Annotated in this window: 43 protein-coding genes; 15 read left to right on the forward strand and 28 right to left on the reverse strand. The window is 70.2% G+C overall.

What is annotated here, in order from left to right:
- Positions 1-122: 122 nt before the first annotated feature.
- A complete protein-coding gene (locus J7I97_RS31370; RefSeq protein WP_214941759.1) occupies positions 123-671 on the reverse strand; it encodes a hypothetical protein in 549 nt (182 codons plus the stop codon).
- Positions 668-4,699: a polymorphic toxin-type HINT domain-containing protein gene (locus tag J7I97_RS31375; protein WP_308369363.1), complete on the reverse strand. Its 4,032-nt coding sequence runs from the start codon at positions 4,697-4,699 to the stop codon at positions 668-670. Before J7I97_RS31375 ends, J7I97_RS31370 begins: the two co-directional genes overlap by 4 nt.
- 495 nt (positions 4,700-5,194) lie before the next feature.
- Between J7I97_RS31375 and J7I97_RS31380 the strand changes: the two genes are divergently transcribed.
- Both J7I97_RS31380 and J7I97_RS31385 read left to right on the forward strand, forming a co-directional pair.
- Positions 5,195-5,743 carry a hypothetical protein gene (locus J7I97_RS31380; protein ID WP_214941765.1) on the forward strand — a complete coding sequence of 183 codons (549 nt, stop codon included), beginning with the start codon at positions 5,195-5,197 and terminating at the stop codon, positions 5,741-5,743.
- A gap of 38 nt (positions 5,744-5,781) precedes the next feature.
- Positions 5,782-6,651, forward strand: coding sequence for a trypsin-like serine protease (locus J7I97_RS31385; RefSeq protein WP_308378377.1), 870 nt, complete (start codon positions 5,782-5,784; stop codon positions 6,649-6,651).
- A gap of 392 nt (positions 6,652-7,043) precedes the next feature.
- On the opposite strand, the gene J7I97_RS31390 is transcribed toward J7I97_RS31385, so the two are convergent.
- From J7I97_RS31390 to J7I97_RS31410, 5 genes are all read right to left on the reverse strand, one after another.
- Positions 7,044-7,820 (reverse strand): SDR family oxidoreductase, encoded by a 777-nt coding sequence (locus J7I97_RS31390; RefSeq protein ID WP_214941768.1) that lies wholly within the window; start codon positions 7,818-7,820, stop codon positions 7,044-7,046.
- A 48-nt stretch (positions 7,821-7,868) separates the two neighbouring features.
- Entirely contained in the window at positions 7,869-8,762 is an 894-nt protein-coding gene (locus J7I97_RS31395) for an RNA polymerase sigma-70 factor (RefSeq protein WP_214941771.1), read from the reverse strand.
- A 122-nt stretch (positions 8,763-8,884) separates the two neighbouring features.
- On the reverse strand, positions 8,885-9,358 hold the full coding sequence (locus J7I97_RS31400) for a cupin domain-containing protein (protein WP_214941774.1): 474 nt from the start codon (positions 9,356-9,358) through the stop codon (positions 8,885-8,887).
- Positions 9,359-9,480: 122 nt separating this feature from the next.
- A complete protein-coding gene (locus J7I97_RS31405) occupies positions 9,481-10,302 on the reverse strand; it encodes an alpha/beta fold hydrolase (protein WP_251059342.1) in 822 nt (273 codons plus the stop codon).
- A 71-nt stretch (positions 10,303-10,373) separates the two neighbouring features.
- On the reverse strand, positions 10,374-10,790 hold the full coding sequence (locus tag J7I97_RS31410; RefSeq protein ID WP_214941780.1) for a nuclear transport factor 2 family protein: 417 nt from the start codon (positions 10,788-10,790) through the stop codon (positions 10,374-10,376).
- A 94-nt stretch (positions 10,791-10,884) separates the two neighbouring features.
- Here J7I97_RS31410 and J7I97_RS31415 point away from each other — a divergent pair, with 94 nt between their 5' ends.
- The 3 genes from J7I97_RS31415 (at position 10,885) to J7I97_RS31425 (ending at position 12,136) form a co-directional block, all read left to right on the forward strand.
- A complete protein-coding gene (locus J7I97_RS31415; protein WP_214941783.1) occupies positions 10,885-11,493 on the forward strand; it encodes a TetR/AcrR family transcriptional regulator in 609 nt (202 codons plus the stop codon).
- The gene (locus J7I97_RS31420; protein ID WP_214941786.1) at positions 11,459-11,734 is read left to right on the forward strand and encodes a hypothetical protein; all 276 of its coding nucleotides are present in this window, start codon (positions 11,459-11,461) and stop codon (positions 11,732-11,734) included. Before J7I97_RS31415 ends, J7I97_RS31420 begins: the two co-directional genes overlap by 35 nt.
- A 72-nt stretch (positions 11,735-11,806) precedes the next feature.
- A complete protein-coding gene (locus J7I97_RS31425) occupies positions 11,807-12,136 on the forward strand; it encodes a hypothetical protein (protein WP_308369250.1) in 330 nt (109 codons plus the stop codon).
- A gap of 23 nt (positions 12,137-12,159) precedes the next feature.
- Here the strand turns inward: J7I97_RS31425 and J7I97_RS31430 are convergent, their stop codons facing one another.
- From J7I97_RS31430 to J7I97_RS31495, 14 genes are all read right to left on the reverse strand, one after another.
- Positions 12,160-12,798, reverse strand: coding sequence for an OmpA family protein (locus J7I97_RS31430; protein ID WP_214941789.1), 639 nt, complete (start codon positions 12,796-12,798; stop codon positions 12,160-12,162).
- A 4-nt stretch (positions 12,799-12,802) separates the two neighbouring features.
- On the reverse strand, positions 12,803-13,387 hold the full coding sequence (locus J7I97_RS31435; RefSeq protein ID WP_214941791.1) for a hypothetical protein: 585 nt from the start codon (positions 13,385-13,387) through the stop codon (positions 12,803-12,805).
- A gap of 30 nt (positions 13,388-13,417) precedes the next feature.
- Positions 13,418-14,077, reverse strand: coding sequence for a pilus assembly protein TadG-related protein (locus J7I97_RS31440; RefSeq protein ID WP_214941794.1), 660 nt, complete (start codon positions 14,075-14,077; stop codon positions 13,418-13,420).
- Complete coding sequence (locus J7I97_RS31445) at positions 14,077-14,289, reverse strand: hypothetical protein (protein ID WP_251059343.1); 213 nt, start codon at positions 14,287-14,289, stop codon at positions 14,077-14,079. Before J7I97_RS31445 ends, J7I97_RS31440 begins: the two co-directional genes overlap by 1 nt.
- Positions 14,290-14,399: 110 nt before the next feature.
- Positions 14,400-15,113, reverse strand: coding sequence for a response regulator transcription factor (locus J7I97_RS31450; RefSeq protein ID WP_214941797.1), 714 nt, complete (start codon positions 15,111-15,113; stop codon positions 14,400-14,402).
- On the reverse strand, positions 15,113-16,804 hold the full coding sequence (locus J7I97_RS31455; RefSeq protein WP_251059344.1) for a sensor histidine kinase: 1,692 nt from the start codon (positions 16,802-16,804) through the stop codon (positions 15,113-15,115). The genes J7I97_RS31450 and J7I97_RS31455 overlap by 1 nt, the downstream gene beginning before the upstream one ends.
- 3 nt (positions 16,805-16,807) lie before the next feature.
- On the reverse strand, positions 16,808-17,698 hold the full coding sequence (locus J7I97_RS31460) for a DUF5936 domain-containing protein (RefSeq protein ID WP_214941873.1): 891 nt from the start codon (positions 17,696-17,698) through the stop codon (positions 16,808-16,810).
- A 16-nt stretch (positions 17,699-17,714) separates the two neighbouring features.
- Positions 17,715-18,653 carry a type II secretion system F family protein gene (locus J7I97_RS31465; protein WP_214941800.1) on the reverse strand — a complete coding sequence of 313 codons (939 nt, stop codon included), beginning with the start codon at positions 18,651-18,653 and terminating at the stop codon, positions 17,715-17,717.
- Positions 18,650-20,089: a CpaF family protein gene (locus J7I97_RS31470; protein WP_251059345.1), complete on the reverse strand. Its 1,440-nt coding sequence runs from the start codon at positions 20,087-20,089 to the stop codon at positions 18,650-18,652. Before J7I97_RS31470 ends, J7I97_RS31465 begins: the two co-directional genes overlap by 4 nt.
- Positions 20,086-20,565, reverse strand: coding sequence for a TadE/TadG family type IV pilus assembly protein (locus J7I97_RS40075; RefSeq protein ID WP_214941803.1), 480 nt, complete (start codon positions 20,563-20,565; stop codon positions 20,086-20,088). The genes J7I97_RS31470 and J7I97_RS40075 overlap by 4 nt, the downstream gene beginning before the upstream one ends.
- 1 nt (position 20,566) lies before the next feature.
- Positions 20,567-20,968 (reverse strand): pilus assembly protein, encoded by a 402-nt coding sequence (locus J7I97_RS31480; RefSeq protein ID WP_308369249.1) that lies wholly within the window; start codon positions 20,966-20,968, stop codon positions 20,567-20,569.
- A gap of 90 nt (positions 20,969-21,058) precedes the next feature.
- Positions 21,059-22,390, reverse strand: coding sequence for an AAA family ATPase (locus J7I97_RS31485; protein ID WP_214941808.1), 1,332 nt, complete (start codon positions 22,388-22,390; stop codon positions 21,059-21,061).
- 7 nt (positions 22,391-22,397) lie between these two features.
- Positions 22,398-23,099 carry a Flp pilus assembly protein CpaB gene (gene cpaB, locus J7I97_RS31490; protein ID WP_214941811.1) on the reverse strand — a complete coding sequence of 234 codons (702 nt, stop codon included), beginning with the start codon at positions 23,097-23,099 and terminating at the stop codon, positions 22,398-22,400.
- Between the two features lie 39 nt (positions 23,100-23,138).
- A complete protein-coding gene (locus J7I97_RS31495) occupies positions 23,139-24,101 on the reverse strand; it encodes a hypothetical protein (protein WP_308369248.1) in 963 nt (320 codons plus the stop codon).
- A gap of 363 nt (positions 24,102-24,464) precedes the next feature.
- Between J7I97_RS31495 and J7I97_RS31500 the strand changes: the two genes are divergently transcribed.
- Positions 24,465-26,156: a chitinase gene (locus tag J7I97_RS31500; protein ID WP_214941816.1), complete on the forward strand. Its 1,692-nt coding sequence runs from the start codon at positions 24,465-24,467 to the stop codon at positions 26,154-26,156.
- 123 nt (positions 26,157-26,279) lie between these two features.
- Positions 26,280-27,611: a M14 family metallopeptidase gene (locus tag J7I97_RS31505; protein WP_214941819.1), complete on the forward strand. Its 1,332-nt coding sequence runs from the start codon at positions 26,280-26,282 to the stop codon at positions 27,609-27,611.
- A 102-nt stretch (positions 27,612-27,713) separates the two neighbouring features.
- On the opposite strand, the gene J7I97_RS31510 is transcribed toward J7I97_RS31505, so the two are convergent.
- Positions 27,714-28,124: a RidA family protein gene (locus J7I97_RS31510; protein ID WP_214941822.1), complete on the reverse strand. Its 411-nt coding sequence runs from the start codon at positions 28,122-28,124 to the stop codon at positions 27,714-27,716.
- Positions 28,121-28,891, reverse strand: a complete 771-nt coding sequence (locus tag J7I97_RS31515) for an IclR family transcriptional regulator (RefSeq protein WP_214941825.1) — start codon at positions 28,889-28,891, stop codon at positions 28,121-28,123. Before J7I97_RS31515 ends, J7I97_RS31510 begins: the two co-directional genes overlap by 4 nt.
- A 130-nt stretch (positions 28,892-29,021) precedes the next feature.
- Here J7I97_RS31515 and J7I97_RS31520 point away from each other — a divergent pair, with 130 nt between their 5' ends.
- The 4 genes from J7I97_RS31520 to J7I97_RS31535 all read left to right on the forward strand — a co-directional run bounded on the left by J7I97_RS31520 (position 29,022) and on the right by J7I97_RS31535 (position 32,749).
- Positions 29,022-30,356: an alanine racemase gene (locus tag J7I97_RS31520; RefSeq protein ID WP_214941828.1), complete on the forward strand. Its 1,335-nt coding sequence runs from the start codon at positions 29,022-29,024 to the stop codon at positions 30,354-30,356.
- A 138-nt stretch (positions 30,357-30,494) separates the two neighbouring features.
- On the forward strand, positions 30,495-32,111 hold the full coding sequence (locus tag J7I97_RS31525) for an amidohydrolase family protein (protein WP_214941831.1): 1,617 nt from the start codon (positions 30,495-30,497) through the stop codon (positions 32,109-32,111).
- A 75-nt stretch (positions 32,112-32,186) separates the two neighbouring features.
- The gene (locus J7I97_RS31530) at positions 32,187-32,372 is read left to right on the forward strand and encodes a hypothetical protein (RefSeq protein WP_214941834.1); all 186 of its coding nucleotides are present in this window, start codon (positions 32,187-32,189) and stop codon (positions 32,370-32,372) included.
- 71 nt (positions 32,373-32,443) lie between these two features.
- A complete protein-coding gene (locus tag J7I97_RS31535; RefSeq protein ID WP_214941837.1) occupies positions 32,444-32,749 on the forward strand; it encodes a hypothetical protein in 306 nt (101 codons plus the stop codon).
- A gap of 34 nt (positions 32,750-32,783) precedes the next feature.
- Here the strand turns inward: J7I97_RS31535 and J7I97_RS31540 are convergent, their stop codons facing one another.
- On the reverse strand, positions 32,784-33,263 hold the full coding sequence (locus J7I97_RS31540) for a macro domain-containing protein (protein WP_214941840.1): 480 nt from the start codon (positions 33,261-33,263) through the stop codon (positions 32,784-32,786).
- A 152-nt stretch (positions 33,264-33,415) separates the two neighbouring features.
- Between J7I97_RS31540 and J7I97_RS31545 the strand changes: the two genes are divergently transcribed.
- Entirely contained in the window at positions 33,416-33,964 is a 549-nt protein-coding gene (locus J7I97_RS31545; protein WP_214941842.1) for a dihydrofolate reductase family protein, read from the forward strand.
- 187 nt (positions 33,965-34,151) lie between these two features.
- Here J7I97_RS31545 and J7I97_RS31550 read toward each other — a convergent pair whose 3' ends face one another.
- Entirely contained in the window at positions 34,152-34,385 is a 234-nt protein-coding gene (locus tag J7I97_RS31550; RefSeq protein ID WP_214941845.1) for a hypothetical protein, read from the reverse strand.
- Positions 34,386-34,734: 349 nt separating this feature from the next.
- Between J7I97_RS31550 and J7I97_RS31555 the strand changes: the two genes are divergently transcribed.
- Both J7I97_RS31555 and J7I97_RS31560 read left to right on the forward strand, forming a co-directional pair.
- Entirely contained in the window at positions 34,735-35,946 is a 1,212-nt protein-coding gene (locus J7I97_RS31555; protein ID WP_214941848.1) for a pyridoxal phosphate-dependent aminotransferase, read from the forward strand.
- 135 nt (positions 35,947-36,081) lie between these two features.
- Positions 36,082-36,474: a hypothetical protein gene (locus tag J7I97_RS31560; protein WP_214941851.1), complete on the forward strand. Its 393-nt coding sequence runs from the start codon at positions 36,082-36,084 to the stop codon at positions 36,472-36,474.
- 322 nt (positions 36,475-36,796) lie between these two features.
- Here J7I97_RS31560 and J7I97_RS31565 read toward each other — a convergent pair whose 3' ends face one another.
- The 3 genes from J7I97_RS31565 to J7I97_RS31575 all read right to left on the reverse strand — a co-directional run bounded on the left by J7I97_RS31565 (position 36,797) and on the right by J7I97_RS31575 (position 39,853).
- Positions 36,797-37,249: a hypothetical protein gene (locus tag J7I97_RS31565; RefSeq protein ID WP_214941853.1), complete on the reverse strand. Its 453-nt coding sequence runs from the start codon at positions 37,247-37,249 to the stop codon at positions 36,797-36,799.
- Positions 37,250-37,348: 99 nt separating this feature from the next.
- Positions 37,349-37,957 (reverse strand): hypothetical protein, encoded by a 609-nt coding sequence (locus J7I97_RS40490; protein ID WP_214941855.1) that lies wholly within the window; start codon positions 37,955-37,957, stop codon positions 37,349-37,351.
- A gap of 51 nt (positions 37,958-38,008) precedes the next feature.
- Positions 38,009-39,853 carry a phosphoenolpyruvate carboxykinase (GTP) gene (locus tag J7I97_RS31575; RefSeq protein WP_214941858.1) on the reverse strand — a complete coding sequence of 615 codons (1,845 nt, stop codon included), beginning with the start codon at positions 39,851-39,853 and terminating at the stop codon, positions 38,009-38,011.
- 211 nt (positions 39,854-40,064) lie between these two features.
- Here J7I97_RS31575 and J7I97_RS31580 point away from each other — a divergent pair, with 211 nt between their 5' ends.
- Positions 40,065-40,754 (forward strand): hemolysin III family protein, encoded by a 690-nt coding sequence (locus tag J7I97_RS31580; protein ID WP_374103738.1) that lies wholly within the window; start codon positions 40,065-40,067, stop codon positions 40,752-40,754.
- The last annotated feature ends 20 nt before the right edge of the window (positions 40,755-40,774 follow it).

Genomic DNA, 40,774 nt, shown 5'->3' on the forward strand with positions numbered 1-40,774 from the left:
AGTCCCAGCCCCCGGTGAGGGCGGAGGGACGTGCGAAGCTGCCGTCGCCGTTGCCGAGCGAGATCCCACCTGGGGCGCCCGAGACTCCGACGCGGTGTCGAGGCCTCAGGCGCATTCACCATCTAGGGAAGAGAAGAGTACAAGCCTTCCCATTCCCGAAGGAAACACTCGCGAGGGCTGCCAGGTTTCAGAAACTGAAGACTATACAACACGGGAGAAAGCAGGAGCTTAGCTTCTCTCAGTTGCGCAATCCTCGGCAGGTCAAGCTGTTTCCAATCACGCGAAAGTTCGCGCGCCGCAGCCGCCGACAGCGGGATTGCATGCATGACCAGGTCAACCTGATGGTCGGGGTCCAAAAGGGAAATTCCGGGGACAGGTGGAACCTGCCGCAAAAGCGCACTGGTCAAATTGAGCGACCGGAATAGCCCCTCCCGCTTAGAGATTCCTCCCGCTCCTACGGCGTGCGCGAATGCATTCTCCACTGCGTCCGCATACCATCCCCACCGCACCCGGTCAATTCCTCTTGCTTCTTCAATCAGATCCGTCGCCAGGCGGCCCACCACTGCAAGCCAGTCAGCCGACGACAGCTCAGACAGTCTCGGCGACCGACGAATAAAACAGTCGGCCAGATCTTCCAGATCGGATGAAATGAGCTCGTGGGCATACGTCAATGGAAAATCACCCCAGCCCGAGCAAATGCCTGCCGGCCGAGCTCAAGACTCTCCGACGAAGGCCGGAAATGGCCGCTATGATTATTCAACTCAATTCCGAAGTAAGTTCCGTTGGAGCCCACAATACTCGCCTCACCGGCAGCGAGCACAGGATCGCCATTACTGAGTACCGAATGATAGATCTCCTGACCCTGCACATTTTTCGGAACCACGACAAGGGATCCATCTTCAAGAATCGCCCATTTGACAAATTCGCCATCAATCGCTCGGTCGAAAGCTGCCGTACCGGGCGCGCTGGGAGTTACGCCCAAATTCTCCGCACTCCGCAACTCCCTCTCTAGGTTGTCCGGCATCTGGTTAGCGAACGTGCACGGCTGAGTGTTGTGAACCAGAACCGGCGCGAATCCTGCGATCACATAGTAGGTATGGAGACGTGTGACAGTCAGGTTGTACGCGGGCTGCAGGGTCTTCCAGCGGTGGACGTTGTTGACGCGTGCGGTGCCGCCAGTGGCCGTGCCGAGGGTGTCGCCTGCCTTCAGGTCGGCCGCGTCCGTCCATTTACTGGACTTCACGGACCAGAAGGGGTGGTGGTCGGTTGCGGTGACGGTGCCTCCGCCGACGGCGGCTTCGAGGGTGATGTCGGTGAAGTCTCGGTCGTCGGGGGTGTAGATGGTGGCCTCGACGCGACTCGGCCCATTGACTCCCGTAACCGGGTCTGCGGCCTGGACCACGTCACCGATCTTTATCTGCTCGATCGGGAGGGCGGAGCCGTCTCCCATGAGCACGCGTGTCCCGGCGGGGAAGCTGTTCTTGCCACCGAGACAGCCAGGTGCCTTCCTCCAGAGGTTCGAGAGCTGGTCGTACAGCTCCTTGGTCTTGGGGCCGTACTTCTCGGCGTACCTTCCCCACTTGAAGGAGGTGGTGAGCCATCCGGCGATGGGGAGCGCGGAGGCGCAGGCGAGTCCTGCATCCGTCCACACGCCTTCCCGGCCAGCGGGGGTGAAGAGGTCGACGACGCCTTCGCCCGCGTACAGGACGCAGTTTGCTCCGTCTGCGAGCTCGCCCACGCCCGGGATCATGCCGACGATGTCGAGCTTTATGTGCAGGATGTCGATCTTCGTCCCGAGAGGGAGGTAGTTCGGCATTCCGAGGAATTCCCGGACGACTCCGAGGAATCCGAGCGCGTTCTTATAGAGCTTGACCCGTTCTTCTGCGGCCTGGGCGCGCTGGCGTTCCTGCTGCTCCTTCAGGTACTCGTCGATCATGTAGCGCTGGACGGCTGTCCGGTAGCTGTCCTGGGCGGCCTGGGCGCTCTTGCCAGCGTTGAGGGCTGACTGGCGGGCGGCGTCAGCGGACTGGTAGGCGATTACGGCGTATCCGGCTGCGGCAATCGCGCTGGCCTGTGCGGTTGCAGCCGAGCTGCCGGCGCGCTGGGCGCTGCGATCTGCCCGGGCCTCAGCGTCGCGTGCGGTGGCTGCGGAGGCTGCGGCCGCCGAGGCGGATGCATCTGCGCGCTTGGCGGACTGGCTGGCATCGTTGGCGTAGCCGGCGGCCTGGGTGGCGTAGGTATTCGCTGCCTTGGCATGGCCGGCGGCTGCATCGGCGTCGCCCTGGGCGGTCGCTGCGGCCTTGGCTGCCTCGTAAGCGTCCTGGTAGGCCTTGGCCGCGACGCCGCTGGCGTGGGCGATGATCTCCTGGATCTGTGCGATGTGCGCCGCTGTCAGCTGGTCGCGGCGCTTGGCCCGGTACTGGCCGGATTCGATGAACGTGCGCAGGTGGGTGTCGGGGCTGGCAAGAGCGGTTTCGGCTGCAGCCTTCACCTCGGGAGTGCCGCCTTCAGCCAGGCGTGCGGCGGTGACCCGGTCGTCCTCGATGCGTGCCTGGAACTGGGTTCGCGTGAGGAATTCGGCGAGGGTTTTGGGGTCGGGGTTGTCGAGCGCGGCGTCGGCCGCTTCCTTGACCCCGGGGCCGCCGCTTTCGGCGATCTTGGCGACCGCGATGCGGTTGTCTGGGGCCGCAGCCCGGTACTGGCCGACAGTCAGAAAGGTGTGGACCTGGGCTGCGTCGGTCTTGAGAGCGTTGGCTGCCGCGCTACGCACGTCCTCGTACGGGGAGTCTTGAGAGAGGCGGTTGACCTTTTCGCGTTCGTCCTGTTCGTCGGCCTTCTTCCAGCCGGTGCGGGTGTATTCCACAACGGCTGCGTCGTTGCCTGTGAGGGCTGCTTCGGCGGCGGCACGGCTCCAGGGGCCGCGGGTCTGCAGCGCGGTGAGGGCCATCTCGCGGCCGGTGACAGCGATCTTCGCGGCATCGGCGCCTGGCTGAACAGCCTGTTCGGCGAGCTTGTCGAAGTCCGCGTCGAGTTTTACCGCTTCCTGCTGGAGGCGGGTGACCTCGGCCTTGGCAAGGTCGTATTTCGCCTTGGCATCCCGGGCCTGGTTGACGCTGGTGGCGGTGCGGGCGGCGACCTCTTCGGCTTCGCTCTTGCGAGCCGTCTCCTGGACGGTCTGGGCCTTCTTGACCGCGTTGCCGGCCATTTCGGCTGCCTTCAGGGCCTCGTCCGCGTTGGCCTTGGCCTGGGTTGCAGCCTGCTGGGCATCCCCTGCGTGATCGGCGGCCTTACGGGCAGCTTCGGCGGCCCTACGCGCGTGCGTGGCAGCCGACCGTGCGGCGTCGCGTGCCTCACGTGCCTCACGGGCGGCATCTGCGGCGTAGGAACGGGCTGCGGCCGCAGCACGCTTGGCTTCCTGAGCGTGGCGGCGTGCGGAAGCCGCCGCTGCCTCGGCCTCCTCCGAGCTGAGGCCGGCTGCCTTGGCCCACTTGCCCGATGCCTCGGCATTCTCGGCTGCGACGTTCATGTCGTCGATCGAGGAGAGCGCGGACTGCAGGGCGGCGTCAGCCTGAGTGAGCGTCTTCTGCATCGCGTCCGCGGAGTCGGCGATCTTCTCGGCCTGTTCCGCGGCCTTGACGGCGTCGGCGGCGGCCTTCTCATCGGCCCGGCCTCGGGCGGCCGCATTCCATGCCAGCGTCGCGGCCTGCGATGCGTACAGAGCGGCGGTGGAGGCATTGTGAGCGGCGATCGCCGCGGTCTGAGCGGCCGCGTTGGCCGCCCTGGCCGCGGCGATGGCGGACTGGGCGGCCGAGGCGGCACGCCGGGCGGATTCGGCAGCCCGCCGGGAGGCGTCAGCCGCCTTCGTCGCATCGTTCTTGGCCGCCTGCGTCTCGGCTGCCGCCTTGGCGCTCTCTGCCTTGGCCAGACGGGCGGCGTCCTTGGCCGTTGCAGCCTGCTCCACCGCGCTGCTCTTGGCCTTCTCGGCGGCAACACCGGCGTCCGCGGTCTGTTTGGCCAACTCGGTGATGGTGGCGTGTTCCTGGTCCTGGGCCCGCGCGATGTGCTGGCCGTAGGTCAGAAACTCGCGGATCTCCTCGATACCTCCCTTGAAGGCGACACCGGCAGCGCGCTTGGTGGCGGGACCGCCCGCTGCCTCGATCTGGGCGACGCGGACGCGCGCATCGTCGTCGCGCTGCCGGTACTGACCCTCGGCCAGGAACGCACGGATATCCTCGATGGAGCCGCGCATGGCGGCGTCACCGACCTCGCGCACACCGGTCCCACCAGCCTCGGTGATTCGGGCGGCCTCGACCCGCTGATCCTCAGCTAGCGGCTTCTTCCAACCGTCCTTCATGAAGACGGCCAGATCCTGCGCAGTGCCGTCCAGTGCCTTTGTCGCGGCCTCCCGCAGCGCAGGGCCGGCGTCAGTAACGAGCTTGAGAGCGGCCTCGCGCAGATCGAGCTCTTCGGCGACCTTCTGGCCGTCAGCCAGGTATTTGCGGATCTGCTCATCACTGCCCGCCAGTGCCGCTCCGGCGGAGGACTTGACCGCGGGTCCGCCCGTCTTCCACTGCTGGAGCACCTGTGCACGCTCGGAGGGCGGCGGGACGGCCGGATCATCGGCCTTGGCAGGCCCGGCGGATATCAGGCTGGCGAGCAAGGCCAACGGGAGCAGTCCGCGGGCAGCCTTGCCCGGCACTCCAGATTTCCTCCCCAAGGCTCCAGCCCACCAGGCTCGGTTTTGGCGCACGAAAAACGTTCCCCCTGTGATGGTTCTGGCGCCGCGAACCGCGCACGGCAGGGCCGACCCCCTAACTACGGGTGTCGGATGGCGTCGTTGCCTTCCTGCGTACGCGGACAGGGGCCCGCCGCCCTCCTCATTCGGCTTCCCCAGGCCGGAAGATGGCAGGCGCCGCTCCCGGACTGTGCATCCGGCGCGGCTCTACATGGTCTAAGGCCCAGATCAACACAAGAGTTCGAAGGTTGTACGCCCCGATTCAGTATTTGCTTTTCCTTTGCGAAGGCTCCAGGCCTGCGCCTGCTGCACCTGCGCCACGGCGAACCGAGCCGTTATGCTGCTCTGCGGCCCCCAGGCGATCACGACCGTACGCACCGTCGCGGCACGGTCTCCATTCTCATACCCCCCTCCCGCTCCGCGCGTTGAGGGGTTACGTCCTGGAAGGCAACAACACCAGTGCGCATACGCAGATGGCTGCCCGCAGCCACCCTGACCGCAGCCATCGCCATCGGGGTGCCCGCTCCCCTCGCTTCAGCCGTAACCGTGCCGCCGGCCAACGCCGACGCCCCCTACGCCGTGGAGGATGGCGCCTACCCGTACCGAGGCCCGTTCCTGGACGCGACTGGCGCGGATCTGATCGCCGGTGATGGAAACATCACCTTCACACCCTGCTCCGGCCCGTACCAGATCATCGTGTGGGCGCGGAACCTGAAGACAGACAACACCACGATCTGCTTCAAGGCAGCCAACACCGGCTACCTGACCGTCAACATCCCCCGTGCCTACCGCATCGCGACCGACGACCGCGACATCCGGGCCAACGTCTCCATCAGCGGCGAGACTTCGAATTTCACCGTCCCGAAGGACACCTCCAAGGGTTTCGGCGAAGCAGACCCCGTCGACCCGAAACAGGCTGTCCTCCTTGAGCTGCGCGTCACGGGCTCAAGCGCCACTGCCCCCCGGCTCCTGCCGGTGACCCGGCACTCGCCTTCACCGGCAAGCTGAACATCGCGGACGGCAAGCGGACGTGCACCACGGCTCTCGTGGACCCGTACTGGGTGCTCGCCGCCAAGAGCTGCTTCGCCGACAAGCCCTCCGAGAGCATCGACATCCCGGCCGGCGCACCGAAGGACAAGACAACCGTCACCGTCGGCCGCACAGATCCGTCCACCAGCGGCGGACACACCAGCGACATCTCCGAACTGGTACCGCACCCCGACCGCGACCTGGTCATGGCCCGCCTCGCCCAGCCCGCCACCACCATCACCCCGGTCGCTCTCTCCTCACAGGCCCCCGTCACTGGCGAGCAACTCACCATCGCCGGCTACGGTCGCACCAGCACCGGCTGGGGCCCCGTCAAGCTCCACACCGCCGCGGTCACCGTCGGCACCATCGCCGCCACCGGCTTCGACATCGCCGCCAAGTCCCCCTCCGACACCACCGCCTGCAAGGGCGACGCAGGCGCCCCGGCCCTGCGCACCGAGAACGGCAAGCCCGCCCTCGTCGCGCTCGGGAGCCGCTCCTGGCAAGACCACTGTCTCGACGCCAACGCTGCAAAGGCCGGCGCCTACGACACCCGCACCGATGACATCCGGGGCTGGATCGGCACCCACATTCTGCGCCGCCTGGCGGTGTCCCAGACCGCAAGCGCTGACTTCACCAGTGACGGTGTCGGCGATCTTGTGGTCAAGGACGCGGCGGCGGGTGACCTTCTCCTCTCCGCGGGAAACAAGGGCGGCTCGTTCAGCGTTCCGAAGAAGCTGACCGGCGGCTGGGACTTCACGGAGACCACCGCCGGCGACTTCACCGGCGACGGCAAGCCCGACCTGACCGCCCGTAACGCCAGCGGCGACCTACTGCTGTGGATCGGCGAGGGCAGCGGCAACTTCAGCCGGGTTACGCCCGGAAGCTGATTCCGGATGGGGATCGAGCACCAGCGGTGTGCGATCCCCATCCGGGGCGGGGCCGGCCTTCTCATGACCGTCGCTCAGCGCACAGGCCGAGTTCGGTGCCTGGTCGACCGTCCACAACCGCTTCCGGCAGTGGAGAGACGCCGGTGTCTTCGAAGCCCTGCCGGAGAGCCTGATCGCGGAAGCGGCGAGGCGAGGTGAGGTGGGGTGGGCTTGTCCCTGGTCAGCGTGGACTCCACCACTGTCCGCGCTCACCACGACGCTGCCGGGGTGCAGTTCGCTCCCCCGCAGGGGGGCGTCGTTCCCCCGGCCCCCGGCGACGGGCACCGCCGACGCGTGGCGGCGGAGGTCGGGCCGCGGTGCCTCCGCCGAGCACGGCCGGCGGGCCGCGGGGGTCAGCGGGCGAACTGCTCGGCGAGATGCTGCTCCCAGGTGTGCCTGCCGAGCGCGCGGTCGGGGGCGGTCAGGTGGCCGGCGCGCCAGGCGGCGCCGATCTTGCCGGGGACGCGGACGGGGAGGACGACGCGGCGCTTGCCGGCTGCTCGCAGCCAGTCCTTGGCGAGGCTGGTGGCCGGGTACACGGTCGGGCCGGCGAAGTCGGGGACCTGGCCGCCCGGGGCGCCGAGGGCCAACTCGACCAGGCGGTCCGCCACTTCGCCCGGGTCGACCGGCTGGCAGCCGGTGCCGGACGGCACGAGGACCACCGGGAGCTTGGACAGTGCCCCGAAGGCGTGGTCGAGCAGTGCGGGGAACTGGGTGGCCCGCAGGTTGGTCCAGCCGATCCCCGAGGCGGCGAGCAGCCGCTCGCCCTCCAGCTTGACCCGGTAGTACGGGTACGGGATCCGGTCGATGCCGACGATCGAGATGTTGACGACGTGCTCGACGCCGGCCCGCTTCCCGGCTTCCAGCAGGTGCTGGAAGCCGGGGATGTCGTCCTTGAAGTGCCGGACGTCGCTCGCACAGTGAATGACCGTGCGGACGCCCGCGAGCGCCTCGTCGAGTCCGGTGCCGGTGGTCAGGTCGCCGGTGTACCAGGCCACCCCGGAGTCGTCCGGCACCGCGATCCTGCGGGTGAGCGCGCGGACCGGGTGGCCGGTGCGGCGGGCCCGCTCCAGCACCTCGCGGCCGAGTACGCCCGTCGCGCCGGTCACCATGATCGTGTCGTTGGTCATCAGTCTCAGCCCTTTCGGAGTCGCTGTCACTGATGAAGAACCGACGGGTCAGGCGTTCTGTGACAGCTCCCGGAGCTGAGTGGCGAGGAAGGCCAGTTTGTCCGGGTTCCGGACGAGCCGGATGCCGGTGATCCCGCCCTCGCCGAGCTCCAGCGCCACGAGTGCGGTCAGCTCGCCGTCCTCCCAGCCGACCACCACCGGAACGCCGTTCGCCTCGGCGAAGCCGATCTGCACGCCGCTCGCCCACCGGGAGGAGAGACCGACCAGGAAGCGGGCCACGTTGTTCCGCCCAACCACCGGCCGACGGGCCGCACTCACCTTGCCGCCGCCGTCCGACCAGACGACCGCCTGGTCGGCGAGCAGCTGCTCCAACTGAGCCATCGCACCCTCGGCCGCGGCGGCCAGGAACCGGGCGAGCAACTCGCCGTCCTGCTCCCGCGAGGTAGTGAACCGCGGCCGGCCGTCGGCCAGGTGCTGCTTGGCCCGACGGTAGAGCTGGCGGGCGTTCGCCTCCGAGCAGTCAAGGACGCCCGCGATGTCCCGGTGGCTGTAATCGAAGGCGTCTCGCAGCACGACAGCGGCCCGCTCGGGGGCCGACAGCCGCTCCATCATCGTCAGCACCGCGAACGACACCGCATCCCGCTGCTCCGCCGTCTCCATCGGCCCCAACACCCCGGCCTCGGTCCGTACCGGCTCCGGGAGCCAGGGCCCGGGGTACTCCTCGCGCTGCGCCCGGGCGGAGGTGAGCCGGTTCAGGCACAGGTTGGTGACCACCTTGGCCAGCCACGGGCCTGGCGCGGCCACCTGACCGGGCTCGGCTCCGTGCCAGCGCAGGTACGCATCCTGCACGGTGTCCTCGGCCTCGGCCGCCGAGCCGAGCATCCGGTACGCCAGCGAGAACAGCCGTGGTCGGTGGGTCTCGAATTCCTCTGCCGTGTCCATGACCCCACGCTAGGACCAGGCCACGGGCACCGGCCGGCCGGGGCGGCGGCCCGGCCGGTGCCGCCCCCGTCGGTCACGACACCGATCCGAACGTAGGACGCAACACCGTGGAGCGCCGTATCTCACGCGTCCGGCATCGGCTGCATCTGCATTCCGTGGCGATTGCTGATCTCGATAAGGCGGTCGATGTCCGGCGGTGTCTTCGACTGGGGCGGCAGTTCGCGCCGCTGGGCGGGTTCGCCCGCCTCCGCGAAGAATTTGTCGACGCCGCCCGGCACGTAGGTGATCAGGAGCCGGGCGGTACTGGTGGGCTCGAACCGCTCAACCGTGCCCTCGGGGATGTGGAAGAAGGACCCGGGGCCTCCTTCGAACGTCTCGTCGCCGATGTGGTAGCGCACCGTCCCCTCGATGACGTAGACGCTCTCGGTGCCGGGGTGGGTGTGGGGCGGTGGGCCCATCCCCTCCGGGACCGTCATCTCCATGACCGTCATGGCCCCGCCGGTCTCTTCGCTCGACGCCTTGACCTCGTAGAGACCGTTCATCATCCAGAAGGCCTGCCCGTCACCGCTTTGGCGCACATGGGCTTGCTTCGCCATGGACCGCTCCCTTTCGTTTCGTCGGTGAATCCCCCCATGTGTTCCCGGTGGTGGGCCGACCTCAGTCCCGCCATCCGGGTGGGTGCGGCGGCTGCCCGGGTGCCCGGCCGCCCGGCTGCCCGTCAGGGGTGTGGGGTCGATGCCGCGAGGAAGGCGGCGAGGTTGTCGACGTAGGTGTCCGGGTGGGTGAGGTGGGGGACGTGCCCGGCACCCTCCAGGGTCCGCAGCTCCGCCTGCCGCAGCGCACCCGCGAGTTTGTCGATGATCACGGGAAACCACGGCGGACTCTCGGTGCCCCTGGTCAGCAGCGTGGGGCCCGTGTAACGGGAGAGCCGGGTGAGATCGACCGTCCCCCAGTCCGGGTCGGCCTGTTCGTCCGCGAATGTGGGGGCGTTGGCGACGAACGTCTCACGGACCGGCTCGGGCAGCTGCGCCCACACTCCCGGCCCGAACGCAACGTCTTCGACGAACCGTTCGGCTCCGGCCCGGTCCTGGCCCGCGCGCAGGGCCACGAGAACGGCATCGATATTGCGCTGCGTGGCCTGCATCAGCGGCTGGAGCTCGGGGTTGTCGGCCACGATGCCCATGAGCGGCGGCTCGTGGGCGGTGAGAGTACGGAACAGTTCGGGGCGGCGGGCGGCAAGGCCGAGTGCGGTCGCCGCGCCGAACGAGTTCCCGGCGACGTGGGCCGGAGCGCCCAGGATCTCGATGAGCGCGGCGAGGTCGTCCTCGTCCTCCGTCCGGCGGCCCTGGCCCGGCGGGCGCTCGCTCTGGCTGTGGCCGCGGCGGTCGTAGACCATCACCCGGTACGACCGGGCGAGGCGGGGGACGACCCCCTGCCAGCCGTGGTGGTCGGTCCAGGAGCCGTGGACCAGCACCAGCGGCTCCCCCTCACCCACGACCTCGTGGAAGAGTTCAACACCGTTCACGCGGGTCCACGGCATGCCGGGGCTCCTCATCTGTCGGGCGGCGGTCCAGACACATACCGCCGACGGCCGCCCCTCACACGTCCCGCTTAGCCCAGGCGGCGGTCCTCGGCGGCGATCGGGATGTCGTTGATACTGGCCTCGCGGCGGCGCATCAGGCCGTCGGCGTCGAACTCCCACTGCTCGTTGCCGTGGCTGCGCCACCACTGGCCGGCCGTGTCGTGCCACTCGTACTCGAAGCGGACGGAGATGCGGTTGCCGGTGTACGCCCACAGCTCCTTGCGCAGCCGGTAGTCGAGCTCGCGCTGCCACTTGTCGGCAAGGAAGGCGCGGATCTCGGCGCGGCCGGTGAGGAAGCGGTCGCGGTTCCGCCAGGCAGAGTCCTCCGTGTAGGCGAGGGCGACGCGTTCGGGGTCGCGGCTGTTCCAGGCGTCCTCGGCGGCCTGGACCTTGGCGCGGGCGCTCTCTTCGGTGAAGGGGGGCAGGGGCGGGCGTACGGCGGTCACGACGGTCACCTCTCGACGGGCGATTGAGAACGATCGTTCTCACTGTAGAGAACGAGCGTTCTCCCCACAAGGGAATCTGGACTACGCTGCCTTCATGGACGACGAAGAGGCCCGGACCCGGCTGCTGGACGCGGCGGAGACGCTGTTCTACGCCGACGGCATCCAGGCCGTCGGCATGGACCGCATCCGCGCGGAGTCGGGCGTCCCGCTCAAGCGGCTCTACCGGGTCTTCCCGGCCAAGGAATCCCTGGTCACGGCCTACCTGGAGCGACGCGACCGACGCTGGATGACAAGCCTGCGCGAGGCGGTGACCCAGGCCCCGGAGCGGCCGGTGGCGGCCGTGTTCGACTGGCTGGCGCGGTGGTTCTCGGAGCCGGACTTCCGGGGCTGCGCGTTCCTGAATGCCTACGGGGAGCTGGGCACGGGCCCCGAGGCAGTACTGGACGTCATCCGCCGCCACAAGTCGGAGCTACGGGCGCTGCTGGGCGAGCTGGCGGGCCCGGGGCAAGATGCCCTGGCGGACCAACTGCTGATTCTGGTCGAGGGCGCGATGGTGGTGGCGGCCCTGACCCCCGGCCCGGACCCGGCTCTCCGCGCGGGGGAGGCGGCGTCGGTTCTTATTGGGGAACGCCGCACGGAGCCGCCCGAGCAGCGGCATGGTGATGGGTATGGCAACGAAGAAGTACACGGTGACGCTTCCTGAGGAGCTGGCCGAGGAGATTCGCGCCGAGGTCGGTCCCGGCGGGTTCAGCCGGTATGTCACCGCTGCCATTGAGCGTCACCGCGAGCGGGAACGCCTGCACGAGTTCGTCGAGTGGCTGGAAGCAGAGCATGGCCCCGTCACCGCCGAAGAGGCGGCGAAGGCCGAGGCGGAACGCCTGTCGATTCAGCAGGAGCTCGCGGCTCGCAAGGCCCGAGCCGTGCCAGATCGCAAGACGAGTTGATGGCCGAGCCGGTCGTCTGCCTGCTCGACACCGAAGGCCTCTCCCAGGTGGGCCGTACTCGGCCACCGCGACATGGTCGCCCGCCTGCGCGATGCGGACCGGACGGGGATCCGGGTCGTCACCACCTCGATGACACTTGTCGAGGCGTACCACAAACACGTCAAGAAGGCCGCGTGGAAGTGGACGCTGTCGCGGATCGCCGTGGAACCGGTCACCCAGGAGATCGCGGGCGAGGCGATCGGACTACTGGAGGGCGCGGGCCTGCACGGGCACAAATACGCCATCGCCGCGGCCCTCGCCGCCGTGGCGCTGCGGCAGCCCCGAGACGTCGTGATCTTCACATCCGGTGTGGAAGACATGACGATGCTCTGCGGCAGCCGCGTGACCGTCCGAGGCATCTGACCTCAGGCCCTGCGCCCCCGCAGCTAGTTGCCCGCGCCGCGGGGGAAGGTGATCTCCACTCGGCGGTTCTTCTTGCGGCCTTCCTCGGTGCTGTTGTCCGCGATCGGGTAGTCCTCGCTGTAACCCCGGACGTCGAAGGTGACCTTGGGGTTGGTGACGGTCTTGGCCAGCTCCGACTGCACGGCGTCGGCGCGCTGCTTGGACAGCTCCTTGCCGTGTTCGTAGCTGCCCTGGTCATCGGTGAACCCGAAGACCCGCACCTGGGACGCCTTCTGCTGGTTGATCTCGTTGGCGATGGCCTGGATACGGGCGGCCGCCTGGGCGTTGAACACCGCGCTGTTCTCGGGGAAGAGCACCTCGGACTGGAGCGCCATCATGACGGTCTGGTTCGTCTCCTGGCGGCGCTGCTCACCGCCGAGGTCTTCGACGACCTCGACCATGTCGAGCACCTTCGGGGGCGCGAGGACGCCGCCCTGGGGGAGCTTGAGGCGTGGGGAGTCGGGTTTGACGACCACGGGCGGGGAGGCGGACGACTCCGTGCCGGGGGGTATGGACGGCTTGACGTCGTCGGCGTGGGCGCTGGTCGCGCCGAGGAGATGAGCGCCGGCGATGACGAGACCGACGACGGCTGTGGCGGCGATGGTGCGGGGGCGTTTGGTCATGGGGTCACCCGGAGATTTTGACGGTGGCCGTGGCAAAGGTCGGCAGGCCGAACACGACCTCGGTGGTGGTGGTCGGCGGGCCGGGGAACTGCGCGAAGAAGGGGACGCTCTCCCCCGCCGCGATGCGAGAGAGACCAGTGGTGCAAGCACACCTGCCCTCCGTGTCGCGCAGCACGTAGTAGCGCTTCTTGCCCACGCTGTCGACCAACGTGGCTCCGGCGACCGACGCGGGGCTGGCGTTCTTTTCCACACCATTCCACTCGGAGGTCCGAACGAAGGCTTGCGATCCAGTGTTCTTCAGCTGGCCGCTCACGGTGAGGTATCCGTCTTGATCACGCTCAGCGGAATTGATCTCCAAGACGACGCCAGCTGGCCCCTTCGCCGTTGCGATCACCTCAACGGGCGTGGAGCTGCTGCCGCTTGGCGCTGGCTTCTCGGCGCCGCTCCCTTGGTTCTGGGAAGGGGCGGACTTCTGCGGTTCCTTCGGCTTCTCGTCGCCCCCACCGCACCCGGCCAACGTGAGCGAGAGGACCGCTGCAACCGCAACGGCCGCTCCCCCGCGGACCTTCACCTTGTGCCGAATGCTCATGTACTCCGCTTCCTTGTCTCTCGTTCGCTGTCAGTCGGCCAGTCGTACGCTGAAGAGAGCTCTCGCCAGCTTGACCAACGGGCCTGGATTCGAAGGGTCCAATTGAAGGGACACGCCTCCCTTGCACCTGAAGGCGACGGAGGCGGGCTCCTCTGTGCCACCGCCGCCGGGTGAGGGCGTCGCTGCGGGCGTTGCGGTGGGGGTGGGTGTGGGCGTTGGGGTTGGGGCTGGCGCGGCCAGAGAGCAACGCGATTCGATCACGGCTGTGGCTGTGGCCCTCCCGTGTACATCCTCACTGCCCGGGACGACCGACTTCCCGACGGTGCCATTCGTGGTCACGGTGATGGTGAACCTGGGAAGTGCCGGTTCGCACTCTGCGGTGGCATCGTTCGATGCGGCGAAGACCGCAGCCTTGTCGCAGGCCCCCTTCAGTTCGAATCGATCGCCGTTGAGGATCTTCTCCCAATCGTCCGGAGTGAAAACAAGCAGATCGCTGTTCACGAACACGGTGTCCCTGGCTTCGCGAGCCGCCGCGAGCGCCGCCGCGTCGGCGGCCCCCTGTGCGTTACTGCGGGTGGCACCGGCCATCCCCACGACCAAGAAGGCAAGCGCGGCAAAGAGCAGGCCTGCCACCACCACGATGTAGATGGGAAAGACCTGCCCTCGGTCCCGCGATGCGGTCGCTGTCATCAGCCTTGAGACGTGATGTTCTCCAGCGCCGTCGAGATCGCGTTCGCGATGTTGTCCGCAAGGCCCGTACCCACGATCGCCCCGATGATCAGGACGATGATCACGATGATCCCCAGGTATTCGAAGACCGTCTGGCCCTCGTCCCCGCCCTGCCGCCCGCGCATCCGGATCCGCTGTTCGACGATCTCCTTGAGCAGCATCAGGTTCTGCATAGGGGTCCCCTCCGGGTCCGGAGCCGTAGTCGATTCGCGGACGGTACGGCCGGACACCAGCAGTTGCAAAGGGTCCCGGGACCCATTTACGGACCCACTGCGCACGCTGTCTACCCATGACCGGCCACCCCCGGACGGGCGGTTCCCAGCCATCGGGCTATGGCCTCGCTGCGGGTGCCGCTCTGGAGCTTCGCGAAGATGCGGTTGATGTGGTTCTTGACCGTCTTCTCGCTGATGAAGCAGGTCGCCGCGATCTGCTGGTTGCTCATCCCGGACGCGATGAGATCCATGACCTCCTCCTCCCGCGAACTCAGCCCGAATACCCGGTGGTTGAGCAGACGCTCAGAAGACTGTGCCACAGTTCGTTGCGGATGCGAAGAGGCCCGTAGTTCGGCGAGCAGGGCGCTCGCCGCCGTCGGGCTGAAGTGGGCGCGGCCGGCGCGGACGTCGCGGACGGCCGTGACCAGGTGGTCCGGCGTGAATTCGCCGTGGACCAGATAGCCGCCCGCGCCCAACAGCAGGGCCTCCCGGACGATTTCGGCCTCCTGGCTGTACGTCAGCATCAGTACCGGCGCCAGCCGCACCAGGTGGGGCAGCGCCGAGATGCCGTCCACGCCCGGCATGCGCACGTCCAGCAGGATGATGTCCGGGGTGTGCAGCCGGGTCAGGTGCAGGGCCTCGCCGCCGTCCGACGCCTGGGCGACGACCTCGATGCCGTCGGCGGTGTCCAGGAGGGCGGTCAGGCCCGCGCGGACGACCGGGTTGTCGTCGGCGATCAGGACGCGGAGTGGGAGGGGGAGGGGGAGCGGGAGCGGGAGCGGCATCAGGGGCTCCTCTCCGGGGTGAGGGCGGACAGCGGGAGGGCCAGGCGGACCTGAGTGCCGGGGGCGGCCGGGCGGGGGCCGATGTGGAGGTGGGCGCCGATGGCGGCGGCCCGTTCCGTCATGCCGAGGAGGCCGAAGTGGCCCGTACGGGGGAGCACCGAGGGCAGGCCGGAGCCGTTGTCCTCTACGGTCAGGGTGAGGTGGGATTCGTCGGCGGCCGCCTCGACCACGATGCGCGAGGCGCCCGCATGGCGGCGCGCGTTCTCCACCGCCTCCGAGGCCACCGCCACCAGGTGCCGTGCCACGGCTGCGGGGAGCAGAGGCAAGGCACCGGTCGCGCGGAGCTCCGTACGGGGGTCGGGGTCCAGGCGGCGGAGTTCGTCCGGCAGGGAGACCACCGGGGCGGCGTCCAGATCGCGCCGCAGGTCCGTCAGCAGCTGGCGGGATTCCGCGGCCGCGCGGCGGGCCGCCTCGGAGAGGAGGTCGGCATGGTGGCGCAGGGCCGCCGGGTCCGTGGTGCGGGAGAGGGCGTCCGCGGCCAGGGCCAGGCCGTGCAGGGTCTTGGACACCGAGTCGTGCATCTCGCGGGCCAGGCGGTCCCGTTCGGCCCGGACCGCCGTGGCCGCGGCCAGCCGGGCGCGGGTCTCCGTCAGGGCCTGGCTCGCCGAGCCGAAGCGGAAGAGCAGGCCCCGCAGGCAGGCACCGGCCGCGCCCGCGAGTACGCAGAGGGCCGCCAGAGTCAGTGCCTGTGCCGGAGCCTTCGCGTGGGCATGTGCGTGCGCCTGTGCCGGAGCCTGTGCCTGCGCCGCGAGGACCAAGATGGCCGCCTGTACCGCGGCGTACACCGCCGAGCCGCGCCAGCCGTAGACCAGCCCGGCGAGCAGCGGTGTGCACAGCGAGACGAAGCCCAGTGGGGACTCGGGTGTCGCGGTGATCAGGAGCAGCGCGCTGAAGAGCATGTCCACGGCCAGCAGCCACCGGTGCCGCAGCAGCAGCGGCCCGAAGCGATCCCAGTCGCGGAACAGGGCGTACGAGAGCACGAAGGTGAGCAGGATCGCGCCGCCCACGAGGTACGTCGGCCCCCCGCGCGTGGTGCGGGCCAGCTCCAGCGGCGCGCCCAGGGCGATCATCACCAGCCGGAACGCGAAGACCTGGCGGCACAGGGCTTGCAGGGCGTTGACCTGGAGCCCGAGCGAGGGCTCTCCCGAGCCGGCGAGTGCGCGGGCCGGGCCCTCCCCCCGCACGCCTGCCACGATGTCCGGCCCGGTGTCCCCCACAGCCGGCGCGAGGCGCGGCGCGGTGTCCCGCGCGGCTGGCGCGAGGCCCGACGCGGTGTCGCCCGCAGCCAATGCGCTGCCCGGCGCAATGCTCGGCACGGCGTCCGACATCAGGCCCGGCGCGGTGTCCGGCGCGCCTGGCGCAAGGCCCGTCGCGGTACCCAACGCGAGGGACGACGCGAAGCCCGGAGCGATGTCCCCTGCGGCCGCCACGCTGCCCGGCCCGGTACCCAGCCCAATGTCCCGTGCGGCATCCCCCGCGGTCAGCACGATGTCCGAGGCCGTGTCCGGCGCATCCGGCGCGGTGCCCGACACGAAGCCCGGCGCGGTGTCCCCCCCAAGGCCCTGCACCGTGGCCCGTGCGGACGGTGCGGTGTCCGGTGCGCGGACCGTGGCGGTGTTCGGTAACGCCATGGCTCAGCCGCCCCCGAACATCGCCGCGAAGTCGACGTCCGCCCCGTACACGAAGCCGCCGATCAGGAGGATCATGGTGCCCGGGAGCATGAACATCGTGACGGCCAGCGTCGCCCGCGGGACGGCCCGGGCGGCTCGGCGGCGGGCGTTCTGGGCGTCCGTGCGGCGCATGTCCTCGGCGATTGCGATGAGCGTGTCCACGATCGGCGAGCCCAGCTCCTCGCCCTGCTGGAGCGCGGTGACGAACTGGGCCACCTGCTCCGAGTCGTTGCGGCGGCGCAGCTCGTCGAAGGCCTGGCGGCGGCTGACACCCATGGTCATCTGCTGGAGGGTGATCCGGATCTCGTCGGACCACGGCCCCTCGTACTTGTCCGCGACCCGCTCCAAGGCCTGCCGGAAGCCGAGCCCGGCGCTGACCACCACCGCCAGTACGTCCAGGAAGTCCGGCAGGGTCCGCTCGATGTGGTCGCGGCGGATCCGGATCGCCGACCACAGCCCGACCTCGATCCAGAACAGGCCGAACGCGACCATCAGCAGCGCCAGCACCAGCTGCCCGTTGAGCAGCATCGCGAAGGCGCCCACCGCGCCCAGGAAGGCGTACACCGCGCGGCGCGCCGCGTAGCGGTCGATCGTCAGGCCGGACGGGTTGCCCGCGGTGTCGATCTGACGGCGTTTGCGGGCCACCCGGTCCGGCCCCATCAGGCGCAGTATCAGCGGCGCGTAGCGGATGCCGGCGCGGTCGACGATCGAGCCGACGACCGTCGTGCGGGTGGCGCCGACTTCGAGGGCCAGTTCCAGGTCGGTGGGCAGTTTGACGTCGGCGCGGTAGAGCCGGATGCCGTGGAAGGCACCGAGGACCGATACGGCCACGGCCAAGGCCAGGAGCAGCGGGATCACGCCGGCCTCCTCCTCATACGTCGATCTTGGACAGGCGGCGGATGAAGACGAAGCCGAGCGTGAAGAGGCCGAGGGCGACCAGGACGGCGGTCTGCCCGATGACGGCGCCGGTCATACGGTCCAGCGCGCCCGGCATCATCGCGTCCACGAGGAGCAGCGAGCCGAGGCCCATCACCGGTACCAGATAGGCCGTCACCGTCACCTGGGACAGCTGTGTGCGGATCTCGCGCCGGGTCTCCTTGCGCTGCTCCAGCGTCACCGTCAGGTTGCGCAGGCTGCCGACGATCGCGCCGCCCGCGCGGGCGGACAGGACGAGGGTGGAGACCAGGACGACCAGCTCGCGCGACGGCAGCCGCTCGGCGATCTCGCCCAGGGCCTCCTCCATGGAGTGCCCGACGGCGAGCCGGTTGGCCACCCGTGCCAGTTCCTCGCCCGCCGGGGCTTCCAGCTCCTCGGCCGCCATCCCGATGGCCGTACGCAGGGCCAGGCCGGCCTGGGTCGCGTTGGCCAGTATGCGGGCCAGCTCGGGGAGCTGGTTGATGAACCGCTCGTTGCGGCGCGCCCGCTGCCAGTTGAGGAAGGCGTTCGCCGCCCACAGGCCGATCAGCCCGGCCACCGGGCCGAAGAAGGGGGCCAGGAAGGAGGCCGAGATCAGCCAGATGCCGATGACGGCCGCCAGCATGTAGACGAAGAACTCCCCCGGGGTCAGGTCCAGGCCGGTCACCCCGAGCTTGAGCTCGATGCGGCGGCCCAGCTTGGTCGTGCGCAGGCGGCGGTCGATGCCCCGGAAGCGGCGCCTACGGCCCAGGGGCGCCGGGGCGCCGGTCGCGGAGAGGCGTTCGATGAGCGCGGCGCGCTGGGCGCGGCCGGCGGCGTAAGCGTGCAGGCCGAGGACGACGAGCAGGCAGGCCAGCACCGTGGCGCCGAGGGTGAGGAGGATAAGTGGGTTCACAGGGCGGTCCGGGTGGACGGGTCGGTGAGGGTGGACGGATCGGTGAGGGGGGTGGACCGGTCGGTGAGGGGATACGGGTCGGTCCCGGCCATCGGGGCCGACCGGGGGAGCGGACCGGTCAGCGGGTCCTCCGGCAGGGCGACCCCGAAGGCCTGCGGGATCGGCTGGTTGTTCATGTAGAGGCGGTCCGCGATCCGGCGCGGCAGCGGGTAGTACTCGAAGAAGCCGTGCACGCGGCCGTCCGCACCCATCGGCTGGGACAGGAAGCGGCACACGGTGGTGATCCGGAAGGGCTCGCGGCCGTGCGAGTCGAGGATGGAGATCTCCGTGACGCGGCGCGAGCCGTCGCCGAAACGGGTGAGCTGGACGATGACATTGACGGCGCTGTTGATCTGGTCCTGGAGCGCCTCGAACGGAATCTCCACCTCCGACATGGAGGCGAGGGTCTGGAGGCGCATCAGGGCGTCCTGCGAGCTGTTGGCGTGGACGGTGGCCAGCGAGCCGTCGTGGCCGGTGGACATCGCCTGGAGCATGTCGAGCGTCTCGCCGCCGCGGACCTCGCCGACGATGATGCGGTCGGGGCGCATGCGCAGGGAGTTGCGTACGAGGTCGCGGATGGTGATCTGCCCCTTGCCCTCCACGTTCGGCGGGCGGGATTCCAGGCGGATGACATGTGCCTGCTGGAGCTGGAGCTCGGCCGAGTCCTCGATGGTGATGATCCGCTCGCCCTCGGGGATCAGCCCGGAGAGGGCGTTGAGGAGGGTGGTCTTCCCGGTGCCGGTGGCCCCGGAGACGATCACGTTCATCTTGGCCTGGACGAGTCCGGACAGGAGCAGCAGCATCTGCTCGTCCAGCGAGCCGAGGCCGATCATCTCGTGCAGGGTGAACGCCCGCGGGAAGCGGCGGATCGTGAGCGTGGGCCCGGTCAGGGAGAGCGGCGGGATGATGACGTTGACGCGTTCGCCGCTGGGCAGCCGGGCGTCGACCATCGGATTGGCCTCGTCCACACGCCGGTTGACGGTGGACACGATGCGCTCGATGGTCTGCATCAGCTGGTCGTTCGACGCAAAGCGCAGCGGCAGCTGTTCCACCCGCCCTGCGCGCTCGACGAAGATCTGGTCCGGGCCGTTGACCATGATCTCGGAGATCGAGGCGTCCTCCAGGAGCGGTTCGAGCACGCCGAGCCCGAGCGCCTCGTCCACGACGCGGCGGATGAGCTGGGACCGCTCGACGGTGGAGAGGACGGGCCCCTCGCGGCTGATGATGTGGCCGAGTACGCGCTCCAGCCGCGCCCGGCGCTCGGCGGGTGCGAGCGCGGACATCTCGGCGAGGTCGATCTCCTCCAGCAGCTTCGCACGGTACGAGGAGACCAGTCGGCCGTCCTCGCGGGGGTTGTGCCGGTCGTCGGGGGTGCTGACCCGGGAACGCAGGCTCATGGTGCGGTCACCTTCGGGTCGTTGGGCATGACGGCGGTCCGCTCGGCATTGGTGGCGCCCACGCCGGGCACGATCGACTTGATCGGGATGGTCACGCGTACGGTGACCGCGTCGGTCGTCGGCGAGACGTCGAACTCCGCGATGGAGGCGAGGCTCGGCCGGATCGCCGCCATGCCGGCCGCCGCGCCGGTACCGGGCTCGCGGGCTTCCGTACGGGCCGCCGTACGGGCCGCCGTCTCCGCCTGCTGAACGACGTACGCGGCCCAGCCGAGCTGGATTCCGCACAGCGCGACCAGCAGCAGGATGGGGATGAAGCCGATGTATTCCAGGGCGACTTGGCCCCGGTCTCCCCGGCCGACGGGGACTCGGCCCGCGACTCCCGTGCCGCCGGAGACCCGGCCCGAGGCTCCCTCGCCGCCGGAGACCCGGCCCGAGGCTCCCGTGCCGTCGGAGCGCCATTTCCATTGCCGGTTCACGTCACTCCTCCTTCTTCTCCTGCGGTGAGCCGCCGTCGCCCTCGATGCGGAGGCCTGTGTTCAGGCCCGGAACGAGCACCGGGACCTTGAGGCTGACCCTGGCCTTGTAGAGGCCCCCCGACGCCCCGCAGTCCGTGGTGGCCTGCCAGGCGGAGCCGATGTGTTCCTGCGCCGCCGCCGTGCACGCCGCGGCCCCCTTCACCGCGCCCGCCCGCGCCCCCTCGTCCGCCGCGTTGCCCGCCAGGGAGAAGGCGTACCCGATCAGCACGCACTCCCACACCGCCGCCACGAGCAGCAGGATCAGCGGCAGCGTGCCGGCGAACTCGACCGCCAGCTGCCCGCGGTCCCCGCGAACCGCACGAGTCCCGCGGGTCCCGCCTGGATCGCGGGTCCAGCGATCCACACGATCGTCGCGACTCCCGCGACTCCCGTGATCCGCACGATCGCCGCCACCCCCCGGTCCCACCGCCACCCGTCCGCACCCGGGCATCCCTCAGCCCTCCCGCCCGCGCCGCGACCACGGGGTGAGCGCGCCCCGGTCGCCGCCGCGCAGCCGGGCCACCGGACCCGCCGCGCGCACGGCCAGAGCCGCGCCGGTGCCGGCGCCCCCGCCCCCGCCCGAGGCCGTGCCCGCAACCGGTGCCGCGTCCTGCGGCGCCGTCAGCAGCCCCAGCTCGCCCGCCAGCGACCACAGCGCCTGCTTCACGCTGGAGCGGTTGTCGAGGTCCTGCACCCGCCCCGCGTCCACCACCGCCTGGAGTTCCTTGAAGGCGGCCGGCACCGGGGTGCGGGTGCCCCGGGTCTTGGTGATCTTCTGGATCAGCGAGGGCTGGATCTCGGTGTGCTTGCTCCAGCGGTTGACCACCATCGCGGTGTCCTCCGCCTTGCGCACCTGGAGCCGCTCCCACATCCGGACCATCCGCTTCGCGGCCCGCACCGCCACCACGTCCGGGGTGGTGACCAGCACCGCCACGTCCGCCATCTCCACGGCGGCGGCGTTGGCGCCCGTCACCTGGGTGCCGCAGTCGATGACGACGAGCTCGTACCGGCTGCGCAGGGCGCTGACGATGTGCCGGGCGGCCCGGTCGTCGACCTCCTCGCCCCGCTCCCCCTCGGCCGGGGCCAGCAGCAGCGCGAGGCCCGTGCGGTCCTCGTACACGGCGTCCTGCAACACCCGCGGCGAGATGTCCTGGATCCCGGCGAGGTCGGCGATGGAGCGCCGGAACTGCACGTCGAGGTACGAGCCCACGTCCCCGGCCTGGAGGTCCAGGTCCACCAGTGCGGTACGCCGGCCCGAGGCGGCCGCGGCCAGTGCGAACTGCACGGCCGTGAAGGTGGTGCCCACCCCGCCCTTGGCGCCGGTCACCGTCACCACCCGGCCCCCCGGCCCCGTGAAGACGTCGGCGCCGCGCCCCAGGTGTCGGCGTACGCCCACGGACCACTGGGCGGCGGCCTGGACGCGGGCGGCGAGCTCCTCGTAGGAGAGCGGCAGCCCGATCAGGCCGCGCGCGCCCGAGTCCATGGCGGCGGAGAACAGGGCGGGTCCGGCGTCCGAGGACACCAGGACCACCCCCACCGCCGGGAAGCGGAGGGCGACCTCGCGGATGAGCTCCAGTGCGGGAACCGGGCCGATCCGCTCGTGTACGAGGACCACCTCGGGCAGTTCGTCGATCGACTCGGTGGCCAGCCGGGCCAGGGTGTCGAGCAGCGAGGTGGAGTCGGGGACGGGACCGGCCGGTTCGGCGTCCGGAAGCTGGCTGAGGAGGGTGGAGATGGCGCGGGCGGCGTCCGGGTCGCCGACCGCGGGGAGGATTCGGGTCGTCATCCGGGCCTCACTTGTCCCCTTCGAGGGTGTACATGCGGTCGCTCGGGCTGGGCGCCGAGTCGGTGCCGGGAGCGACCAGGGCCAGGCGTACGTGCACCGCGAAGGACTCGGCGTAGGCGACGCGCTGGGTGTCCTTGGTGTTCAGGGCGAAGGTGATCGGGACGGCCTCGGCGGGTCCCTTCTTCTCGCTGTCCTTGTCCAGGGGGGTGAGCTTGCCGACGTTGATGACCCGGGCGTTGGCGACCATGACCACGGACAGGTCGGGGTCGGTCGGCCTCTTGCCCTTGAAGGTGCCCAGGATGTTGACCTTGGCGCCGGGGGTGATCTTGCCCGCCACGCCCGTCGACGCGTCGATCATGATGGCGATCTCCTGCTCCCCGGCCTGGAGCTGCGGCTTGTCGGCGAACATGCCCGACTGGAGCAGCGAGCCCTTCTTCAGGGGGGTCAGCGCGATCTTGTCCTTGAGTACGCCGAGGTCGGTGACGGCCGCTTCGGACAGCCACCGCTTCGGGACGCTGATCTCCTCGAACTGCCCGGCCGTGAGCGGGCTGTACGGCGCTATGTCGCCCTTGGCGCGGTACGCGACGACCTCGGACCCGACCTTGGAGTTCACATCACCGATCACCAGGAGGACCCCGGTGAAGGCCGCCAAAGCGCAGAGGACCGAGAGGATCAGCAGGATGACGCCGCGGCGCTGGCGTGAGTTCATGGGCCGTACTACCTCGCCGTTCTTCTTCGTTCGGGCCGGTCAGAGTCTGGATCTGGAGCGTGCGGGCGATACGGACCGTGCGGGCGATGCGGAGCGTGCGGGCGATGCGGAGCGTGCGGGCGATGCGGAGCGTGCGGTTGGTGCGGCGGGCGGCGACGCCGTGAGCGGGGCGGCGCAGAAGCCGCAGCGGTCGCCGATCAGCTCGGCGCCGCACCAGCGGCACTCCTCGCGGCGGACCGAGGCGACCAGCTGGTAGAGCACGGCCGGATCCGGGATGGCGGCGGCGAACTCGACGAGTTTCCCGGTGGCCCACCAGGCGGGCGAGTCGGCCGGCAGCGGGTTCTCCATCACGCCCTGGACCTGCCAGGCGGGGGCGAGTTCGGCCGTGACCCAGTCGGAGGCGAGCTGGCCGCGGGCGAAGGTGAGGTGGGTGACGAACTCGGGGCCGGGTGGCAGCCCTCCGCCCCCGTGGGCGCCGGCACGGGCTCCCGCGGCACCCAGCTTGACCAGGTGCGGCGTCGGGTTGGCCAGGACGGCGAACTGCGCGCTCGGCGCCCAGGACCTGGCGTGCGCCTTGAGGCCGACCGGGACCCGGTCCAGCTTGGCGACCGTGCCCAGCAGGGCGCCCGCGTAGATGTAGTGGGACAGCAGCCGGGCGGCGGAGGCGATGACTCCGGGGCTGAAGTCGCAGACGCTGAGCTGGCGCAGCTGACGTACCAGCAGGGCGGTTCCCAGCGGCGGCAGATCGATGTCGAGGAACGCGATCCGGTCGGTTTCCAGGATGGCCCGTACGGTGTGCAGCCGCCGGGCCGCGGCGGGCGCCAGCCACGGCGGTACGACGACGACGAGATGACCGTGCCGCTCCAGTAAGGCGGCCGTCTCGGCGAGCGCGCCCTCCAGGTCGAGCACGTCCGGGGGATGCAGTACGGCGGCCCCCGGCGTATGCCGGTCAGGGGCTGGCAGCACCAGGTCGGCGCTGGTGACAGCGATGGCGGTCGGCACGCGGATCCCCCCGTTCACCCATGTACGCCGCGGACGTTCTCCCCCAGCTACGGCAGGAAGGTGCCCCGGTCGTCACGTACGCCCACATGCTGCGCGACCGCAAACGATCTCCCCCGGCGCCCCCTGCCACAGCACCATATCCGCGTCCTCCCTGGCAGGGCAGGGCCTTGGGAATTCCCGTGCCGGCAGCACATGTCACAGGTGGCGGGAAACCCGGACAACAAGGATCGGACGGTCGCCCATTTCAAGCCAGATCGCAAAGACTCTTGACACGTTCATTGGACTAGACCAACTTGGCTGCGGGGTACCCCACTTGCCCCGGACGCGTACGTCACATCCCCTTCTCCCCCCACCGGAGCCCACGTGAACCGCATACGCTCCCTCGCCCTGCTGGGCGCGGCCACCCTCACCGCCGGGGGCCTGACCGCCCTCGCCACCGGCACCGCCCAGGCCGCGGACGTCAACGTCGCCCGCAACGGAGGCTTCGAGTCCGGCCTCGCCAACTGGTCCTGTCCGGCGGGCAGCGGCGTCGTCGTCTCCTCCCCCGTGTACGCCGGAGCCGGCGCCCTCAAGGCCACCCCGGCGGGCCAGGACAACGCCCAGTGCAGCCAGACCGTCACGGTCAAGCCGAACTCGACGTACACCCTGAGCACGCAGGTGCAGGGCTCCTACGTGTACCTCGGCGCGACCGGGACCGGCACCCAGGACGTCTCCACCTGGACCCCGGGCCCGGGCAGCGGCTGGCAGAAGCTGTCCACCACCTTCTCTACCGGCCCGAACACCACCCAGGTCACCGTCTGGACGCACGGCTGGTACGGCCAGCCGGCCTACGTCGTGGACGAGTTCAGCGTGTTCGGCCCGGACGGCGGCGGCACCGACCCCGGCCCCTCGGTGCCCGGCGCCCCCACCGGGGCCGCCGTTTCCGGCCAGAGCGCGAACGCCCTCACCCTTTCGTGGAACGCGGTCAGCGGGGCCACCGGCTATTACGTGTATCAGGACGGCGTCCGCGTCCAGAGCGTGACCGGGACCTCCACCCAGGTCACCGGCCTGACCGCGGCCACCTCGTACTCCTTCCAGGTGAGCGCGTACAACGCGGCGGGCGAGGGCTCCAAGTCCGCGCCGGTGACCGGCACGACGACCGGCAGCGGCACCCCGAACCCGAACCCGGCGGTCCCCAAGCACGCCCTGACCGGCTACTGGCAGAACTTCAACAACGGCGCGACCGTCCAGAAGATCTCCGACGTCCCGGCGCAGTACGACATCATCGCCGTCTCCTTCGCCGACGCCACGACCACGCCCGGCGCCATCGCCTTCACCCTCGACTCGGCCGGGCTCGGCGGCTACACGGTCGCCCAGTTCAAGGCGGACGTCGCCGCGAAGAAGGCGGCCGGCAAGTCCGTCATCCTGTCGATCGGCGGCGAGAAGGGCACCATCTCGGTCAATGACTCGACCTCCGCGAACAACCTGACGAACTCCGCGTACGCACTGATGCAGGAGTACGGCTTCAGCGGGATCGACATCGACCTGGAGAACGGCCTCAACCCCACCTACATGACGCAGGCGCTGCGCTCCCTGTCCGCGAAGGCGGGCTCCTCGCTCGTCATCACGATGGCCCCGCAGACCATCGACATGCAGTCCACGCAGGGCGGGTACTTCAAGACGGCGCTCAACATCAAGGACATCCTCACCGTCGTCAACATGCAGTACTACAACAGCGGCTCGATGAACGGCTGCGACGGGAAGGTCTACTCCCAGGGCTCGGTGGACTTCCTGACCGCCCTGGCCTGCATCCAGCTGGAGGGCGGCCTCGACCCCTCGCAGGTGGGCATCGGCGTCCCCGCCTCGCCGAGCGGCGCGGGCAGCGGCTACGTGGCCCCGTCGATCGTGAACAACGCCCTGGACTGCCTGGCGCGGGGCACGAACTGCGGGACCTTCAAGCCGTCGAAGACCTACCCGGGGCTGCGCGGCGCGATGACCTGGTCGACCAACTGGGACGCCAAGGCGGGTGGTGCTTGGTCCAACGCGGTGGGTCCCAAGGTCCACGGCCTGCCCTAGGCGGTACGTGTGGGGGTGGCCGACGTGGCCGATTCGAATCGGGGGCTATTGACCGGGACATGCCACGAGAGCACGCTGTGCGCGTCCGCACGGCTACCCCCACACTCCCACCCAGGAGAACGCATGCGGCTCCATACCCGCCGAAGGGCCGCCGTCACGGCGGCCCTGCTGGCGCTCGCGCTCGGCGCACCCGCCTACGGCATGAGCGCGACGGCATCACCACCGCCCACCCCGTCCACCGCCACCCAGGACGAGGCCATCGTCCAGTACCGGATCCACGGCCCCTCGACGGCCACCGACCGGACGGCCCTGCTCCGCACGGGTGTGTCGATCGACGAGGTGGACGAGCACACCGTCGTCGTCAGCGCCGACACCATGCAGGCCAAGAACCTGCGCGCGCTCGGCTACGAGCTGACCGCTCTGCCCGGCCCTCCGCAGCGCACCGAGCCCGGCATCGCGGCGAGCCCGATGGACTTCCCGTCCGCGGACTCGAAGTACCACAACTACGCCGAGACGAACACCGAGATCGACCAGCGCATCGCCCAGTACCCCGGGATCATGAGCAAGCGGGTCATCGGGAAGTCGTACCAGGGCCGGGACCTTGTCGCCATCAAGATCAGCGACAACGTCGCGACCGACGAGAACGAGCCCGAGGTCCTCTTCACCCACCACCAGCACGCCCGCGAGCACCTGACCGTCGAGATGGCGCTCTACCTGCTCAAGGAGTTCGGCTCCAAGTACGGCACCGACTCCCGGATCACGAACATGGTCAACGGGCGCGAGATCTGGATCATCCCCGACCTCAACCCGGACGGCGGCGAGTACGACATCGCCACCGGCTCGTACCGGTCGTGGCGCAAGAACCGCCAGCCGAACTCCGGCTCCTCGTACGTCGGCACGGACGAGAACCGGAACTGGAACTACAAGTGGGGCTGCTGCGGCGGCTCCAGCGGCAGCAAGAGCTCCGAGACCTACCGGGGCGCGGCCGGCGAGTCGGCGCCCGAGGTGAAGGTGGTCGCGGACTTCGTACGCAGCCGGGTGATCGGCGGCAAGCAGCAGATCAAGGCCGCGATCGACTTCCACACGTACAGCGAGCTGGTCCTGTGGCCGTTCGGGTGGACGTACAACGACACGGCGCCGGGCATGACCGCGGACGACCTCGCGGTGTACAAGACCATCGGCACCAGCATGGCGAACAGCAACGGCTACACGCCGGAGCAGTCGAGCGACCTGTACATCACGGACGGGACGATCGACGACTGGCTGTGGGGCGACCAGAAGGTCTTCGCCTACACCTTCGAGATGTACCCGGAGTCGGGCGGGGGCGGCTTCTACCCGCCGGACGAGGTGATCGACCGCGAGACCGCGCGCAACAAGGACGCGGTGCTCCAGCTGCTGGAGAACGCGGACTGCATGTACCGCTCGATCGGCAAGCAGTCGCAGTACTGCGTGTAACCGCCACCGCCACCGCCTCCGCCAATGCCCGAACGGGGCGCCCCACCGCCAGGGGGGCGCCCTCGTCCGTCGCTGTGCCGGCCTTTCCAGGAGCCGAGGACCCTACGACAGCACCGCGAGCGCGTCGATCTCGATGAGCAGCCCGGCCGGCAGGCCGACGTACACCGTGGTGCGGGCGGCCGGCGCCTCCTTGAGGCCCTGCTCCTCGAAGTAGGCGTTGTACAGCTCGTTCATCTCGCCGAAGTGCGCGGTGTCCGTGAGATAGACGCGGATCATCATCACGTCGTCCCAGCCCGCGCCGCCCGCCTCCAGTACGGAGCGCACGTTCTCCAGCGTCTGGAGGGTCTGCTCGCGCAGCGTCGGCCCGGCGGGGGTGGGCGGCGAGCCGTCCACGACCGGGAGGAAGCCGACCTGGCCGGCGACCTGGAGGATGTTCCCCTTGCGGACCCCGTGCGAGAACGTCGCGGGCGGGGTGGTGTGGGCGCCGGGGGTGATGGCGGTCTTCTCGGTCAAGACGGGTCCTCGGTTTCTGGTCCGGAGCCGGAGCCTGAGTACTCCCGGCTGATGGTGTCGGCTGTGCGGCGTACCAGGGGCAGCAGTTCGAGCAGCTCCTCGGCGCCGACCACCACAGTGGGCGCCGAGATCGACATCGCGGCGACGGCCCGCCCGTCCGGCCCTCGCACGGGTGCGCCGACGCAGTTGACGGCCTCCTCGTGGCCGCCGAGATCCGTCGCCCAGCCCTGCTCCCTCACGAGGGCCAGCTCGCGCAGGAAGTCCCGCGGGCCGGAGGCCGACCGGCCCGTGTACCGGGGGTACTCGATCCGCTCGGCGAGCTGCTGCCGCTCCCGCTCCGGGAGGTCGGCGAGGAGCACCTTCGCGACGGCGGCGACGGTGAGGGCGACGGGCTTGCCGATGCGGGAGTACATCCGGACCGGGTAACGGCTCTCGACCTTGTCTATGTAGACGACCTCGTCGTCCTGGTGGAGGGCGAGGTGCACGGTGTGTCCGGTGGCCTTGTTCAGCTCGACCAGGTGCGGATGCGCGACGCCCCGCACGTCCAGGTTCTCCACGGCCTCCGCGGCGAGCGCGAAGAGCCGCGCCCCCAGGCGGTAACGCCCGTCGCCCTGCCGGTACACGAATCCGTGTTGGTGCAGGGTCCGCAGCAGCCGCAGGGCGGTGCTCTTGTGCACGCCGAGTTCCCCGGCCACCTCGCCGAGGCCCGCCGCCCCTTGCGCGAGCAGCGGCAGAATCCCGAGCGCCCGCTCCACCGACTGGCTCACGCCGCCGTCTCCTCCTCGCCTCGTCGTCACGGAACCGGCCACCGTTGACCCATCGTCATCAGGGATGTTAGACAGCCACAGCACACCCCGCAACGAACGTTGCACAACATGCAACGCAAGGAGATCCCGCATGGGCAGCGACGCAGTCCACCGGCTCGCCAGGCTCGCCGACGAACCGGTCGACCACCGTTTCAAGGGCCTCCCCCCGGACGCCGAGACGGCGGGGCTCACCGTCGGGCAACTGGCCGCCCAGCGCCGGGATCTTTTCGAGGGCGGCTTCACCACTCCCGTCCTGACCCTCGACGCGGACGCGCTGGAGCACAACCTGACCGTCCTCGGCGACTACGCCTCCCGCCACGCCCTGGCCTTCGCCCCGCACGGCAAGACCTGCATGGCCCCCCAGCTCTTCGAGCGCCAGCTGGAGCACGGCGCCTGGGGCATCACCGCCGCCGTCCCCCACCAGGCCCGCGTCTACCGCGCCTTCGGCATCCAGCGGATCTTCCTCGCCAACGAGCTCGTCGACCCCGCCGCCCTGCGCTGGGTCGCCGCCGAGCTCGCCGCGGACCCCGGCTTCCGCTTCGTCTGCTATGTCGACTCCGTGCGCGGCGTCCAGCTGATGGACCGCGCGCTGCGGGACCAGCCCGCCACCGTCGATGTGGTCGTCGAACTCGGCGCCGGCGAGGGCGCCCGCACCGGCGCCCGTACCGACGACGACTGCCGCGCGGTGGCCGACGCCGTGGCCGCCACCGACACCCTGCGCCTCGTCGGCGTCGCCGGCTACGAGGCCGAGGTGCCCGGCGCCGACCCGGACTCCGTGCACGCGTACCTGCGCCGGCTCACCGCGCTCGCGGTCGAGTTCGACAAGGCCGGGCGCTTCGGCGCCGGCCTCGACGAGATCATCGTCAGCGCGGGCGGCTCCTCCTGGTTCGACGCCGTCGCGGACGTCTTCGCCGAGCTCCCCGAGCTGTCGAGGCCCATCCTCAAGCTGCTCCGCTCCGGCGCGTACGTCTCCCACGACCACGGCTGGTACACCCGCCTCACCCCCTTCAACCGGGTCCCCGAAGAGGGCGGGCTGCGCCCCGCCTTCCGCCTGTGGACCCAGGTCGTCTCCCGCCCCTCCCCCACCCAGGCCTTCGTCAACGCGGGCAAGCGCGACGTCGCCTACGACCTGGGCCTGCCCGAGGCGGAGCTGATCCGCGCCGCCGCCGACGGTCCTGGCGGCGCCGACGGTCCTGCCGGCGCCGACGGTCCTGCCGGCGCCGAGCGCCCCGCCACCGGCATCCGCGTCGTCAAGCTGTCCGACCAGCACGCCTGGCTGGAGACCGACTCCGCCGAGGACCTGAACGTCGGCGACTGGGTGGCACTCGGGATGTCCCACCCCTGCACGATCTTCGAGAAGTGGCCGCTGATCCCGGTCGTGGAAGCCGACGGCACGGTCAGCGACTACATCCGGACGTTCTTCTAGTGCCGTGGCGGAAGGGTTTGCCGGGGCGCGGCGTCCGGTGCGGNNCCCAGCGGTAGCTGGGGGAGCGTCGCGACCCGGTGAACCTTTCCGGCCACGGCCACCCGGGCCCGGCCATGATCCGCCGGACACCCCCTAGCCGTGGACCTCGTCATCCGGGGGGCCCGCGTCGTCGACGGCACGGGCGGGCCCTCGTACATCGCCGACGTCGCCGTCCACGAGGGCCGCATCGCCGGCGTGTCGAGGGGCCGGATGCGAACGGGTGGCGGACGGCAGACCCTCGACGCGCACGGGCTCGTTCTCGCGCCCGGGTTCATCGACATGCACGCCCACAGCGACCTCGCCCTGCTCCACGACCCGGACCACAGCGCGAAGGCCGCCCAGGGCGTGACGCTCGAAGTCCTGGGCCAGGACGGCCTGTCGTACGCGCCCGTCGACGACCGCACGCTGACCGATGTCCGCGCCGCCATCGCCGGCTGGAACGGCCACCCGCCGCAGGCCACGGCCATCGTCGTCGACCTCGACTCCGACTCCGACTTCGACTTCGACTGGCGCACGGTCGGCGAGTACCTCGACCGGCTCGACGGGGGCATCGCCGTCAACGCCGCCTACCTGGTCCCGCAGGGCACGGTCCGCGCGTACGCCGTGGGCTGGGAGGACCGCCCGGCGACGCCCGCCGAGCTGGACCGGATGCGCACCCTGGTCGCCGAGGGCCTGGCCCAGGGCGCCGTCGGCATGTCCTCGGGGCTCACCTACACCCCCGGCATGTACGCCTCCGGCACCGAACTCACCGAGCTGTGCCGCGTGGTGGCCTCGTACGGCGGCTACTACTGCCCGCACCACCGCTCGTACGGCCACGGCGCCCTCGACGCGTACGCCGAGATGGTCGGGCTGACCCGGGAGGCCGGCTGCGCGCTCCACCTCGCGCACGCCACGATGAACTTCGGCGAGAACGAGGGCCGCGCCGGGGAGCTCCTGGCACTCCTCGACCGGGCGCTGGCCGCCGGCGCCGACATCACCCTGGACAGCTACCCGTACACCCCCGGCTGCACCACCCTCGTCGCGCTCCTCCCCAGCTGGGCGGGCGAGGGCGGCCCGGAGGCGGTGCTCGCCCGGCTGCGCGACGACGCCGAAGCGGAGCGCATCCGCCACACCCTGGAGGTGGAGGGCGCCGACGGCTGCCACGGCGTCCCCGTCGACTGGTCCACCATCGAGATCTCGGGGGTCACCGACCCCGCCCTCGACTCGTACGTCGGCACGCGCGTCCCCGACTGGGACACCGCCCGCCGGCTCCTCCTGCGGGACCGGCTGGGGCCGACCGTCCTCCAGCACGTCGGCCACGAGGAGAACGTCCGGGCGATCATGCGCCACCGGGTCCACACGGGCGGCTCCGACGGCATCCTCCAGGGCGCGAAACCGCACCCGAGGGCGTACGGCACGTTCCCGCACTACCTCGGCCGGTACGTCCGCGAGCTCGGCGTCCTCTCCCTGGAGGAGTGCGTGGCCCACCTCTCCGGCCGCCCGGCGTCCCGCCTGCGCCTCCCCGACCGGGGCCTGGTCCGCGAGGGCTACCGCGCCGACCTCGTCCTCTTCGACCCGGACACGGTCGCGGCGGGTTCCACGTACGAGAACCCCCGCGTGCTCCCCACCGGCATCCCGCATGTCCTGATCGACGGCCGCTTCGTGATCCGGGACGCCCGCAGGACCGACACCCTGGCCGGCCGCTCGGTCCGCCGCACACCGCACCACGGCCGCTAGGGGGGCCGCCTTCCGAAGTGCGTTCATGGGCGTGGCGCCGGAGGATGGGGCCAGGGGGATCGGAGGAGGTATGCGATGGACAGTGAATCGGACCAGCAGCCCACCCGGCCGGCCAAGCTCTTCACGGGCGGGGAGCGGCCGTACGACCCCGAGGACCTCGTGATGGCACGCGGACAGGAGCCGACTCCGGAGCGGCTCGAAAAGGCGCGCCAGCTGATCGAGAAGGAGGGCCCGGCGGTCATCGAGCGCTTCCTCCCCTAGCGCCGACCGGATCCTGCTGACACCCCGGCCCGAGGCAGCCCCTCGGGCCGCGGCATGTAACTTTGCCCAACATGGACACGACAGCGGATACCGCACCGAAGGACGTCAAGCCGTCTGCGGAGAAGTCCGGTTGGAGCGCCGCCCTCCTGCTCTCGGTGGTCTTCTACGCCGCCGTCCGCTACGGCGGCACGGACGGCTGGTGGACCGCGCTCTGGCTGCCCCTGCTGGTCATAGCCCTCTTCGGCATCTCCTACGAGTGGACCGTGCTGGTCCGCGCCCGCTTCCGGATGCGCTTCTCCGAGTGGCCGACGATGCTCTCCTCGCACATCGCCGTCTGCCTCGGCCTGGCGACGGCCCTGGGCCTGATCGACCTCTGACCGCGAGCCGGTCGCTTCAGCTGCTTCAGCTGCTTCAGTTCCCGAAGTCGTAGACCGTCACGTCCACGTCCCGCGCGCACAGCGTCTCGGTGATCAGCGGCTCGATACGGGACCACTTGCCGCCGGCGAGCCCGCAGCCGATCCGCGGCATGTGGACGGAGGCGCCCAGCTCGACGGCGTGGCCGGCGAGCACCGCCAGGCAGCCGCGCACCGCGTCGTATCGGATCGGCGGACCGCCGCTTCCCGTGCGGATGCCCCGCTGGCCGACCATGTTGGCCACCCAGATGTCCGGCTTCACCTGCACCAGCTGCACCGCGCCCAGCCCGAAGTCGTTCCCGCTCCGCCCACGGTGCCAGGCCCGGAACTGCGCCTCCGGCTCGGGCCACCGCTTCGAGATCCCCAGGACGAAGCCCTTCCCCCACCCGCCGATGTCGTTGCAGACATGCGCGATGATCTTCGGCCCCTTGGCCTGGGGACTCGTCGCGTCCCCCTTGATGATCTCCAGTGGCTTCATCCGCCTCATTCTCCCCCCGGCCCGACCTTCAGTCCCGCGGGTTTTCCCGAGGTCGGGCTGCTGCCCGGGATGCTGATGCCGAGCGCCAACGCACCGCGGCCGCCACGGCCTTGGCCCCTACTCTTGGCCCCCTACCGACGAGAGGAACCCTCATGAGCGACCGCACCTTCCGCACGGCCACGACCATCGGCGTCAGCCTGGACGGCTACATCGCCCGCCCGGACGGCGACATCGACTGGCTCACCACGCGGGGCGCAGAGGCGGGGGAGACGGGCTACGAGGAGTTCATGGCCGGGATCGACACCCTGGCCATGGGCCGCAACACGTACGAGAAGGTCCTCACCTTCGGCTTCTGGCCCTACGAGGGCAAGCGCGTGACGGTGCTCAGCACCACCCTGACCACCGACGATCCCCGCATCACCGTCTACCGCTCGCTGGCGGAGCTCCTGACCGGCTTGACGGAACAGCACGCGCGAGCCGTGTACGTGGACGGCGGCCGGATCATCCAGACCTTCCTCCGTGAAGGCCTCCTGGACGAGCTCACCCTCACCACCGCCCCGGTCCTCCTCGGATCGGGTCTGCCGCTTTTCGGGCCGCTGGGCGGTGACGTGGAGCTGACCCTGTGCGGGGTGAAGGCCCTGGGAGCGGGGTTCACGCAGGCGAGGTACGAGGTAGTACCGGCGGCGTCCTCCGACATGTGATGCCCGCGGCTTGACCTTGGCCCTGCGTCGGGGTTGGAGCATCACGCCATGAACACCTCACAGCACCCCCGCTGGGCGCTTCCACGAGATCGACGGCCGGCGCCTGCTCCTTCACCCCTCGGGCACCGCAGGCCGGCCAGCGGTTCCTGCCCGGCGCCGGCGCCGTCGGCCTGATCGCGGCCAGGCCTCACAGGTACTCGCGGGCGAACTCCACCGCCCACTCCACCGCCGCCACCGGCAGGCTTCCCGAGTCCGGGTCGACCGTAAGGCGGGCCGCTTCCCAGCCCTTGTCGTGGTCGCGGTGGATCGCGAAGTGTCCCGGCTCCGCGGCGTCTTCCGACGTCACCCGGAACTCGATCGCCCGGTCGTCGCCGTCCGAGCCCACCGTGGTGATCGCCATACCCCCGACTACGAACTCCACTGCTGCTCCCTATTTGGCCCGGCCGGTTTCCATCCGTCCCGCTCAAGGGCCAAGCCTGACCCGGGGCGCTCCCGGCCGCATGAGTGCCCGTACTCAGGCCGCGTACTCAAGCCGCCCGCCCGGCCCCGCCCCGGCCCCGCTCGGGCCGGCCGGGGTGACGAGCGCAACACCGCCGCTCGGTCGCGCCGCGCAGCTCACCCATTCCGCAGGGCGGAACACCGGCTCGGCCCCCGTTTCCAAGGGTGGACCGCGCCGCCACCCTCCCATCGCGCGAAATAGGGCATACCGCCCCTTGACCTCCCGCCCGAATATCGAAGCGAGCTCGCACCAGGCCCCGTAAGCTCCCGTCATGCAGGTGATCCAGTCAACGAAACTCGCCAATGTCTGCTACGAGATCCGCGGCCCCGTGCTCGAAGAGGCCATGCGACTCGAAGCAGCAGGTCATCGCATCCTCAAGCTCAACACCGGCAACCCCGCGGCCTTCGGCTTCGAGTGCCCGCCGGAGATCCTTGAGGACATGCTCCGCAACCTGGGCAACGCCCACGGGTACGGGGACGCGAAGGGGCTGCTCTCCGCGCGCCGCGCGGTCATGCAGCACTACCAGACCAAGGGCATCGAGCTGGACGTCGAGGACATCTACCTCGGCAACGGCGTCTCCGAGCTGATCCAGATGTCCATGCAGGCACTGCTGGACGACGGCGACGAGGTGCTGGTCCCCGCGCCGGACTACCCGCTGTGGACCGCCTCCGTGTCGCTCGCCGGCGGCACCGCCGTGCACTACCGCTGCGACGAGCAGGCCGACTGGATGCCGGACCTCGCCGACATCGAGCGGAAGATCACCGACCGCACCCGCGCGCTCGTGATCATCAACCCGAACAACCCGACCGGCGCCGTCTACGACGACGAGATGCTGCGCGGGCTCACGGACATCGCCCGCCGCCACAACCTGGTCGTCTGCTCGGACGAGATCTACGACCGGATCCTGTTCGACGGCGCCACGCACACAAACACCGCCGCCATCGCGCCGGACCTGCTGACCCTCACCTTCAACGGCCTCTCCAAGAACTACCGCGTCGCCGGCTACCGGGCCGGCTGGATGGCGGTCTGCGGCCCCAAGAAGAACGCCGCCTCGTACATCGAGGGCCTGACGATCCTCGCGAACATGCGGCTGTGCGCGAACATGCCCTCGCAGCATGCCATCGCCACCGCCCTCGGCGGCCGGCAGTCGATCGTGGACCTGGTGCTTCCCGGCGGGCGGCTGCTGGAGCAGCGCGACACGGCGTACGACCTGCTGACGCAGATCCCCGGCATCACCTGCGTGAAGCCCAAGGGCGCGCTGTACCTCTTCCCGAAGCTGGATCCGTCCGTCTACAAGATCAAGGACGACCGGCAGATGGTCCTCGACCTGCTGCGGGCGGAGAAGATCATGGTCGTGCACGGTACGGGCTTCAACTGGCCCGAACCCGATCACTTCCGCATCGTGACGCTGCCGAACGCCAAGGATCTGGCGGACGCCGTGACCCGCATCGGGAACTTCCTCGACGGGTACGGCCAGCACTAGTGGCTCACTAGAAGCCTGCCTTCCGGATCAGGGGCGGGCCTGGGCCGGGAACACGCCCGAGCATCGCCGGATCGAACTCAACTTTAGAACTAATCCAATGTAGGATGGTCTCCTGACCACGCAGGAGGCCTCCTCATGTACGAGCCGATCCGCACCAAGTCGGTCGTCCACCGCATGGGCGGCAGCCGCACCGACTACCCGCACCGCAGCCGCGCCGAAGCGCTGGACATCCAGCTCGCCGGGCATCTGGCAGCCCTGCTCGCCGTCACCGACGAGCTCGGGCTCGACGAGGCCGCCGAGCGGATCGCCGCCCAGGTGGCGCGGCTGCGCGGGGCCCAGCCCACCCGTGCGCCGCACGGCGCCGTCGAGGACACCGCGGCCCTGCACCGGCGGGCGCACGACCTCGCCGCCCGCGCACTCCTCGTCGCCGCGTCCCGCGCCGACACCACCGTCGCGATCCTCGCCGCCGAGCGGATGGACGCGCACGCCGCCGACCTCGACTCCGTCGACCTGGCCGGCGCCCTCTGACGGCCCCGGTCCGGGGCCGCGGAGGCTCCGGACCGGGTGCCATGTCCCTGCGGGGCTGAACCCGGAGTCACGGCGCGGGGCCACAGCCCGAAGGCCACAGCGCTGGGGCCACAGCCCGGGGGTCACAGCCCGAAGGGCACAGCCCGGGGGATTCACAGCCCGGGGGGGCGCAGCCCGAAGGGCACAGCCCGGGGTCGCAGCCCGGGGGATTCACAGCCCGGGATTCAAAGCCCGGGATTCAAAGCCCGGTGGTCACAGCCCCGGGTCACAGCCCCGGGTCACAGCCCGGCAGTCACAGCCCCAGGGGCACAGCCACCCGGGGTCACAACCCCGGCACGGCCTCCGTCGGCTCGGACGGGGTGAAATCCGCGCCCGCGACCCCGCACCACGGGACCGTCGCGGCCGGCCATACCGGGCCGACCGCCTCGCCGTGTTCCGTCGCCCCCGGGGCCACGCCCGGGACCTTCACCAGTACCTGCGCCGCCCGGGCCCCCGGCTCCGGCTCCTCCCGGTCGCGGAACTCGACCGTGACGACGTAGACCCCGAGCCGCGGCGGGCTCCCCGTCACCTCAACGCCGGCCACCACCCGCCGGCTTGCCGGATCGATTCGGCACGCGGTGACCCGTACCGCCCCGGCGACCGCCCGCGGCGGCGGCTCGCCCGGCTCTCCCGCCTCGCCGCTGGCCCATACGTACAGCCCCAGCGGGGCGAACATCAGCAGTCCCGCCAGCACCATCAGCCCGACCAGCCAGCCCTGCCACTTCAACGCGCTCACGCCCATGGCACGATCCTCCCGGCCACCAGCCCCGCCCACCAGCACCCACGGGCCCACACAGCATTTCGAAGTGGGACCGCCTGGACACCTGACGTTCACTCAAGCCGTCGCGGAATGTGGGTCAAGCGGGAACAGGCCGCGGGCCTCGTGCCCCTCGATGACGGCGTGCGCGAGGAGATGGCCCGCCGGGCCGGGGAGTACGTCGGCTCGCTCGCCGGGATCGACACCCGCTCCCCGGCACGTACTGGCCCGGTCGTGGTGGCGGGGCTGTACGGCGCGGGCGCGCTGATCGCCCCGCCGGAGCGGGTGGACCGGCCGTACTTCGACGATACGGCCGCGCAACTGGGCGTCATACGGGAGCAGTTCCGGCAGCTTGAGGAGTACCTGGCCGAGGTGGAGCTGCCGCCGTCGGCCGGCGGCAAACTGGCCGAGCTGATGGAGCTGTACGGGGCGCTGCTGGAGCCCGGCTGGGTGGCGGACGTACTGGCGACCGAGCCGGACGCGGTGCACGCGCTGTCGCGGGGGATCCGGCTGGACGTCCCGGAGTGCGTGAACACGTACAACCGGACGCGCTGGTGGAACCGCCTCACCCCGGGCGGCGAGTCGCCGGAACGCCACCTGGAGCGGCAGCTGTCGGTGCTGTACGACGAGGCGGAACGCGTGACGGCGGACCTCCGCGAAGCAGAGGCCCGCCGTCAGCAGACGCATACGACCTACCTGGAGGACCAAGGGGCCGGTCCTGATCAGGTGAAGGAAGGTTTATCCGAGACGCTCGACAAGCGCGTGGTACTGGTCCCACAGCTCCTTCGGCGTGTGGTCGCCGTAGGTGTTCAGGTGCTCGGGGACCAGGGAGGCCTCGTCGCGCCAGACCTCCTTGTCGACCGTGAGGAGGAATTCCAGGTCCTCGGCCGGGATGTCCAGGCCGTCGGTGTCCAGGGACTCGACGGTCGGGAGGATGCCGATGGGGGTCTCGACGCCCTCGGCCGTGCCCTCCAGGCGCTCGACGATCCACTTCAGGACGCGGCTGTTCTCGCCGAAGCCCGGCCACACGAACTTGCCCGCGTCGTTCTTGCGGAACCAGTTCACGTAGTAGATCTTCGGGAGCTTGGACTGGTCCTTGCCCTCGCCGACCTTGATCCAGTGACCCATGTAGTCACCCATGTTGTAGCCGCAGAACGGCAGCATGGCGAACGGGTCGCGACGCAGCTCGCCGACCTTGCCCTCGGCGGCGGCGGTCTTCTCGGAGGCGATGTTCGAGCCGATGAAGACGCCGTGGTTCCAGTCGAAGGACTCGGTGACCAGTGGCACGGCGGAGGCGCGGCGGCCGCCGAAGAGGATCGCGGAGATCGGGACGCCCTTGGGGTCCTCCCACTCGGGGGCGATCGTCGGGCACTGCGAGGCCGGGACGGCGAAGCGGGCGTTGGGGTGGGCCGCCGGGGTTTCGCTCTCCGGGGTCCAGTCGTTGCCCTTCCAGTCGATGAGGTGGGCGGGAGTCTCCTCCGTCATGCCCTCCCACCAGACGTCGCCGTCGTCGGTGAGCGCGACGTTGGTGAAGACGGTGTTCGCGTACATCGTCTTCATGGCGTTGGCGTTGGTGTGCTCGCCGGTGCCGGGCGCGACGCCGAAGAAGCCGGCCTCGGGGTTGATCGCGTAGAGGCGGCCGTCCTCGCCGAAGCGCATCCAGGCGATGTCGTCGCCGATGGTCTCGACCGTCCAGCCGGGGATCGTGGGCTCCAGCATGGCGAGGTTGGTCTTGCCACAGGCGGACGGGAACGCGGCCGCGATGTACTTGGGGGCCTCGGCCTCCCCCTGCGGCGGGGTGAGCTTGAGGATCAGCATGTGCTCGGCGAGCCAGCCCTCGTCGCGGGCCATGACGGACGCGATGCGCAGGGCGTAGCACTTCTTGCCGAGCAGGGCGTTGCCGCCGTAGCCCGAACCGTAGGACCAGATCTCGCGGGTCTCGGGGAAGTGCGAGATGTACTTGGTGGTGTTGCACGGCCACGGCACGTCGGCCTGGCCCTCGGCGAGCGGAGCGCCGAGGGTGTGGACCGCCTTGACGAAGAAGCCGTCGGTGCCGAGCTCGTCGAGGACGGGCTTGCCCATGCGGGTCATGGTGCGCATGGCGACCGCGACGTAGGCGGAGTCGGTGATCTCGACGCCGATCGCGGAGAGCTCGGAGCCGAGGGGGCCCATGCAGAACGGGACGACGTACATCGTCCGGCCCTTCATGGAGCCGCGGAAGATGCCCTTCTCACCCGCCGTGCCGATGAAGAGTTCCTTCATCTCCGCCGGGGCCTTCCAGTGGTTCGTGGGGCCCGCGTCCTCAGCCTTCTCGGAGCAGATGAAGGTCCGGTCCTCGACGCGCGCGACGTCGGACGGGTCGGAGGCGGCGTAGTACGAGTTGGGGCGCTTCGCCGGGTCGAGCTTCTTGAACGTGCCCTTGGAGACGAGCTCCTCGCACAGGCGCTCATACTCGGCCTCGGAGCCGTCGCACCAGACGACGCGGTCCGGCTGGGTGAGGGCTGCGATCTCGTCGACCCAGGAGGCGAGCTCCCCGTGGTTCGTCGGGACGGAAGTGGTGGGAGCCGCGTTGTCGCGCGCCACGATTGCTCCTTGTTGAGGGGTTTGTTTGGTTTTTGCCCCGTGGGGGCTGCGACCCGGACGCTTCGCGCTCCGCTCATCCGGTGCCGACCGCACTCATCTGATCATCCGGTGCGTGTGCGCATATGTCCAGGGGGCCTCTCACGTGAGCATCGCCACGTCCGTCAATCTTCCGTAAAGAGGACTAACGGAAACCTACGGACCCGTAGGTAGCATGGCGGCCATGACTTCTGACGCCGCGGCCGTGGCCGTATCGGCCGTGCCGGAACCGGAGGCCAAACCGCTCATGCGCGGCTGGCTGCACACCGGGATGTTCCCCGCAGTGGTGGTCGCCGGTGTGGTGTTGATGGCGTTCACCGACTCGACCCGGGCACGGGTGGCGTGCGGGGTCTACATCCTCACAGCCTGCCTGCTCTTCGGCGTCAGCGCGGTGTACCACCGGGGCACATGGGGGCCGCGCGGCGAAGCGATCCTGCGGCGGCTCGACCACGCCAACATCTTCCTGATCATCGCCGGGACGTACACCCCGCTGACGGTCCTCCTGCTCCCGCCCTCCACCGGACGGACGCTGCTGTGGGCGGTCTGGATCGCGGCCGGGGCCGGCATCGCCTTCCGCGTCTTCTGGGTCGGCGCCCCGCGCTGGCTCTACACCCCCTGCTACATAGCCATGGGCTGGGCCGCGGTGTTCTTCCTGCCCGACTTCATGCGCACGGGCGGTATCGCGGTCCTGGTGCTGGTCATCGTCGGCGGTCTGCTCTACAGCGTGGGCGGGGTCATCTACGGCATGAAGCGCCCCAACCCCTCCCCCCGCTTCTTCGGCTTCCACGAGGTCTTCCACTCGCTGACGCTCGCGGCCTTCGTCGCGCACTACGTCGGCATCTCGCTGGCCGCTTACCGACACTAGCCCTAGCTCCGTTCTTCGCG

The sequence above is a fragment of the Streptomyces sp. ISL-87 genome (genome assembly GCF_018614095.1).
In the GTDB taxonomy this organism is placed as follows: domain Bacteria; phylum Actinomycetota; class Actinomycetes; order Streptomycetales; family Streptomycetaceae; genus Streptomyces.

Excerpts from the sequence above, each read along its gene's own strand:
- J7I97_RS31445 (WP_251059343.1), bottom strand. The coding sequence starts at position 14,289 with ATGCAGAACCTGATGCTGCTCAAGGAGATCGTCGAACAGCGGATCCGG.
- J7I97_RS31440 (WP_214941794.1), bottom strand. The coding sequence starts at position 14,077 with ATGACAGCGACCGCATCGCGGGACCGAGGGCAGGTCTTTCCCATCTAC.
- J7I97_RS31425 (WP_308369250.1), top strand. The coding sequence starts at position 11,807 with ATGGTCGCCCGCCTGCGCGATGCGGACCGGACGGGGATCCGGGTCGTC.
- J7I97_RS31470 (WP_251059345.1), bottom strand. The coding sequence starts at position 20,089 with ATGAGCCTGCGTTCCCGGGTCAGCACCCCCGACGACCGGCACAACCCC.
- J7I97_RS31390 (WP_214941768.1), bottom strand. The coding sequence starts at position 7,820 with ATGACCAACGACACGATCATGGTGACCGGCGCGACGGGCGTACTCGGC.
- J7I97_RS31450 (WP_214941797.1), bottom strand. The coding sequence starts at position 15,113 with ATGCCGCTCCCGCTCCCGCTCCCCCTCCCCCTCCCACTCCGCGTCCTG.
- J7I97_RS40490 (WP_214941855.1), bottom strand. The coding sequence starts at position 37,957 with ATGCGTCTGCTGACGGCGGGCCTCTGCTTCGCGGAGGTCCGCCGTCAC.
- J7I97_RS31535 (WP_214941837.1), top strand. The coding sequence starts at position 32,444 with ATGGACACGACAGCGGATACCGCACCGAAGGACGTCAAGCCGTCTGCG.
- J7I97_RS31530 (WP_214941834.1), top strand. The coding sequence starts at position 32,187 with ATGGACAGTGAATCGGACCAGCAGCCCACCCGGCCGGCCAAGCTCTTC.
- cpaB (WP_214941811.1), bottom strand. The coding sequence starts at position 23,099 with ATGAACTCACGCCAGCGCCGCGGCGTCATCCTGCTGATCCTCTCGGTC.
- J7I97_RS31395 (WP_214941771.1), bottom strand. The coding sequence starts at position 8,762 with ATGGACACGGCAGAGGAATTCGAGACCCACCGACCACGGCTGTTCTCG.
- J7I97_RS31540 (WP_214941840.1), bottom strand. The coding sequence starts at position 33,263 with ATGAAGCCACTGGAGATCATCAAGGGGGACGCGACGAGTCCCCAGGCC.
- J7I97_RS31420 (WP_214941786.1), top strand. The coding sequence starts at position 11,459 with ATGGCAACGAAGAAGTACACGGTGACGCTTCCTGAGGAGCTGGCCGAG.
- J7I97_RS31430 (WP_214941789.1), bottom strand. The coding sequence starts at position 12,798 with ATGACCAAACGCCCCCGCACCATCGCCGCCACAGCCGTCGTCGGTCTC.
- J7I97_RS31555 (WP_214941848.1), top strand. The coding sequence starts at position 34,735 with ATGCAGGTGATCCAGTCAACGAAACTCGCCAATGTCTGCTACGAGATC.
- J7I97_RS31435 (WP_214941791.1), bottom strand. The coding sequence starts at position 13,387 with ATGAGCATTCGGCACAAGGTGAAGGTCCGCGGGGGAGCGGCCGTTGCG.
- J7I97_RS31455 (WP_251059344.1), bottom strand. The coding sequence starts at position 16,804 with ATGGCGTTACCGAACACCGCCACGGTCCGCGCACCGGACACCGCACCG.
- J7I97_RS31415 (WP_214941783.1), top strand. The coding sequence starts at position 10,885 with ATGGACGACGAAGAGGCCCGGACCCGGCTGCTGGACGCGGCGGAGACG.
- J7I97_RS31560 (WP_214941851.1), top strand. The coding sequence starts at position 36,082 with ATGTACGAGCCGATCCGCACCAAGTCGGTCGTCCACCGCATGGGCGGC.
- J7I97_RS31580 (WP_374103738.1), top strand. The coding sequence starts at position 40,065 with ATGGCGGCCATGACTTCTGACGCCGCGGCCGTGGCCGTATCGGCCGTG.
- J7I97_RS31505 (WP_214941819.1), top strand. The coding sequence starts at position 26,280 with ATGCGGCTCCATACCCGCCGAAGGGCCGCCGTCACGGCGGCCCTGCTG.
- J7I97_RS31545 (WP_214941842.1), top strand. The coding sequence starts at position 33,416 with ATGAGCGACCGCACCTTCCGCACGGCCACGACCATCGGCGTCAGCCTG.
- J7I97_RS31405 (WP_251059342.1), bottom strand. The coding sequence starts at position 10,302 with ATGCCGTGGACCCGCGTGAACGGTGTTGAACTCTTCCACGAGGTCGTG.
- J7I97_RS31485 (WP_214941808.1), bottom strand. The coding sequence starts at position 22,390 with ATGACGACCCGAATCCTCCCCGCGGTCGGCGACCCGGACGCCGCCCGC.
- J7I97_RS31400 (WP_214941774.1), bottom strand. The coding sequence starts at position 9,358 with ATGGCGAAGCAAGCCCATGTGCGCCAAAGCGGTGACGGGCAGGCCTTC.
- J7I97_RS31520 (WP_214941828.1), top strand. The coding sequence starts at position 29,022 with ATGGGCAGCGACGCAGTCCACCGGCTCGCCAGGCTCGCCGACGAACCG.